Source organism: Sphingomonas sp. FG14, from assembly GCF_057809675.1.
Map to the genome: position 1 here is coordinate 682,367 of NZ_JBMDKK010000002.1, position 57,671 is coordinate 740,037.

Genomic DNA, 57,671 nt, shown 5'->3' on the forward strand with positions numbered 1-57,671 from the left:
TCGTCCTGAAAACCGAAGGGCGCGCTTGCGAACAGCCAGCAAGCCAGGCGCATGCCATAAGGGCGAGGCCGTTTATGACATATCCGGCCACGGCCATTGGGTCAGCTTGTTTCCTCCGCGGAAATCCCACGGAGATAGCCTTGCATGGCATCCAGGCTGCGCGCGGTCAGTTGCACCGCGACGCAGCGCCTGTCCGCTTCAACGGGTGAGAAACGGACGAAACCTGCCTGACGTAGCGCATGGATCCATCGCAGCGCGGTTGTGCTCGATGACAAAGCCGCAACGCAAACCGATTTGATCGTTTCCGCCCGACCGGTCTGGTGTGAGATGTAGAGGGTGAGCAGCATGTTCCAGGCGGCGTCTCCGATATAGACTTCCGGGAACCAGTCGGCGCGGCGCGTTCGCTCGATCGTGAGCCTTTCGGCCTTGCGCAGAAGCCGCGCCTGTTCGGCAGCGTCATCGAATTTTTCCGAGCGGCCGTGATGAATGTCGCGGTTGCCGGCACCCGTCGCATCGCCGATCGAGCCGGATCGATCGCTGTCGCCGATGTGAGGATCGAGATCTGCCATCACTTCCTGGACATCTCGCCATTTTGCCACTCCGAAGGTTGGAAGCCCGGCCGGATATGGCGCCATTGAACGCGGCGGTTTGGGCGCCACGTTATGCACCACTCGATTGCAGCAACATTGCGTCCCTGGCGGACAGGTCTGTGCCATAGGTGCACAAATATTTGATCTGGGGCGCTAAAAGCCCTCCCGAGCTCGGCGCGATCTGTCGTTCGATGGAATTGTCGAACGCCTCGTAAATCGCGGCAATGCAAAAAAAAGGGGGCGCGGCGTTCGAACGACTGGGTCTTTTTGAGCCTCGGTGGCCGAACCCAGGCCGGATCAAGCGAGTTTGAAAGCCTCGATATGTTCAGCCCGGCCAGCGAGCCGTTCGATCAATGTGGCCGTGCCGCTTTCCGGCAGCCGGACGGTTGCGATGCCGGTGGCGGCAACCTTCGCCATCTTCTTGCCGGCCGCGAGCTGATCATTGACCATTTCCAGCGTCAGATGCGCCCGCGCGGCGGGCAGGTGCAGCATGCTCGCGGAAACGCGGAGCAGCGGGAAGAAGCGTTCATGCCCGAACCGGTCGACCGCCAGGATGCCGCCGGCCGCGCGATCAACAGCGGAATAGAGACTTTCGGCATCGCTCGCGAACTTGACGCACAGGCCACGGATGATCTCCGCGCTGGCCATTTCATCGTGCGTCAGGCTGACGAAAAAGTCGTCGCCGCCGATATGACCGATGAACGATGCCTTGGCCTGCACTTTGCGCAGCAGGTCGGCGAACATCACCAACGCGCGATCGCCGGCGGCGAAACCATAGCTGTCGTTGAACGCCTTGAAATTGTTGAAGTCGAAAAAGACCAGCGTCTGCGGCCCCGTCCGTGACAACGCGCCCTCTATATGTTGGGCGATGCTGCGATTACCCGGCAGATGGGTCAGCGGATTCTGTTCGCGTGCCGTCGAGACCGCGGTTTCCGAAGCAAGCCGCAGGATCGCATGGTTGCTGAGATAGCCGGCATAGCAGCCTTCATCGGCCAGGATCAGCCCGCAGGCGCTTTCGGCGTCCACATAGCTGTTTACGATCGCCTCGACGCTGGCGGTGGCATCACCGATCGGGAAACGCCGTACCAGCTTTTCCAGCGTCAGCGTCGCACCCTTGTTGGCGAGCAGCGAGGGGCCGAAATCGCTGAGCAGATATCGACGGATATCCTCCTCCGCCAGTGCGCCGAGTACCAACCCGCCCCGATCGGTGACCGGGATGATCCGCAGGCCCGGCGCAGCCTTGAAGGCGTTGGCGGCATCGATCAGCGGCGCGTCGATCACCAGCGGCGTGATCGGATTGAGCAGCTTTGCGACGCGTGCATTCATCTTCGGGCGGCCGGCGCCGCGCAGCGTGCGGCCATAGGACATCGCCAGTTCGCTCAGCCGCGTGGTCGGGCGCGCGATTCCGAACCCCTGCGCCAGATCGCAGCCCAGATCGCGCGCCATGCGGAAATCTGATTCACTTTCAACGCCTTCCGCCACGGTCATGAAGCCCAGCGCATGGGCGAGCCCGCACAGCTTGGCGACGATGGCCTGTTTGCGGGGGTTGGTGGCTATCTGGTCGATGAAGCTGCGATCGATTTTGACGTAATCGGGCTCGATCGTCATCAGCATGTGCAGGCCGGACATGCCGATGCCGAAATCGTCGAGCGCGATCCGCACGCCGATCCCGCTCAGAAGCTCCACGACGCGCAGCATGTTTTCGGCGGATCGCACCGGGTCCCGCTCCGATATCTCCAGACACAGATTTCCGGCGCTGAGGCCGGAATTGCTGAAGACGTCCCTGATCCCCTCGATCGTCGGGGGAGATCCTTCATAGCTTCGATTGTCGACGTTGCAGAACAGGCGGGTCGATCCGGCCGCCTCGAAGCGGGCGAACTTGGCGATGGCGTTGCGGAGCAGCGCCAGATCCATCGTCCGCAGATTGCCCGTCTCGGCGGCCATGTCGAGCAGGTCGCAGATCGCCGGTGTGCCTTCCGGCAGCCGCGCCAGTGCCTCGAAACCATGGACGCGCAGCGAGGAGGTGCTGATGATCGGCTGATATGCGAAATCGGCGGACGCGAGTTGCTCGGTCACGGTCGCACCGTGAGATCGGGTGACGGCCCCGTTCATCAGATGTGGCAGTTCAGGCATGGAGCATGGTCTTCATGCGCCAGTGTCTAAGCGGAAGTGGTGAAGGAGCCCTTAGCTACACTGTCACATCACCGTCACAAATGGCTGTTTTCCGGGCTGTTCAGCGTTGGACGGGGCGCGGCTTGCGACGCCAGAGTGCGTTCACGATCACCCAGCGATCGCCGAACTGGCCAAGCTGGAGATGATCGACGAACCAGGGCGTCTCCACCCGCACTGTCGCGATGTCCTGATCGGCGCCCAGCAGCTTCACCGATCGTTGCCACTGATCCTTCGGCGTCTTGAGTGCGCCCTCGCGCGTCAGGGCGATCAGTTCGTCGGAGGTCATCCGGCCAAGCGGGAGCGTTTCATAGGGCGATTCACGCTTCGGTGTCCGCTTGGCGAGATCGGGGTGGAGCGCACGCGCCACCCGCTCGACATTGCCTTCCAACTGGCCATCGACATAATCATAGGCGACCGCCTCGATCGCGCGGACCGTCGCCGGATCGGCTTGCGCCGCCGCGGGCGTCGCGATCGCGACCGCCAGCAGCCAGGTAAACAGTCTCGTCATCCTTGCCGGCATCGTGCGTTCCCCATGCTTCTTCTTCAGCAAAGCGGATCGGCCGATGCGCGTCAATCGATGCTAGTGGTCTGATCCAGACAGATGCATCCGCATCTGTCTGGAAAAATCAGACCACCAACCAATGCCTTAGTGGATCGTATCAGACAAAAGCGGATGCTTTTGTCTGATACGATCCACTAGGCCAGTGCCTCCATCGGCTGGAAATCCTCGTCCAGCCCGAACATGCGCGGCCCCAGCACTTCCAGGCTCTGTGCGCTGCGCAGCATCGCGTCGGCGGCATAGCCCAGTACCTTCACGCGCTGGCCATAGGCAAGCATCTCGGCAGTCAGGGGCTCGCCGGTCTCGCGGTCGAGCATGGTGATCAGGTCAGGCACGATCGTCACGGTCTTGCCGTTGACGCGCGCCACTGTGAATTCGTTCTGAAACTCGACGATGCATTCGTCGGTCGACTCGCCGATCCCGGCGATCCGCGCATGGCCGAAATGCCAGCCGTCGCGCGTGTCGTGCACGACATCGACGATCTTGCCGTCGAACAGGATCCGCGCGGCGCGGCCGTCGCGGCGGCCCAGCACGTCGAGCAGGTCGGCGAAGATGTCGCGGCCGCCCTCGCGCGCGGTGCGGATCGCACGACCGATCTCCAGCGTCTGCATCAGCGTGCCCTGAACCGCGAAGGCTTTGGCCTGCGCGCCCGACATCGGATAGAGCGCGCCAAAGGTCAGCGCGCCCATCGCCGCCGTGATCGACCGGCACAGATCCTCCGCCGCGCGATCGTCGACCGCCTCGATCACCGCGACATTGCCGCTGTCGTCCATCACGATGCACGGCGTCGCCTTGCAGCCGTTGATGCTGAACGTCGTCATCTCGATATGCGGCACCGCGCGCCCGATGCCGTCGGCGTCGAGCACCGGGATGCCGCTGATCGCGGAGAGGGCGAGGGGGAACATCGAATTGGCGCCGCCCATCTCGGCGCTGATCAGCGCATCCACCCGGCGCCCGTAAAAGGCCTCGGCACGCGCCAGCAGCCGCAGCAGCGTCTTGTCGCTCACCAGATGCTCGACGATCACCGTCGGCGCGCCGATACCCGCGATCGACAGCACGAACGCGTCGTCGGCGATCGTCTCGCTCGCGATCACCTTCGGATAGCGGCCCGCCTTGATCTGCGCCTGCAGGAAAAGCTGGCCGACATAGGGGTCGCCGCCACCCCCGGTGCCGAGCAGAACGGCGCCGCGCGCCATGTCCTTGATATCGGTTACGTTGTTCACGGTCAGCATGGTCTGTTGCTTTCTCAGGCGATCTTGGGGGCGGTTCAGGCGAACATCGCGAGCGGGCCGACGGCGCGCACGCGGATCTGCACCGTTCCGCTCTTCATATGCGTCATCGGCAGTTCGACGACTTCGACGATCTCGACATCCTCGGCGCGCGCGCCGGCCTTCACAGCCTCCGCCGTCGCATCGTCCTTGGCCCGCGCGATCGCCGCGTCGCGGCCGAGCGCCGCCACGTCATAGAGCTTGTCGACGCGCCCGCTGACCAATGCGATCGCGGCGCCCACGGCGTTCGCGACCGAAGCGTGATCGGGCCGCAACACGTTCGACGTGCCCTTCAATGGCCGGCCGATCAGGATGCTGCCGCCGCCGACGAGCACGAGCGGGATCGCATGCTGGCTGGTCTTGATATGGTCGATCGCTTCCTCGATCTGCGCGTGCAGATCGTCGAGCGCAGCGTCCACCAGCCCGGCATCGAGATGCGCGACCTTCGCCGCATCGCCGATTTCGGCCTGGCCCGCGCGCACCGCGATATCGGTCGCGGTCAGCGTGCTTCCGCCGAACACCAGTCCTTCCTCTTGCAGCCGATAGCCCACCGATGTCGGGCCGACGATGCAGCCGCTGTCGGTCTCACGGACCAGGCTGCCGCCGCCGATGCCGATCGACAGCACGTCGGGCATGCGGAAATTGGTGCGCACGCCGCCGATATCGTTGGCGGCGGTGGTCTCGCGCGGGAAACCGCGCAGCAGGAAGCCGATATCGCTGGTGGTGCCGCCGATATCGACGACCACGGCCTCGTCGAGCCCGGTCAGGAAGGCGGCGCCGCGAATGCTGTTGGTCGGTCCCGCCGAACAGGTGAAGATGGGGAAGGCGGCGGCGACTTCGGTGGTGATCAGCGTGCCGTCATTCTGGCTGATGAAGATCGGCGCGTCGATCTCGAGCTCGGCCAGCGCGGATTCGAGCGATCCGATCACCTGGCCCGACAGCTCGGCGAGCATCGCGTTGATGATCGCGGCATTTTCGCGGTCGATCAGGCCGATGCCGCCGACCTTGTGCGACAATGTGATGCGGGCATCGGGGATCGCGCTCAGTACGATCTGGGCCGCACGTTCCTCGATATCGGGGCGGATCGGTGCGAAATTGGCGGAGATCGCCACCGCCTTCAGCCCCTTGTCGCGCGCCTCGATCGCGGCGGCGCGCAGTGCGTCTTCGTCGATCGGGGCATAATCCTTGCCGGTATAGAGCGATCCGCCGCCCACCATATAGATATGGTCGCCGGCGGCCTCGACCAGATCGTCGGGCCAGCCGGTCAGCGGCGGCACGCCGTCAGCCTTGGGCAGCGAGACGCGGAACACCGCCACCTGCGCCAGCCCGCGGCGCTGGACGAATGCGTTCACGAACTGCGTCGTGCCGATCATCACCGCACCGATCGCGTCGCGATGCTCGCCCGCCTGATCGAGGATCATCGTCACCGCGTTGATCACGCCGCTGCGGACATCGGCGGTGGTGAAGCTCTTGGCGGTCGCGACGACCTCGCGGCCGTGCATCAGCACCACATCGGTATTGGTGCCGCCAACATCTATGCCGAGCCTGTATCCGCTCATGCTGTTCATGCCTGTCTACTCGCTTCGAAAAGGGGCGGGGGCGGCGGCGTGCGCCGCCCCGCGCAGTCGGGGGTCAGAAGGTGATCTTGGCTTCGACGCCATAGGTGCGCGGCGTTCCGGGATAGCCGATCGCTACGTTGAGCCCGGAATATTTGGGCTGCACATATTCGGTATAATAATTTTTATTCAGCAGGTTACGCGCGAAACCGTAGAAGCCGAAGCCGCCGCGCTCGACGCCCAGCCTCAGGTTGAGCATGCCGAAGGGATCCTGCACCGCCGCATTGTCGGCGCCCCAATATTTCTTGCCCGAATGCTGATATTCGATGCGGCCGAAACCCTCGATATCGCCGCTGATCGCAGTGCGATATTGCAGCGATGCGTTGAGCGTGAAGGGCGTGGTGCGCGGCGTGCGGTTGCCGATATCGGCGGGGAACAGCGTCTTGCGGATATTGGTGTCGATATAGCCGATGGCGAGCCCGGCCTCGAGCCCCTTCACCGGCTGCGCGATCGCTTCCAGTTCGATGCCCTTGATCCGTACCTTGCCGATATTGTCGATGATCTGCGATGCGGTCAGCGCGTCGACATAGAAGAACTGGTAATTGTCGACGTTCATCAGGAAGGCGGAGCCGTTGATCGTCAGGCGCCGGTTCAGCCATTGCGTCTTGAAGCCCAGCTCGAAATTCTCGAGCGTCTCGGCCTTGAACGATGGCACCGTCACATTGGGCGCGTTGAACCCGCCTGAGCGGAAACCGGTGCTGTAGGTGGCATAGACCAGCCGGCCGTTCCTGGGCTTCCAAGTCAGGGTCACCTTGGGCTGCCAATGGTCGAACGACAGGTCGCGCTTGGCGCCGGTGGTGACATTGGTCTGTTCGCGGGCGTCGCTGTCGTAGCGCAGGCCGCCGGTCAAGGTCAGCGTATCGAGAATGTCGTAATCGACCTGGGCGAAGCCGGCATAGGCCTTGTTGCGGGCGATTTCGTTATTGTCGATGATCACCAGTCCGGGCGTGTCGATCTGCGCCGGATCGCTGTTGATGTCGATGAAGCCGCGCGTGCGCAGCGCGCGCCGCGTGTTCAGATAATAGCCGCCGACCAGCCAGCGCAGCGGGCCGTTGTCCGCCGAGACCAGCCGGATTTCCTGGCTGAAGGTCTTTTGCGAAAGATCCTGGCCCTGGCCGAGCTGGAAGCCGAGCCCATTGAAGCCCGACGGCGTATCGACGGGATTGCTGAAATCCAGATCGGCGCGGTAGATCTGCTTGAAGCGCGTATAGGCGGAGATGCCGGTCAGCGTCGCGAAACCCAGATCATAATCGACCTTGGCGGTCAGATCGCCGCTATGCCCCTTGGCGAAGCCGGGGAAGTTGAACTGCGGATCGGGGAAATCATTGGGATTGCCCGACTTGACGACGGCATAGCCGTTGGTGCCGCCGCGAAAATCGCGATACTGGCCGCGCAGGTCGATGCTCAGCGGCTCGCTCGGCGTGAACAGCAGCCGGCCGCGCAGCGAATAGTCGTGATCGATGAAATCGGTGTGGTCGCCGCGGAAGCTGTTGCGGATCAGCCCGTCCGATTGCTTGTACGTGCCTGAGACGCGGAAGCGCAGCACGTCGTCGACGATCGCGCCCGATACGCCGGCCGAGGTCTCCAGCGTGTCGCCATTGGCATAGCTCAGATTGCCGAAACCGCCGAAATCGTTGGACGGCGCCTTGGTGACCACGTTGATCGCGCCGCCCACCGCGTTGCGGCCGTAAAGCGCGCCCTGCGGCCCCTTCAGCACTTCGACGCGCTCGAGATCGAACAGCGCGACCCCCAGTTGCTCCTGGCTGGTCTGCGGCACGCCGTCGATGACAAAGGCGATCGGCGGATCGGCATTGGTGATCTGCGTCAGCCCGCGCATCGTCACGAAGCTGCTGGAATAATTGTTGCCGCGATCGAAGCTCATATTGGGGATCTGCGCGATGATGTCGCCCGTCGACCGGATGCCCGCATCGGACAGCGCCTGATCGGTGAAGGCGCGCACCTGGATCGGCACATTCTGCAGCGGCTCGGCGCGCTGCTGCGCGGTGATGATGATGTCGGCGGTATCCGCGCCGGCCTCGCTCTGGTCCTGCGCCCATGCCGGGCCGCTTCCCATGATCGCAGCGGCTGCGCATCCCGTCAGCAGGTAGCGCGCAACGCTCTTTCCAGTCCGTACCATCATCCCTGACTCCCTTTTTATCTTCGGGAGTATCAGACCATGACGGGGCGGGGCTTGGCCAACGGGTTATGGGGTGGTTGCGGGCGAATATGGGTAGTGGAGGGGGTAATGACCAATCCGCTCGCTTCGAGCAGCGTCGGGCCTGTCGAGACGCGACCCGTCGAGAAGTCGTCCGGCGTCCGGGGCCTTCTCGACTTCGGTTCTCGGCAAGCTCGAACCTGCGCTCGAAACAAACGGGGTGGGTGGGCGATGGATGGGGTACGGCGTGCCCTTCACCCGTCCTGCATCACCCGCGCCACCGCTTCCTTGCGGCTCGATACCCCCAGCTTGGCATAGGCCTTTTTCAGGTGGAACTTCACCGTATTGTCGGTCAGCCCAAGCCGGCGCGCGATCAGCTTGTTCGATGCGCCGTCGGCCAGGTGCGCGACGATCTCGGCTTCGCGGTCGCTCAGCATGTCCGGGGATCGGAATTGCGGATGCGCATCCAGCGTGTGCAGGATCGCCTCGGCATGTTTCTGGTCGATCGCCGCCTGCATCAGGGCACGGGCGCGCAACAGCAGCGGCCGGATCGCCGCGCCTTCCTCGACGAACGCCGCGGTCACGCTTTCGGTGCAGGCGATACGCACGGCTTCCGCGATCGCACGGTCGGCTTCCGCGCCGTCGCCGGCGGCTTCGCTGGCGCGCGCCAGCAGCACCAGGCCCTTGATCAGCGTACCGATGCGATCGCCCTGCTGGCCTTCGTCGATCATCGCGCGCGCATGGCCGCAGGCCGCCTCGGGGACGGCGGCCCGCAGCGCGGCGGCGACCAGCGCGCGGCGGGCCATGTCGCGTTCGCGCCACGATATGCCGGCGCCTTCGCGCGCGGCCGATCGTTGCAATGCGGGATCGCGGAGCAGTGCCGTCGCGGCCTCTGCGCTCATCCCGCCCGCGCGGTGCAGGCTGGCCAGCGCGTGGAGCAGCCCGGCGCAGCACGCCATGCCGCGCGCCTGCAGGCGCGCATCGGCGGTCTCGATCATGCGGATCGCGGCGTCGCGCCCATGGCGGCGCGCAATGACGTCGGCGATCACCGGATAGGCGATGGCATATTGCTCGAACCAGGCTTCGCCTTCGCCGAACTGTTCCAGCGCCAGCCGGATCGTGTCGCCGGCGCGCTCGCGGTAATTGCGTTCATGCTCGATCACCGCCAGCGTGATCTGCGTCATCGTCGCCACCACCGGTTCGGCATTGCGCCGCGTTCGCTGGTCGCGCTGCATCGCGGTCGCCAGTTCGCCCGCCTGGCGGAGCTGGCCGGCGGCGAGCATGATCAGCATGTCGTGGGTATGCAGATGCGCTTCGGCAAAGCCCAGCATCCCACCGGTCTCATAGATCTCGCGTGCACGGATGACCGACTGGCGCGCAGCGGCAAGGTCGCCGCGCTGCTGGTGCACCACGATCATTGCATTCTCGCACCACGCCCAGAGCAAAGGATAGGCGCTGGCGCGCGCCAGGATCTCCGCTATCCGTCTCTCGCAATCTTCGATCGGTCCGTCGATATAGATCAGGAAGATCAGTTCCAGCGCGTCGCATTCCACCGCGAAAGGGATGTCGCGTGCCGCGTCGCCGCTGGCTGTCGATCGTTCGCGGACCAGCGCAAGCATCGCCATCGCGCTGCCGAAAGCGCCGGTCTTGAAATGCGCCAATGCAGCCATGAGCTGGATGCGCGGCAGCGCCGATACCAGGGCGGCCGGCGTTTCGCGCAGGATCGCGCGCAATTCGCCCGCGCCATAGGCCAGGAATACGTCCAGAAAGGGTAGGGCCCCCGCGATCCGGGTCTGGATTTCGGCATCGCCGCTCAGCACGGCATGGCGTACGGCGGCGGCATAGCGTTCATGCTCGCCGAACCATGTCGCGGCATCGCCATGCATCCGGCGGATCTGGTCGCTGCCGCGTGCGCCGCGCGCCTGTGCATAATCGGCGAGCAAGGGGTGAAGCCGATAGGCGGGTTCACCCTCGGACGCGCTGCGTAGCACCAGCGTGGGCAGGCGCGCCGCGATCTCGGCGAGTTGTTCGGCACTGTCGCTGCGGCCGCGGATGTGGTCGGCCAGCGCGGGCTCGATGTAGTCGAGCGCCGCGATGTCGATCACCAGCGCGCGCAGCGCATCGGGCAGGTCGGCCAGCACCTGTTCGGCCAGATAATCGGCCACTTCCTCCACCTGTCCGCCAAAGCCCGGCGCATCGGCGTGCCTGCCCGCGCGTTCGCGCCACAGGCGATAGAGTTGCACTGCGACCGGCCAGCCCTCGGTCTGCTCCACGATCCGCGCGAGTTCGGGCGTGTCGGGGGCGATATCGAGCGCGACTGCGATCTCGTCCTCGCTCAGTCGCAATTCGCCGGGATCGATGATGCGTACCGCACCCTGCGCGCGCAGCGCCGACAGGTTGAGCTGCGGCTTGCGTCGCGTCGCCAGCACCAAATGGATTTCGGCGGGCAGCGCCTCCACCATCACGTCGATCATGCGGGCGATCGCGGGATGCTCGACGCGCTCATAATCGTCGACGACGATCACCAGCGGCTGGGCGAATTGCTCCAGGCGCAGCAGCATGTCGTCCAGCGTAGCCTTGGGGCTGGCATTGCCCGCCTTGCGCTGCGCCATGTCCGCCATATCGACCCCGGCGCGGTCGAGCGACAGCGCCAACATCTGCAGGAACATGTCGGGTTCGCGGTCGAGATCGGAGGCGGTGTACCAGGCGGCGGCCAGTCCGCGATCGGTCAGCGCCTTCACCCATTGGGCAAGCGCGGTCGTCTTGCCGTAACCGGTCGGCCCGATCAGGATCGTCAGCCGTCCGGCACGTGCGACTTCCAGCGATCGTTGCAACAGCGCCCGGCCCGCCGCGGCCACATGCTGCGCGGGCGGCGCGATCCGGCGCAACTGCGCGCGCCGTCGCGAGAGGCCGGGGGCTTCCGGTTCAGGCGCGGTCATCGGCGGTTCCGTTCAACTCCGCACCTCCATGCGCGCCGCGTGTTCGTGCATCAGGATGCGTCGCACGCTTTCAGGCCGCAAGCCGGTTCCGCCGGAAACGCCCTTCCGTCATGATCACGGGTATCGCTTCCGGCCGTTCGAACAATGTCACGTCCTCCAGCGGATTGCCCTCCAGCACAAGCAGGTCGGCAAAGGCGCCGGGCGCGATCACGCCCAGCTTCCCCGTCATCTGGATCAGATCGGCATTGATCGAGGTGACGGAGCGCAGGATGTCGATCGGCTTGCACACTTCGCGCCGCAAACGGAATTCGCGGCTCTGCCGGTCCATCAGCCCGCCCAGCAGATCGGTGCCGAAGCCGATCCGCGCGCCGCCCTGGACGAGCCGGTCGAGCGCGAGATAGGCTTGGTCCGCCACCTCGCGCACCTTGTCGACCATCGGCGCGGCCAGGCCCAGGCCCGGCCCCAGCGTCTTCAGCGCGTCGATGATCGCCAGGGTCGGCACCGCGAAACCATGATTGCGCACGATCGCGGCGACGCCGTCCTCCTCGATCATCGTCGCATGCTCGATCGATCTTACGCCCAGTTCGACGCAGCGCAGCGCCGCTTCATTGGTATGCGCATGCGCCATCACATAGGATCGGCGCGTCCGCGCTTCCTCGACGGCGACCGCGATCTCCGCGTCGCATAGCTGGTTCATCCAGATCGGATCGCCGGGGGAGAGCACCCCGCCTGATACGAACAGCTTGATATGGTGTGCGCCCTGGCGGAACTGCTCGCGCACGATCTTGCGCATTTCCTCGGGGCCGTCGGCGACCACCGACAGCGCCCCGCAATAGGCACAGGCGCACAAGGGCGCATGATCGGGCCCGCGCGGATCGCCATGGCCGCCCGTCTGGCTGATCGCGAGCCCGGGATAGAGCAGGCGTGGCCCGTCAATTAGCCCGGCCGCGAGCGCTGCCGCCAGCACGTGATCGCCGCCCGCCGCGTCGCGCAGCGTGGTGAAGCCGCGCTGGAGCGCACCTTCCATGATCCGCCGCGCATGGAGCGCGCGCAGCCCCGGCGCGATCGCGTCGATCCGCGCCGGATTGGGTTCGATGCCATAGCAATGGAAATGGGCGTCGATCAGCCCGGGCATCACCACGCGCCCGTTCACGTCGATCCGGTCCCCGGTGATCGCCGCCGCGATCGGGCGGTCGGATATCTCGCGGATGATCCCATCCTCGACCAGGATCGATCCGCCTTCCAGCAGTTCTTCCGATCGTCCGTCGAAGATCGTGCAATTCTCGAATATCGTCGCCATCGTCACCTCTGCCACGGACAGATTTCGACCATCATGGCTCCGATGCAATCGGCCGGTCGGGTAGCGGGGGCGAATATCGGGTAGCGATGCGGAATGAACCGCTTTCTGAAGCCGTCAACGATCGATGTGAAAAATTGGCGTCGCATGATGAGGGAAATGCGCCGTCGCGCGTCTTATGAAAGGATGCTGTCGACGGTCGCGCACGCTCCCGCCGCATGACCACAGGCATCGTCGCAAGTTCGGATTTCCGCCGGTAACCCCTTTGATCCGGCGGGAATCGAAGACCTGCGCCGCCCCGCCATGCTGCGGGGCGGCGCTTTTTCGCCTCTATATCGCCTCCACATAATCTGGTGCTGCCTGCAGCCGCTCGATATCGCGGCGAGGCGGGGCGCCGAACAGGCGGCTATATTCGCGGCTGAACTGGGATTGACTGTCATAGCCGACGGCGAAGCCGGCGGTGCCAGCGCTGGCGCCCTGGGTCAGCATCAGCCGCCGGGCTTCCTGCAGCCGCAGATGTTTCTGATACTCCAGCGGCGTCATCCGCGTCACTGCCTTGAAATGCGCGTGGAGCGAGGATGCGCTCATGCCCGCCGCCGCCGCGATCTCGTCGATCCGCAGCGCTTCGTGATAGCCGCGCCGGATGCGCGCGATGGCGCGGCTCACCTGGCCCAGATGGCTGTCCGCCGCCGCCATGTGCCGCAGCATCGGGCCGTGCGGGCCGTTGAGCAGGCGATAGAGGATCTCGCGTTCGATCAGCGGGCCCAGCGTGGCGATGCTTTCGGGCCGGTCGAGCAGCTTGACGAGCCGGCACGCGGCGTCCGTCAGATCTGGATCGCCCGGATAGACAGCGAGCACGGGCAGATCGGCCTTGGGACCGCGCGCGCGCTCCGTCAGCATCAGGTCGGCCAGCGCCGCCAGGTCGAGGTCGATCTTGCAACAGAGATAGGGGCGCTCAGCGCTGGCATCGATCACATGCCCCACCAGCGGCAGGTCCACCGAGACAAGCAGGTAACGCGACGCATCGTAGATCACGCTGTGATCGCCCAGCGAAACGCGCTTCGATCCCTGGGCGATCAGGCAAAGTGACGCTTCATAGACCGAAGGCACGGGCTCGGTCGGGCGATCAGCGCGGATCAGCGAGAGGCGTGGGACGGCTGAAGTCGCCATTCCACTTTTCGGTGCATGGCGCATGATGGATGTAGCGAGTTCGTTGATCTTGTCCATGCATTCCATTTTCATCAGCCGATTCCGGATCGCAAGCGTCCAGCATGATGATTTGGAGGATCGTGCAAAGTCTTCGGGTGATCGCTGTAACGTTCGGGCCTGATCCCGCGCCATATCCCGTCGGGCAATTCCAGCAGGAAAGGAACGATCATGACGGGACTGAACGAAAAGACCATCCTTATCACCGGCGCTTCCAGCGGCATCGGCGAAGCGACGGTGCGTGAACTGGTAGGCACCGGTGCGAAACTGTTCATCGGCGCGCGCCGTGGCGACCGGCTGAAGGCGCTCGCCGACGAACTGGGCGACAATGTCGCCTGGCGCGAACTGGACGTGACCGATGCGGAGAGCTTCCAGGCGTTCGTAGACGCGGCCGAGGCTCACTTCGGACGGATCGATGTGCTGATCAACAATGCCGGGATCATGCCGCTGTCGCCGCTCGCTGCGCTTAAGCGCGACGAATGGGCGCGGATGATCGACGTCAATATCCATGGGGTGCTCAACGGCATCGCATCGGTGTTGTCGCGCTTCACCGCGCAGCGTTCGGGCCATGTCGTCAATGTGGCGTCGATCGGTGCGCATCTCGTCGTGCCCACGGGCGCCGTCTATTGCGCCACCAAATACGCGGTCTGGGCGATCACCGAGGGATTGCGCCAGGAGCAGGACGATATCCGCGCCACGATCATCTCGCCGGGAGTTGTCGCGACCGAACTGGGCAATGACATCACCGATCCCCAGGTCGCGGATGCGCTCAAGGATTGGCGACGGAAATCCCTGACGCCCGACGCGATCGCGCGCGCCATCCGTTACGCGCTCGAACAGCCGGAGGGTGTGGATGTCAATGAAGTGATCGTGCGCCCGACGGCGGCGGGGATGTAACTCCGGCTTTTCCCCGGATCGGATGTGCGAAGCCCGGACAGGTGCATAACTGTCCGGGCTTTGTCGTTTCTCTTGCATCTTGCAATTGATAGTAAATCGCATTAGCGGCATGCGCCTTCGATGTGACCGACGTCACGAGAGACGAGATCAAAAAGGGGAAAATAATGCGCCGTTCATTCCGGGGCCTGCTGACGGGCGCCGCATGGTTGTTGACGCCGGCGCTGCTTCACGCTCAGCAGCCCGAGGACGCCGGCCAGGCATCGAATGAAAATGAAGAGGCGGACGATACCATCGTCGTGACCGGTTATGGCCGCTCCAATCAGCCGACGGGGGCGACCGGCCTGCCGCTCACACCCATCGAAACCCCGCAGACGATCAGCGTCATCACCCAGCAGCAGATCCAGGATCAGGGCTTCACCTCGATCAACGACGCGCTCGATTTCACCGTGGGCATTTCGAAGAAGGACATCGATCGCGGCCGCAGCGCGATTTCCGCGCGCGGCTTCGAGGTCCAGAATTTCCAGCTCGACGGCGCCCCGTTCGTCAACGGCAATCGGCTTCGGTGAGACGAGTACGGCGCTGTACGAGCGAGTGGACCTCGTCCGGGGCGCTGCCGGACTGATGCATGGCGCGGGCGATCCCTCAGCGGTGGTCAACCTGATCCGCAAGCATGCGACCGCCAGCGATTTTTCCGGCTATGCCACGCTGGAGGGTGGATCATGGGGGCGTGTCGCCGGCACGCTCGACGTCCAGTCGCCGCTCAACGCCTCCGGTACCGTGCGCGCGCGCGCTGTCGCCCAAGCCTATCGTCAGGAAGGCTTCGTCGATCACGAGAAGAAGAAGGGGCTCATCCTCTACGGCGTGATCGATGCCGACCTGGGCGAGCGAACCAAATTCTCGATCGGCGCCAGCTATCAGCGTGACGAGCGCGACGGTACGATGTGGGCGCAGCTTCCCTATTGGTTCAGCGACGGTACGCGCACCAACTGGCCGCGATCCAAGACCACAGGCACCGAATGGGGATTCTGGAACACGACCGAGATCACCGCCTTCGCGACGCTGACTCATGAGTTGAACGGCGGATGGAATATCCGCGGCGATGTCGGCTATCACAAGGGCCTGGAGAATTCGAAGCTGCTCTGGCTCGACGGCACGCCCGATCGTGTGACCGGGCAGGGCGTCAGCAGCTCCGGCTATTGGTACAAGGCCGATCCCGAACAATGGCATGGCAGCATCCAGGCGAATGGCCCGTTCCGGCTGCTCGGCGGCGAGCATGATCTGGCGCTGGGTGCGATGGCCAGCTATCTCGAAGGCGGCTGGACCAACCGCGATCCCATCGCCATCGATCCGGTCGGCGATTTCAATCGCTGGGACGGCAATATCGCCGAGCCCGAATGGGGCGATCGCTATGTCCTGTCGGGCATGGGCAACACCACCCAGGCCGCGCTTTATGCGACGACGCGGATCAGCCTGATCGACGGGCTGAAGCTGATCGCCGGTGGCCGCCTCAGCTATTTCAAGCGCAACGAGGAGCCGGATGCCTGGGGCGGTCTCGCGTATCGGCTGACGTACAAGAACCAGATCACCCCTTATGCCGGCCTTATCTACAATATCCTGGACAATCTGTCGGTCTATGCGAGCTACACCAACATCTTCAAACCCCAGGGCAATGTCCGCGATCGCGAGGGGCGATTGCTCAACCCGCTGGAAGGCAAGAGCTATGAAGGCGGCGTGAAGGCGCTGCTGCTCGACGGCAAGCTGCTGGCCACCGCCGCGGTCTATCGTATCGAGCAGGATAATCTGGCCGTGCCCGATCCCGGCCAGTTCGTGCCGGGCACCTCCAACCCGGCCTATCGCGGCGCGATGGGCACCGTGGCAAAGGGCTATGAGCTGGAGGTCGTCGGCAAGGTCACGCCGCAATGGGACGTCAGCGCGGGCTGGAGCAGCTATAGCGCCAAGGATGCCGATGGCGCGCATGTGCTCAGCCACCAGCCGCGCCGGGCATTCAATTTCTCGACCCGGTACGATTTTGTCGGTTCGCTCGACGGATTGAGCATGGGGGGCGCGTTGAAATGGGAAAGCCGTCCGCCCGTCACCGCCGCAAACCCGGGATCGGGCGTGGTGGAACGGATCGGCCAGCCCGCTTATGCCCTGGTCAACCTGATGGCGCGCTATGAGTTCAGCAGGCAGCTTTCGCTCCAGCTCAATGTCGACAACCTGTTCGATAAGAAATTCTTCAGCGGCAACAGTTGGTTTCCGGGCTTTGTCTATGGCGAGCCGAGGAACGCGCGCGCGACCTTGCGCTACGCATTCTGACGATCTGCATGGGGGCGCCCCTGGCGTCCCCGTGCAACGTGCCGTCCGCTCCCCGCATATCGTTCCGATAGGGCCTTCCCGGCCGGATGATGGTATATCGAAGCCACGCCGGGCCAATTGGAGAGTCGAAACGATAACAGCGAAAGGAGCGGGACGATGCCACCGGTTCTGGACGAGGCGAGGCTGCACGCCTTTGTAGGAAAGATGCTGGGCGATCTTGGCGGCGCGATGAGCGTGCCGACGGTTCGGCTCGGCATGCGGCTTGGACTGTTCGACGCCCTGAATGAGGGATCCGCAACGGCCGGTGAACTCGCGCAAAGAGCGGGCGGCCTTCACGAACGCTATGTACGCGAATGGGCGCTGGCGCAGGCCGCGAACGGGTATATCGATTTCGATGCCGTCCGTGACGAATTCAGCCTCTCAGCCGAACAGGCCATGGTCTTCGCGAACGGCGACAGCCCGGTCTATCTTGCCGGCGCTTTCGAACTCGTCGCCGCGATGATCGAGGCCGAAGCCAAGGTCGAAGAGTGTTTCCGGCACGGCAAGGGCATCAGATGGGGCGATCATGCCGGCTGCCTGTTCTGCGCCACCGGAGCCTTTTTCCGGCCCGGCTACGTCAACAATATCGTTCAGTCATGGATTCCAGCGCTCGACGGTGTGGAGGCGCGGCTGCATTCGGGCGCCCGTGTCGCCGATGTGGGTTGCGGCGTGGGCTTCTCGACATTGTTGATGGCCCGGGCATATCCCGAAAGTCGCTTCGTCGGCTTCGATTTCCATCAGCCCTCGATCGAGGAAGCCCGGCGTCATGCCGAGGCGCATGGCCTTGGAGACCGCGTTCGTTTCGAGGTAGCGAAGGCGAAGGAGATCGCCGAGGACGGGTTCGATCTGGTCACCATGTATGATTGCCTGCACGACATGGGCGATCCGCTCGGTTGCGCGGCGCATATGCGTCGCATTCTGGCGGCCGGTGGAAGCTGGATGATCGTCGAACCGATCGCCGGCGATGCGCCCGCCGACAACATGAATCCGGTCGGGCGGCTTTACTATAATGCCTCGACCATGATCTGCGTGCCGACCTCGCTCGACCAGGAAGTCGGTGCGGGGCTCGGCGCCCAGGCCGGTGAGGCCCGGCTCGCGCGGATCGTCAGCGATGGCGGATTCGCCTCGGTCCGCCGCGCGACCGAAGGACCGTTCAACATGGTGCTGGAAGCGCGGGTGGATTAGCCCCGCTCCCCATTACGGAAGCGCGTACCCGACGGTGGATTGCGCGATCAGGCGGTCCTCCGTGCCCTGCCAGATGCGCACGTCGATCGTGGCGAGGCGTCGGCCGAGCTTCAGGATGCGGGCGTCCGCCATGATCGGTTCGACCCTGCAGGCGCGCAGGAAGGTAATCGACAGCGCGTTGGTCACCGCCATCGGCTCCGGCCCGTGATGCGCCGCGATCGCGGCATAGGCGGCGACGTCGACCAGCGCCATCAGCGTGGGGCCCGAAACGATGCCGCCCGGGCGCAGCATGTTTGCGCCGGGCTGCAGTGTCATGCGGACGGAACCCGGGGCGATGCCGACGACCTCGCCCAATGATGGACGCGTTTCCGCCGGAAAGGTCACGTCGAGGAACGCGGTCAGTTCCGCGACGCTCATTCGCGGTGTCGGTTGGTGCGCGTCCTGTGCCATGAACTCGATTCCTTATCCCGGACGTTCCCGCCTGTCTTCTTCCGGTCGCCTTGTGTGCCCACGCCCGAGGCCGCGCAATGGGATGCCGACCGCCCATTGCCTGCCCGCCATTCGTTCCGATAGGAACCGGATCATGACCGGATCATCGCCCGCCACCGCCCTGCACATCCAGACTCCGCTATTGGCCTGCCGTGCGCTACCGCCGGGATCCTCGCCACGGGTGCGGTTGAAGATGGAATGCGATCAGCCGTCGGGGTCCTTCAAGATCCGAGGCATCGGCCATCTCTGCCAGCGGCTTCATGCCGAGGGGGTGGCCCGGCTGGTCTCCTCATCGGGTGGCAATGCCGGCTTCGCGGCGGCCTATGCCGCGCACAAGCTGTCGGTGCCGATCAGCGTGATCGTGCCGGGCACGACCTCGCAGGCGGCGATCCAGAGGCTCAGGGAAGTGAATGCCGATGTCGTCGTGCATGGCGACGATTGGGACACCGCTGATCGCGCGGCGCGCGAACTGGTGGATCGCGAGGGCGCCGGCTATGTCCCGCCCTTCGATCATCCGCTGATCTGGCAGGGCAATTCCACCCTTGTGGACGAGCTTGCCGTGCAGGGCGAGCGGCCGGATGCCGTCGTCGTGGCGGTGGGTGGGGGCGGGCTGTTCAGCGGCGTCGCCCTGGGCATGGAGCGCGCCGGATGGAGCGATGTCCCGATCGTCGCGGTCGGCGCCGAGGGGGCGGACGCGCTGGACCAGTCGATTCGCGCCGGTCGCCTCGTCACGCTGCCTGGGATCGGATCGATCGCGAAAAGCCTGGGCGCTCGCACGGTGGCGCAGGCGGCGTTCGACTGGCAGTCGCGCCGGCCGGTTTCATCGGTGGTGGTTTCCGATCGCAGCGCGCTGAACGCTTGCAAGCGCTTTGCCGACGAGCACCAGACACTCGTGGAGCCCGCCTGCGGCGCGGCGCTGTCGCTCGTCTATGACCAGCACGACGCGATCGCCGGGTTCGGCGATATCGTCGTCGTCATATGTGGCGGCATCGGAGTGACGACCGGGTTGCTCCAGGCGTGGGATGCGCAATTGAAAGCCGGTTGATCCCGCCGCGCCGAAGCGCGGGCGCGGCGCGTTTGAACCATGCCTCAGGGCTTGTCGGCGAAGGCGCGCAGCAGAGCGTCGCGCAGCGCCGGCCAGTCGCCGGTGGCATGGGTTTCGCCCGGCACGACGCGGAACGAGACCTGAAGCGGCTCCGCCTTCAGCCGGCCCGCCAGATCGCGGGCATTATCGACCATCCGTGCGCGGATGCTGAGATCCGCGATATTCAGCCATGACGGGTCCTGCTCCTTGCCCGGCGGCGCGGATTGCTCATATTCGCCAGCGCTCAGGAACAGCCGCCGTTCGGTCTTGGCCTTGCGTAGCCGATCGGCCAGACCCGGCAGCAGCTTCAACACCTGCTTGTCGCCATACCAGATCGACGGGCTGGACGAGACATAGGTGCGGAACAGATCGGGCCGCCGGAACAGTGCCTGGAGCGTGAACAAGCCGCCCAGGCTGTAGCCCGCGATCGTGCGGCGGTCGGCATCGATCGGCTTTCCTCCCTCGACGCCGGGTATCACCTGGTTCGCGACGAAATCGAGGAACGCTTCGGCGCCCCCCTTTTCGGCCATCGGACGGAGCATCTCCGTACCTTCCGGAACCTTGGGGGTGTAATCGAGCTGGCGTCGCGACTCTCCGGGATAGCCGATGCCGACGACGACGCCCGGCGACATGCCCGAATAGACGCCCAGCCGGTTCTCGAACTCGGCGGCGATCGCGAAGCTCTCCGTACCATCGAGCAGATAAAGGATCGGATAACCGCCGGGGGGCGGGGGATCCTTCGGCCAGGCGATATGAATCAGATACTCGGCGCCTGAAGCCGACCGCATCGTCCGCACTTCGGAGCGTGGCATCACATAGGGTGTGCCCGGTGTTGTGGCGGCGGGTTCTGCGGACGCCGTGTCTGCTGCGCGTGCCGGCAGCGGCGACATGCAGATCGCGATTGCCAGCACCGGCGCGGACATCGCCCGTTTTCGAGCCATCATTCCGCGCAGCATCCCCGTCATCGCAATCCCCTGTTTCCACAATATCCGCATCGGTTGACGGGCGGGCAAGCTCCGTTTTCCGACGATCGTTGCATCCGTTACGTGTTCGACTTGACTGAATACATAGATAATACATATTGTGTGCACAAGCGCGAAACAGCGCTTGGCCATAAAAGGGGGGAAATCGGATGAACGGATTGCGGTTGAGTCTGCTGGCGGGCGCGAGTGCGCTGGCCTGTCTCGCGAGCGGGGCGGCGGCACAGGACGCGGCCACCACCGACAATCAGGTCGAGGATATCGTCGTGACCGCGCAGAAGCGTGAGCAGCGCCTGCAGGATGTGCCGATGGCGGTTTCCGCGCTGTCGGCGAGCGAATTGATCGGCAGGAACCAGACCAAGGTCGAGGATTATTTCCGTTCGATTCCGGGCTTGTCGCTCAGCCCATTGGCTAACGGTCGCTACAATCTGTCGATCCGTGGTGTCACGACCGGCGTTTCGACCAGCCCGACTGTGGGTGTCACCATCGATGACGTTCCCTATGGATCTGTCTCGATCCTGGGCTTCGGGAGTCGTTTCTTCCCCAATCTCGATCCCAGCGACCTGCAGCGCATAGAAGTGCTGCGCGGTCCACAGGGTACGCTTTACGGCGCCAGCAGCTTGGGAGGCTTGCTCAAATATGTGACGCAGGATCCGTCGACGACGCGCGTTTATGGTCGGGTGCAGGCGGATCTGAGCACGATCGAGGATGGCGGCATCGGCGGTGGACTTAGGGGCGCGGTCAACATCCCGCTGGTGGAAGACACGCTCGCGCTTCGCGCCAGTGGTTTCTATCGCCGTGACGGCGGTTATGTCGACGATCCTGCGCAGGGCCGCAAGGATGTCGACCGGGCAGACGTCTATGGCGGACGGCTTTCGCTACTCTGGAACATCGCGCCCGGCGCGACGCTCAAGCTCGCGGCGCTATACCAGAAGATCAGCGGCGACGGTTCGAACCAGATCAATACTGACAGCCAGCTTCGCGAGACGGTGGGCGATCTGGCCCACAAATGGCAGGTCGGCACGGGCTCCTATTCGAATCGCACCCAATTCTACAGCGCCAACCTGAACATCGATCTGGGTGGCGGCGTCGATCTCGGCTCCGTAACCGGTTATTCGATCAACGATTACAAGACGATCGCCGATCCCAGCGCATCCTACGGTCCCTATGCAGCGCTCGTCTATCCCGTCACCGGCGCCGCGATGCCCTATGGCTTCCGTACCAGCAAGATCTCGCAAGAACTGCGTCTGTCTTCGTCCGGTCCGTTGCTCGACTGGCTGGTGGGCGGTTTCTTCACGAAGGAGAAATCGACCGACTATTTCATCGCCTATGGCGCGGACGTGACGACCGGCGCCTATGCCGGCGTGCTGTTCGACGAGGTCGACCAGTTCCATTATCGCGAACTCGCCGCGTTCGGCGATGTCACGGTGCATGTCGCGCCGCGCTTCGATCTCCAACTCGGTGCGCGCTACAGCGGCAACCGCCAGCGCTATCATAGCCTGATCGCGATTCCCGAACCCGTCCAGTTCCTGTTCGGGCCGACCACCGATTTCCGCGAAAGATCGAGCGATAATGCCTTCACCTATGTGATCAGCCCCAGCTTCAAGGTGACGCCGGACATATTGGCCTATGCCCGCGTCTCCAGCGGCTATCGCCCCGGCGGCCCCAATGCCGGCGATTTCGACGCCAGCACGCCGCGCGCCTACAAGGCGGACCGGACGACCAATTACGAAATCGGCATCAAGGGCTCGGCATTCGGGCGGATGCTCACGTTCGATCTCGCCGCATACAAGCTCGACTGGAAGAACATCCAGCTCGCCTTCCACGACCAGAATACCGGCTTCCTGTTCCTGAAGAATGCGAGCGCGGCGGTCAGCAAGGGCGTGGAAGGCTCGTTCGAGCTGCGCCCCTCCCAGGGCTTGTCGATTTCCGGCAATGCCTCGATCAACGACGCGAAACTGACGGCGGACCTGCCGGCGGCGGGATCATATGGAAAAAAGGGCGATGTGCTGCCCAATGTGCCCAAGTTCAGCGCGACATTGTCCGCCGAACAGAGCTTCCCGATCTCTGGCGGTTTGGATGCATTCCTGGGCGGGTCGATCAGCCATGTCAGCAGCCGCCGCGTCGAGTTTCCGAACAGCGCGGCGGAGGTACGCGTCAGGTTGCCCGCTTATACGGTGGGCGATGTGCGGATCGGCGTGCGTGATGACCATAAGTCGCTCACCGCCTTCGTCACCAATATCGGCAATTCGCGCGGTGCGCTGTATTCGGGTTCGCTTGGCAGCCGGGCATTCGTGGCGAGCCCCTTCTATAAACTGGTCGTCCAGCCCCGGACCTTCGGGTTGACCGCAGCTTATGATTTCTGAGTACAAGCCCGTCGCATAGATTCGGCGGGAAGAGGCGCGATGGCGGATCGTGCGATCCGCCATCGCTCGCCCTGCAAGACCAGGCCGTATCCCGGTGACGGTCAGGCCGTACCTGGTTGATGTCGCATGGCTATGGCTGCTCCGACAACAGCTTCGCCAGATCCGCCTTCCAGAATTTCGCCCATGTATGCGTGCCATGGCCCTTCGTGTCGGCACTGGCCGGGATCAGGATGAAACGGGCGCGCGGCATGCGCTTCACCGCTGCCTCGGTGATGCCGTAGCCCGGCGGATTGATGAAATCGTCCGCTGAATTGATCCACAGCACGGGCACCGCGATCTTCTCCAGCCCCGGCGCGGGATTATAGCCGCGAGACGCGTCGAGCTGATAGATCAGGTCGTTCGCGTCGCGACCTGATGCGGTGCGCGTATAGGCGGTTTCCAGATAGGCTTCGGCCGCCGTCCGCGTCGGATATTGCGCCTGCAGCGCTAGCGGGTTGGCGCCGGCGACCAGCAACAGGCTTGCCGCCGTCCGCATGCCCAGCCCGGGCTGGGCGGCATAATTGCCGCCCTTCCACGCCGGATCGGCCTTGATCGCATCGATCGAGAGCTTGCGCCACGCGCGGTTCAGCCCGGCGATCTCGGCCGGCAGGCAGGCGAAGGGAGCCAGCCGCCGCGCGAAGCCCGGATGGGTTTCGCCCCAGACGAATGCATGCATGCATCCCATCGATGTGCCCAGGATCAGTTCCAGCCGCTTCACGCCCAGCCCTTCGGTGAGCATGCGCCGCTGCGCTTCGATCATGTCGGCATAATCATAGCCGGGGAACCCCATGCGCAGTCCGTCGCTGGGTTTCGACGATGCGCCATGGCCGATATTGTCGGGCAGGATCACATACCAACGGCTGATGTCCAGCGGCTGTCCGGGACCATAAAGTTCGTCGGCGAATTGCGGTGCCAGGAACTGCTTGCCCGAACCGCCGGTGCCATGGAGCACCATCACTGCATTTTCGACCTCTCCGTCCTTGCCGCGCCGTGGCGTGCCGAGTGTCGTGTAATGCATCTTCAGCGACTTCATCGTCTCACCCGACGCGAAGCGGAAATCGGTGAGTGTCACGTCACCTTCCTTCACCGGCCAGGATTGGGCCTGGGCGGGCAGCGGGAAGACGACGAGAAAGGCGGAAGCCAGCAGGATCAGGATGCGCATGGCCGCTAGGCTATGCCAGGATGGTCGCAAAGCGAAGGCCCGAGTTTCGGGCTTTTCGATATCCTTCTCCATGTCGCCATGAGCGGGATGATATGGCTTTGGACTGAGGTGATCTTATATTCCCGTCGTGGAATGGGGAGTGGCGTGATGGGCGGCAGAAGCCATTATCAGCTTTTGGAGACCGAGGCCGGAATCGCGGCGATCGGCTGGAATGAAATCCGCATCGTCAGTCTGCGCTTACCCGCCCCGACCGCGCATGAGGTCGATCGCGCCATGATGCGCCGCCTGCCCAGCGCGACGCGCGGCGAGCCGCCAGCCGAGGTGCGCGCGGTCATCGACGCGGTGATCCGTTATTTCGCCGGCGAGCGGGTCGACTTCTCGGCCGTAGCGGTCGATCTCGGTGAGCAGGAACCATTCTTCGCGCGCGTTTACGATCAGGTGCGCAAATTGGGATGGGGAGAGACGACCACCTATGGCGCGATCGCGCATATGCTTGGCGCCGGGCCCGAATATGCACGCGATGTGGGGCAGGCGATGGCGAAGAACCCCGTCCCGTTGATCGTGCCCTGCCATCGTGTCACTGCCGCGGGCGGGAAGATCGGCGGTTTCTCCGCGCCTGGCGGTTCGATGTCGAAGGCGCGGATGCTCGAACTGGAAGGCGTGATGACCGGTGCAGCGCCCCGGCATCAAGCGCAGCAGGGGTTCGACTTTTAGGACGATGGAGGGGGCAAGACATGGATGACAAGCGTCAGGCCGCGTCGGATCTTCTGTATACCCATTGGATGAACGGCACGCGTATCGAAGATCTGCCGCCCGAGCTGCGTCCGGTCGATGAAGCGCAGGGCTATGCGATCCAGACGCTGATCGAGCGCCGCAGCGCGGAACCGCTCTTCGGATGGAAGATCGCGGCCACCAGCGCGGCGGGGCAGGCGCATATCCAGGTGACGAACCCGCTCGCCGGCCGCTTGCTGTCCGAACGCGTGCTCGACGACGGTGGAGCCTGCGCCTTGGGCGCGAACCTGATGCGCGTCGCCGAACTCGAATTCGCATTCCGCATGGGCGACACGCTGGCGCCGCGCGCTGAACCCTATTCACCGCAGGAGGTTCTTGATCGCGTCGCGACGCTGCACCCGGCCATCGAGATACCCGACAGCAGATTCGATCAATTCGAACGCGTGGGCGCAGCGCAGATCGTCGCGGACAATGCCTGCGCCCACTATTTCCTGCTTGGCGCGGCATCGCCTCCCGAATGGCGCGCATTGGACCTGGGGGCGCACGCGGTTCTGGGCATCGTCAACGAAACGGAAGTCCATCAGGGGTTTGGCCGCAACGTGCTGGGCGACCCCAGGATCGCGCTCACCTGGCTCGTCAATCGGCTTTCGGGGCTTGGGATATCGCTGGAAGCGGGGCAAGTCGTGACGACTGGCACCTGCGTCGTGCCGATGGCGATCAAGGCTGGTGATCGGATCCGGGGGGATTTTGGCGAACTGGGGACGGTTTCGCTCTCGATCGTCTGAGCTCTCGTCCGTCGGATCTCACCAGCGATCTGGAAGACGCCGACGCGCCCTCGATGAGCGGAGCTCATCAAGAGCTGGCATCACTGCCCGAAACCTGCCTCGTTCGCGATCCGCGTCGCTTCGCGCGCGGCGGCGAGCAACGCGCCGGCCTTGGCCTCGCATTCGCGCTGTTCATAGGCCGGATCGGAGTCCGCGACGATGCCGGCGCCCGCCTGAACGTGCATCATGCCGTCCTTGACCACGGCGGTGCGCAGCACGATACATGAATCCATCGATCCGTCGGGCGAGAAATAGCCGACGCCACCGGCATAGGCGCCGCGCTGCACATCCTCCAGTTCGGCGATGATCTCGCACGCGCGCACCTTGGGCGCGCCGCTCACTGTGCCCGCAGGGAAGCCTGCGAACAGCGCGTCCAGCGCGTCCTTGTCCGGATCCAGCCGGCCGACCACGTTCGATACGATGTGCATCACATGGCTGTAGAATTCGACGGTGTAGCTGTCGGTCACCGTCACGCTGCCGGCTTCGGCCACGCGGCCGACATCGTTACGACCCAGGTCGAGCAGCATCAGATGTTCGGCGCGTTCCTTGGGATCTGCGAGCAGGCTGGCCCGGTTCTCCGCATCCTCCGCCGCTGTCTTGCCGCGCGGCCGCGTGCCAGCGATCGGCCGGATCGTCACCTCTCCGTCGCGCGCGCGCACTAGGATCTCGGGTGAGGATCCGATCAGGGCGAAGCCGGGCATGTCCAGATAATACAGGAAAGGGGAGGGATTGATGCGCCGGAGCGCGCGATAGAGATCGAAGGGAGATAACGCGAACGGCGCGGTGAAGCGCTGCGCCAGGACCACCTGAAAGATATCGCCCGCCGCGATATACTCCTTGGCGCGCGTCACCATCTCCGCATAGCGGCCCGGCGCCAAGGTGGGGGCAAGGGAGATCTCCTCGGGCGCCACTGGCATGGCGCTCGCGGCGGCGCCACTCTCAATGTGCGGGATCGGTTGCGCGAGCTTCGCGGCGGTCGCGCCGATCCGATCCTCGGCGTCGGTGATCTTGCGGTCGATCGATCCGGGCGCGTCCGGCCAGACCGGCGCGACCAGGAAGAGTTCATCGGTCAGCCGGTCAAACACCAGGATCACCGTCGGGCGGACGAAGATCATGTCGGGCAGGCCCAGTGGATCGGCTTCGGGGCGGGGGAGGCGTTCGACCAGCCCGATCGTCTCATAAGCGAAATAGCCGACCAGACAGGCGAGCGCGCCGGGCAGTTCGGCCGGCATATCCATGCGGCACGCGGTCACCAGTGCGCGCATAGCGTCCAGCGTGCCCGCGCCCGCGGGCTCGAAGGCGTCGCGGTCGGTCTGCCAATGGCGGTTGATCTCGGCACCATCGCCATCGGCCCGAAACACGAGATCGGGCGCCAGCCCGATCAGGCTGTGCCGGCCACGCGTTTCTCCACCCTGCACCGATTCCAGCAGGAAATCGCCACGGCCGGGCTCGAACAGCTTCAGCGCCGCCGAAACGGGCGTGTCGGTGTCCGCGATCTGCCGGCGCCAGACCAGACCGGGCTGACCCGCCTCCAGCGCCGCGCGCGCGTGCGCGGTCACTGTGTGCCGGAGAGTTGACGCTTCAGCTTGGCTTCCGCGTCGGCATGGCGCTTCACGCCCATGTCCGCCTTGATCGCGCCAGTGAACTGCGCGGCATATTCCTCGCCCACCAGCCGGCTGAACTCGGCCTGGAGCTGCGGGATCAGCATCGGCTCGCTCTTCACGTCGCCGGGCGTGATCTTGTCGAGCCAGACGATGTACCAGCCCTGATTGGCCGGCGCTTCGAGCCGCTTCGCCGTCTTCTCCTTCATCGAGAACATCAGCGCCAGCGGCGGCGGCACGCGCTGCCCGCCCTGCGCCAGTTCGCGGCGACGGCCACCGATGGGCTGCGGAGCGGGCAGGGTGACGCCCGATTCCTTCAGCGCCTGAGCCAGCGGCACGCCCTTGCCGATCTTCGCGATCACCGCGTCGGCAATCGTTCGGGCCTGGCGGGCGGCGCGGTCGCGTTCGAAATCGGCGGTCACCTGGGCCTTGATCTGTGCCAGCGGGCGGGCGGCGGCGGGAATGATGCGATCGAGCTTGGCCAGCGCGAATTCGCGGTCGGGCACGATCGTCTCCACGCCCGGATCGTCATCGGTCTGCGCTTCGAACATCGGCTCGATGAAGCGGGCGAAGCGTGGATCGGACTGCACCGTCGGATTGTCGGGATCGGCGCCGGTCGCGGTGATCGCGGGTGTCGTGACGGGATTGAGGCCGTTCGCCTTTACCACTTCGTCGAAGGTCGATCCGGCGTCGACCTGTTCCTGCACCTTGGCGGCCAGGTCGGCGAGCGCGGCGGTCAGCTTCTCGGTCTTCACGGCTTCCAGGATTTCGGCGCGCACACTGTCGAGCGACTTGGCCGGGATCGTGGTGACCGTGTCGACACGCACGATGTGCCAGCCCAGCGGCGATCGCTGCAACGGCGCGGTGCCACCCTGTTGCAGCGCGAAGACGGCGGCGGCGATCGCATCCGAACTCAGCTTGGCATAGGCGGCGCGAGTCTGCGTTTTCAGCGTCACCGGCTCCAGCCCAGCCTGCTTGGCGGCATCGGCGAAGCTGGTACCCGCCTTGACCTTGGCCTCGAATGCCTGCGCGGCCTTCTGGTCCTGCAGGATCACCTGAGTCAGGTCGCGGGTTTCGCTCGCGGCGTAGCGCGCGGCGTTCTTCTTGTAATAATTGGCGATGTCCGCTTCGTTCGCCTCAGCCTTTCCAGCCAGCGTCGAGGCGCCGAAGGGCGCGTAGCGGATCACGCGGCGCTCGGGCACGGTGTAGCGCGCGACATTCTTCGTATAATAGGCGGTCAGTTCCTGTTCAGTTGGCGCCGCGCCCTTGGGCATCGCGCTCGACGGGATCAGCCCGACCATGCCGTTGCGCGCCTCCAGCGACAGTGCGGCATAGGGGCGGGCGACGCCTGCAGGCATCCGCGCCGCACCCGATACGGGCAGCAAAAGCTGGCGGGTGAGCAGGTCGGTCGCGATGTCGCCGCGAAGCTGGGCCTCACTGATCCGGCGCTGGCTAAGAACCTGCTGGAAGGTGGCGGTGTCGAACACCCCGGTGGGACCGAAGAAGCTCGGAATGCTCGCGATCTCGCCGTCCACCAGCCGCTTGCTGATCCGGATGCCCTGATCGTGGCCGAACTTTTGCAGAGCGGCGACGTTGATGATCTGCTCCAGCGTCGCCTCGAAGCCGCCGCCCGCGATGAACGCGGTCTTGTCGAGACCGGGATTCTGCTGGCGTTCGATATCGATGCGGTTGTCGATGCGCTGCTGCACTTCGGGCGAATCGATGGCCTTGCCGCCCACCTCGGCGATCGTCGATCCGCCGCTGAACAGGCTGCTGCCGCCGAAGCTCGACGATCCGGTGATATCACCCGCCGCGAAGGCGATGCCGACCAGCGCGATGAAGATGAAGCTGATCGCCAGCCCGAGCTTCGAATTGAAGATAGAGCGGAGGAAGGTGATCATGCGCTGGGGGCTCTTCGCTTGGATGCGGGAATGTTCGAAGGGCACGCATTAGAGGCAGGCGCTTTCCACGGCAAGGCATCGGCGATATGGCGCCTGCGAACCGACAGCCGTGAAGGAGAATGATGTGGCGTTGCGCAAGCTGGTGGCCGGCAATTGGAAGATGAATGGCGACCGTGCCGCGCTCGGCGAGCTCGACAGCATCGACGCCGCCGCCGAAGCGCATCCAGGCGTGGACGTCGCGATTTGCCCGCCGTTCACGCTGATCGTGCCCGCGATCGAGCGGGCGCCCGGCCTCGCGATCGGCGCGCAGGATTGCCACACTGCGGTATCCGGTGCGCATACCGGCTGCATTTCCGCCGCGATGCTCAAGGACGCCGGTGCGCGTTACGTCATCGTTGGTCATAGCGAGCGCCGGACCGACCAGCACGAGTCCGATGGGGAGGTCCGTGCCAAGGCAGAGGCGGCGATCGCTGCCGGGCTTGTCGCGATTCTGTGCGTGGGCGAGACAGAGGCGGAGCGTGACGCGGGCAGGGCGCTCGACGTCGTGCGCGGCCAGCTTCAGGGATCGGTTCCGCCTGCCGGCACCGGCGAGACGCTCGTCATCGCCTATGAACCCGTCTGGGCGATCGGCACCGGACGCACCCCCTCGGTTGCCGACGTGGCTGAGATGCATGCTGCGATCCGCGCCACGCTGGGCGATCTGCTCGACGATGAGGGGGCGGCGGTGCGCATCCTTTATGGTGGCTCGGTCAAGCCGTCGAACGCGGCAGAGCTGATGGCGGTGGCCGATGTCGATGGCGCGCTGGTCGGCGGCGCCAGCCTGAAGGCCGCCGATTTCGAGCCGATCATCGCCGCGGCTGCTCCGTAATGCGCTATAAGTTGAACTGTGGCCGCGCAGGGGCTACAGGCGCGCTTTCGTTCTTCTGACGGTTCGGCTCACATCCATGTTCACCTTTCTGCTCGTTCTCCACGCAATCATCGCCGCCGCGCTTGTGACGGTGATTCTCATGCAGCGCTCGGAGGGCGGTGGCCTGGGCATGGGCGGCAGCCCGACCGGCCTGATGTCGGCTCGTGGCGCCGCGGATTTCCTGACTCGCGCGACGACGATCCTCGCGGCGCTGTTCGTCGCGATGTGCATCCTGCTCGCCACTCTGGCCTCGATGCGCTCGAACGGCGGCGATATCGATACCTCGCTCGCCCGCCAGCCGGCCGCGCCCGCCAGCCCGACCTTGCCGGTCGACAATGGCGCGATTCCCGCGCCCGCGCCGACGGATCCGCTGGCAGGCGCCTCGGCGACGCCAGCGCCTGCACCGGCCGCCAATACGACGGCACCCGCCGCAGCAACGCCGCGCACCGAGCGGCCCGCGCCGCGCACGACCGATCCGGTTTCGCGCAGCACGCCGGCGCCCGCCGCCGGCAATGCCGCTGCCCCAACGCCGGCGCGGGTCACGCCGCCAGCCGCCGTTCCCGTTGCACCGCCCGCCACCAACGGCGCCGCGCCAAGCAACTGAAATCGTTCGCGTTGAAATCGGCCCGGCGCATTTTTTGCGTCGGGTTCGGATTCGCGTGCTTGCCGTCAACACCTAACCGAGGCTAAGCCTTTTCTCCCATGGCGCGGTTCATTTTCATCACCGGCGGCGTGGTCTCCTCGCTTGGCAAGGGTCTGATGGCGGCAAGTCTTGCCGCCCTCCTCCAGGCGCGTGGCTACAAGGTCCGGATTCGCAAGTTCGATCCCTATCTGAACGTCGATCCGGGCACGATGTCGCCTTACCAACATGGCGAAGTCTATGTGACCGACGACGGTGCGGAGACCGACCTCGATCTTGGCCATTATGAACGCTTCACCGGCGTTTCGGGCCGTCAGTCGGACAATGTCACCTCGGGCCGGATCTATCAGCAGATCATCGCGAAGGAGCGGCGCGGCGACTATCTGGGCGCCACCGTCCAGGTGATTCCGCACGTCACGGACGCGATCAAGGAGTTCGCGCGTAATGAAACCGACGATGTCGATTTCGTGCTGTGCGAGATCGGCGGCACGGTGGGCGACATCGAATCGCTGCCCTTCATGGAAGCGATTCGCCAGCTCCGCGCCGATCTTGGCCGGCTGAACTCGATCTTCGTCCATGTGACGCTGGTGCCGTACATCGCGGCGGCCGGTGAACTGAAGACCAAGCCGACCCAGCACAGCGTGCGCGACCTGACCGCGCTCGGCATCCAGCCAGACGTGCTGGTCTGTCGCTGCGAACGACCGCTGCCCGAGAGCGAGCGCGCCAAGATCGCGCTGTTCTGCAACGTGCCGAAGGAAGCCGTGATTCCGGCGCTCGACGCGAGCAGCATCTATGGTGTGCCGCTGCAATATCATGCCGAAGGGCTGGACGAGGCGGTGCTGTCGGCATTCGCGATCGATCCGGGCGAGACACCCAATCTGGCGCGCTGGGACGACATCATGGATCGTCTCCAGAATCCGGAGGGTGAGGTGACGATCGGCGTGGTCGGCAAATATGTCGGCCTGGCGGACGCGTACAAGTCGCTCAACGAGGCGCTGGTCCATGGCGGCATCGCCAATCGCGTCAAGGTCAACATCAAATGGCTCGACGCCGAGCTGTTCGAACAGAGCGAGGGCGAAGTCGCCGCGATGCTCGAGCCGATGCACGCGATCCTCGTGCCCGGCGGTTTCGGGGAGCGCGGATCGGAAGGCAAGATCGCCAGCGTCCGCTTCGCGCGCGAGCGCCAGGTGCCGTTCTTCGGCATCTGCCTGGGCATGCAGATGGCCTGTATCGAGGGCGCGCGGAACACCGCCGGTATCGCTGCGGCATCGACCACCGAATTTGGCCCGACCGACGAGCCGGTCGTTGGCCTGATCACTGAATGGATGACCGCCGAAGGCTTGCAGAAGCGCGAGGAAGGCGGCGATCTGGGCGGCACGATGCGCCTGGGTGCCTATCCGGCGACTCTGGCCGGCAACAGCCATGTCGCAAGCATCTATGGCACCACCGACATCAGCGAACGCCATCGTCACCGCTACGAGGTGAACGTCCATTATCGTGACCCGCTGGAAAAGGGCGGGCTGGTCTTTTCCGGCATGTCGCCCGACGGCGCGCTGCCGGAGATCGTGGAGCGGCCCGATCATCCCTGGTTCGTCGGCGTGCAGTTCCATCCGGAACTCAAGAGCAAGCCGTTCGCGCCTCACCCCCTGTTCGCGAGCTTCATCGAAGCAGCGCTGAAACAGTCTCGCCTGGTCTGACCGGCCGACCCGGCGGGGCGGCCTCAGTCTTCGCGTTTCGCGCTGTCGAGCAACCGCTCGGCGCGGCGCTTCTCCTGTGCATCGGCCTGTTTTTCCGCCTTAGTCCGCCCGAATTTCGCGCGGTTCGCGGCTGCCTGCGTCGCGGCTGTCGCACGGGCCTTCGCCTTGCGCGCGGATCTCAGGTTGATGACGTCGCCCATGTCCCGCAGTCTATCAGTTCAGGCGCCGGATCCGAATGTTTTTCGTCGCCTGTGACTGTCGTCACACCCTGATCGTTCCGGATGCGTCATCCGGGTGGCGACGGCGAATCGGAAAACATCGACGCCGGAAGGGACCGCACATGAAACCCGAACACCTCGCCGCATTGCTCCCCGAACATTCGATCTTCGCGTCATGCAGCGAGGACGAACTGGCCGCGATCATCCTGCACGGCACACTCCAGAGCCATGCCAAGGGCAAGGAGATCATGCGCCAGGGCGACGAGGGCGATTCGCTGGTCATCCTGCTGACTGGCACCGCGCGTATCGCGATGGTTTCGAGCAATGGGCGTGAGATCATTCTAGATTATGCCGAGCCTGGTTGGGTGATCGGCGAGATCGCTTTGCTCGACGGTGGCGAGCGCACGGCGACCGTGACCGCGCTCGAACCCGTACAGGGCCTTAAGCTCTCGCGATCCTCGTTCGAGACCATCATCGCCCAATATAGCGGCATGGGCCTACGCATCATGCGTGAGCTCGCCCGCCGGTTGCGGCAGGCCAACAGCACGATCGAAAGCGACCGCGCCTTCACGTCCGGCCCCAGGCTGGCGCGCTTCCTGCGCCGGTTGACGCTGGACGGCTCGACCGACGGACGGCTTCGCCTTGATCTCAGCCAGGGTGAACTTGGCATGTTCGCCGGCATGTCGCGTGAACAGATCAACCGCCAGCTCGGCGCATGGTCCGATTCGGGTGTAATCGCGCTCGATGGCGGACGGATCAAGATTCTGGATAGCACCCTGTTGTCGGAGATCGCCGAAACAGCCGATTGACCGGAAACGCGGCCTATTGCGACCCGGGCCGCACCTTTCCGCATCGGTGGCGCTCCACGGTGCTCTTGGGCAGCCGGACGCGTATGCAGTCCGGCTGCTCCTTTATATCTGCGCAAAAAAGCGCCCGGGCCGTTGCCGGGCCGGGCGCTCCGTGCAAGGCGGAAGGGGGCTCAGGCCGCCTTGCGCTTATCCACAATGCTTTCAACCGAACCGCTCTCGAGCGCGGCGCCGCCGCCGATCGCGATCTTCTGCGGCTTCATCGCTTCGGGAATCTCGCGGACGAGATCGATGGTCAGCAGGCCGTCGGCCAGGTTCGCATCCTCGACGCGAACGAAATCGGCGAGTTCGAAGCGGCGCTCGAAGCTGCGATTGGCGATGCCGACATGCAGGAACTGGCTGCGATCCTGATCGCCATTGTCCCGCTTGCCAGCGACGAGCAGGAGATTCTGTTGCGCGGTGATCTCGATCTCTCCGCTCTTGAAGCCGGCGACGGCGAGCGTGATGCGATATCGGTCTTCACCACGGCGCTCGAGGTCGAAGGGCGGATAATTGTCGCCCTGCGCCTGGCGCGCGTTATTCTCCAGCAGGTCGAACAGCCGGTCGAAGCCGACGGTGGAACGGCGATAGGGGGTGAAATCGAAGGTCCTCATATCCAAAAATCTCCAACGAGCATTTTCGAGTGCAACGAGACCCGCGGTCGCGGCGTCCCGGAACATCCGGCCCAGATCGGCACCGGATATGCGTGAGTTAAGATGCGGATTTCGGCTTTCAAGGGGAGGGCTGACGCCGAGGCCATGGCCCTGAAATGACAAGTGCCCGGACCGTTTCCGATCCGGGCACCCGCGTGACGAATGCTCGTCAGCCCCCTTGGATTTGACTTCAGCACGCTGGCGATGCCGGTCCCTTCAACGTCATCGCCGGGCGAAGCCCACTCCCCGAACCACGGCCTTTGCCTGCGTTCAGCCCATTAACGCTACGCAAACGTCATCGCCTTGTCATGGAAGGAATCGATAGGCCTGAACGATTGAGTCGATGCTGTGCCCATTTGGCAACACGGAGCGGGCCGATTGCCAGCATCGCCACCCATCCCTAGAGCGTTTCGTGTGATGATTGCACCACGCAACCCGCTCTTTTCCCTCACGGAGCACTGCCCGTTGCCGAAAATCGGTTCCCAATTTTCCGCGCCATGCTCTAGACGAGACGCCATGCCGTCGACCTTCCAGGATCCCGTTGCATGATCCTCTCCCGCTATGAGCGGATGATCGCAAAACGCTATCTGCTGCCGGGCAAGGGCGAGGGGTTCATTTTCCTCGTCGCCGGGATCAGCCTGTTCGCGGTGATGCTCGGCGTCGCCGCGCTGATCATCGTGATGAGCGTGATGAATGGTTTCCGCGCCGAATTGTTCGACAAGATCGTCGGATTGAACGGTCATGCCGTCGTGCAGGGCTATGCCGGGCGGCTGCCCGACTGGCGCGAGGTGCTTGCCGAAGCAAAGCGGACGCCGGGTGTGGTTTCGGCGACCCCGATGATCGAACAGCCGTTGATGGCGAGTTCGGAAGGGCGGGTGGAAGGCGTGATCGTGCGCGGCATGACGCTGCCCGACATCACGGGAAATCCGACGATCGCGGGCAATGTCCTGCGCGGTAGCCTCCGCGATCTGAAGCCGGGCAACGACAATGTCGCGATCGGCGCGCGGCTCGCCGAACAACTCGGCGTCCAGGTCGGCAGCCAGATCAGCCTGATCAGTCCGCAGGGCCAGACCACGCCGTTCGGATCGGTGCCGCGCATCGTGGCCTATCGTGTCGCCGCGATCTTCGAGGTCGGCGTCTATGACTACGACAAGGCGTTCGTGATCATGCCGATGGAGAATGCCCAACTGCTGCTGTTGATGGGCGATTCGGTGGGCATGATCGAGGTTGAGACCGTCGATCCCGACCGCGTCGGCCAGATCCTGGCGCCGCTGGGGCAGAAAGTGGCGGGTCGCGCTGTCGTGTCCGACTGGCGGACGATGAATTCCCAGCTCTTCGAAGCACTCGCGGTCGAGCGTGTGGCGATGTTTGTCGTGCTCTCGATCATCATCCTGGTCGCGGTGTTCAACATCCTCTCGTCGCTGATCATGCTGGTGCGCGCGAAGAACCGCGACATCGCAATCCTGCGTACGATGGGCGCCACGCGGCGCGGGCTGATCAAGATCTTCGTGACCGTGGGAGTGACGATCGGATCGCTCGGCATCCTGGCGGGGATCGTGCTCGGCTTCATCTTCTTGTTCTTCCGCCAGTCGGTGGTGAATTTCATCCAGCTCGTGACGGGACAGAATCTTTGGGACCCCTCGATCCGCTTCCTGACAGAGTTGCCGTCCAAGACCGATCCCTTCGAAGTGCTCGGTATCTGCGCGATGGCGCTGCTCTTCAGCTTCCTCGCCACGCTCTATCCCGCCTTCAAGGCGGCGAGCACCGACCCCGTGCAGGTGCTTCGCTATGAGTGACATTCTGGCCACCCAGGGCCTGCGCCGCAGCTTCGTGCAGGGCGAGGTCACGATCGAGGTGTTGCGCGGCGTCGATCTGCATGTCGCGCCCGGCGAAATCGTCGCGCTGTTGGGGCCGTCGGGATCGGGCAAGTCGACCTTGCTTCAGGCGGTTGGCCTGCTCGAGGGCGGTTTCGAGGGATCGATCCGCATCAAGGGGGAGGAAGCGGCGCGGCTCGACGCCGATGGACGTACGACGCTGAGGCGGGACGCGCTGGGCTTCGTCTATCAGTTCCATCACCTGCTGCCCGATTTCGATGCAACCGAGAATGTCGTGCTGCCGCAACTGATCCATGGCGCGGAAACCGCCGATGCGCAGGCGCGGGCGAAGGCATTGCTGTCGTCGCTGGGGCTGGGGCATCGCCTGACCCACCGGCCGAGCCAGCTTTCGGGCGGCGAGCAGCAGCGCGTCGCGGTGGCGCGCGCATTGGCCAATCGCCCGGCGCTGGTGCTGGCGGACGAGCCGACGGGCAATCTCGACGAAGCCACTGCGGACATCGTCTTTTCCGAATTCCTGGCCCTGGTCCGGGGCGAGGGATCGGCGGCGCTGGTCGCCACGCACAATGAACGGCTGGCGGCGCGGATGGATCGCGTCGTGCGACTGCACGAAGGGGTGCTCGAATAGAGGGGCGGGACATGGCGACGATCGCGGATTTCTCGGTGCAATTGCCCGGCGGCGCCGAACAGGCGCTTGCGGACTATGCCGGCAAGGTCGTGCTCATCGTCAACGTCGCTTCGAAATGTGGCTTCACGCCGCAATATGCCGGGCTTGAGGCGCTCTATCGCAAATATCGCGAGCGCGGCTTCGAGATTCTGGCCTTTCCATGCAACCAGTTCCGTTCGCAGGAGCCCGGCGATGCCGAGGAAATCGCGAACTTCTGCTCGCTCACCTATGACGTGACATTTCCGCTGATGGCCAAGATCGAGGTCAATGGCCCGGGCGCGAATCCGCTTTACGACTATCTGAAGACGGCCAGGCCGGGCTTTTTGGGCAGCAAGTCGATCAAATGGAACTTCACCAAATTCCTGATCGATCGCGCTGGCAGGCCGGTGAAGCGCTATGCGCCGACCGACAAGCTGGAATCGCTGGAGAAGGATATCGAAGCGCTGCTTGGCGGCCGCCGTTCCGAATAGATTTAACGAATCGCGCTGGTCCGGCTAAGCTCGGCCATGCCTCACGCTTCGTTCGTTCCGCTTCGCATCTTTTCGTCCTTTACGATGCTGGAGGGCGCGATCGAGCCCAAGGCAATCGCGAAACGCGCGCGCGAACTGGGTTTTCCGGCGGCGGCGCTCACCGATCGCAACGGCCTTTACGCCGCGATGGCCTTTTCCGATGCGTGCAAGGGCGCGGGCGTTCAGCCGGTGATCGGCGCGATGCTGTGCGTGGCGTGTCCCGGCATGCCCGATGGCGTCGAGCCGGCGCTCGACTGGCTCGCGCTCTACGCGCAGGACGAAACCGGTTATGACAATCTCTGCGCGCTCGTCTCGGCCGCGCATCTCGACCGGCCGGTGGAGATGCCGGCGCATGTGCGTTTCGAGGCGCTGGAGGGCGCGACGCAGGGCCTGATCGCGCTGACCGCCGGTGCCGAAGGCGGATTGACGCGCTTGTTCGCGGAAGAACAGATGGATCGCGCCTTCGACTATGCCGATCGGCTGCAGGCGCTGTTTCCCGACCGCCTTTATATCGAGATCGTCCGCCGGCTCGATGAGGTGGAGGGCAAGGCCGAGCCGCATCTGCTCGATCTCGCCTATGCGCGCCATCTGCCGCTGGTCGCGACCAACCCGTCCTGCTTCGCCGACGAGAATTTCCACGCCGCGCATGATGCGATGCTCTGCATCGCCGGCTCGTCCTATGTCGAAAGCGAGGATCGCCGCAGGAGTTCGCCCGATGCGTGGATGAAGCCCGCCAAGGACATGAAGCTGCTGTTCGACGATCTGCCCGAGGCACTGGCGAACACCCTGGTCGTGGCGCAGCGCTGTGCGGTGATGGCGCCCAAACGCAAGCCGATCCTGCCCAGCCTTGCCGGTGACCGCGAAGGCGAGGCGACGAAGCTGCGCGAGGATGCGCATGCCGGCCTGATGATGCGGCTCGAAAAGGCCGGGATCGCCGATGACGAGGCGCGCAAGGCCTATGTCGAGCGCATCGATTTCGAGCTCGACGTTATCGTCCAGATGGGCTTCCCGGGCTATTTCCTGATCGTCGCCGACTTTATCAAATGGGCGAAGGAACAGGATATTCCTGTGGGGCCGGGGCGTGGATCGGGTGCCGGATCGGTCGTCGCCTGGGCGCTCACCATCACCGATCTCGATCCGCTGAAGCTTGGCCTGCTGTTCGAACGTTTCCTCAATCCCGAACGCGTCTCGATGCCGGATTTCGATATCGACTTCTGCGAAACGCGGCGCGAGGAAGTGATCCGGTACGTCCAGCGCAAATATGGCCGCGATCATGTGGCGCAGATCATCACCTTCGGGCGATTGAAGGCACGCGCGGTGCTCAAGGACACCGGCCGGGTGCTGCAGATGAGCTATGGTCAGGTCGACCGGCTGGCGAAGCTGGTTCCGAACCATCCGACCGATCCATGGACGCTGGAGCGGACCATGGAGAAGGGCGGGGTCCCGGAATTTCGTCACGAGTACGAGACCGACAGCCAGGTGAAGCGTCTCGTCGATCTCGCGATGAAACTGGAAGGGTTGCCGCGCCACAGTTCGACCCACGCCGCGGGCGTCGTGATCGGCGACCGTCCGCTCGACCAACTCGTGCCGCTCTATCGCGATCCGCGCTCCGACATGCCGGTCACTCAGTTCGACATGAAATATGTCGAGGGCGCAGGCCTGGTGAAGTTCGACTTTCTCGGTCTCAAGACGTTGTCGGTGCTGCAAAAGGCGGTGCAGCTTCTCGCCAAGCGCGACGTTCATGTCGATCTCAGCACGCTCGAATGGGACGACGAGGGCGTCTACAAATTGCTCCAGAAGGGCGACACTGTCGGCGTGTTCCAGCTGGAATCCGAAGGCATGCGTCGGACGCTGGCGGCGGTGCGTCCGTCGAATTTCGGTGACATCATCGCGCTCGTCTCGCTCTACCGGCCGGGCCCGATGGACAATATCCCGATGTTCGGCGCTCGTAAGAACGGACGCGAACAGATTGAATATCCTCACCCTTTGCTCGAAGGAATCCTGTCCGAGACCTACGGAATCTTCGTCTATCAGGAACAGGTGATGCAGGCCGCACAGATCCTGGCCGGCTACAGCCTGGGCGGCGCCGACATGCTCCGCCGCGCGATGGGCAAGAAGATCAAGGCGGAGATGGATGCGCAGCGCGTGGGCTTTGTCGAGGGGTGCAAGGCTGTCAATGGCATCGATGCGGACAAGGCCAACGAGCTGTTCGACCTGATCGACAAATTCGCGGGCTACGGCTTCAACAAGAGCCACGCCGCCGCCTATGCGTTGCTCGCCTATCAGACGGCGTGGCTGAAGGCGCACCATCCGCACGAGTTCTTCGCGGCCTCGATGTGTTTCGACATGGCGCTGACCGACAAGCTCGGCATCTTCGTCGAAGATATGCGCCGGATGAACATCGCCTATCTGCCGCCCTGCCTGAATGCGAGCCAGGCCGAATTCGATGTCGAGCAGACACCGGACGGGCTGACGGTGCGCTATGCGCTGGCGGCGCTCAAGGGCGTCGGCGAAAAGGCGATGGAGACGCTGATCGCCCAGCGCGAGGCGACGGGCCCCTACAAGACGCTCGACGATTTCGCCAATCGCGTCGATCCGCGCCTGCTCAATCGCCGCCAGATCGAAAGTCTCGCGGGGGCGGGGGCGTTCGATTCGATGAATCCCGACCGCGCCGGCGTTCACGCCGTCGCGGAGACGATCCTGGCGATCGCATCGCATGCCGAGGAGAACCGGACGAGCGGCCAGCATGGGCTGTTCGGCGAAAGCGAGGCGCGCGCTGCTGCCATCCAGATCCCGCAAAGCGCACACTGGTCGCTCGCCGACCGCATGGCGCAGGAAAAGGATGCGTTCGGCTTCTATTTCTCCGCGCATCCGGTCGATCGCTACAGCCATCTTGCCGAAGGTCATGGCGCGCGGAGCTATGGTGCGCTCTGCGCCCAGGTCGCGCCCGTCGATGCCAGCCGCACCACCGCGACGATGGCGGCGCTGATCGAGGATGCACGCTGGCGTACCTCGGCCAGGGGGCGACGCTATCTGATGGCGACCTGTTCGGACGCGTCGGGCCAGTTTTTCGCCACCTGCTTCGACGACGATATCGCCAAGCAGCTTGAAGATACGGCGCGCGCTGGCGATTGCGGGCTGTTGACCGTCGAGCTCGATCGCCGGCCGGGCGAGGAGGCCCCGCGCGTGACGGTGAAGCGGATCCAGGCGTTCGATCAGCTTGCCGGCAATGCCCGGTTGATGGTCGAGATCGTGATGGACGATCCGGCGGCGATCGGCCCGCTTGCGACGTTGCTCGACGGATATCGCGGCGGACGAGGCGAACTGATGCTGCGCGCGCGGCTGGACGGTGGCGCCGAGGCGTCGGTGCGGCTCGGGCGCGATTATCTGCTCGATGCGGAGCTCGCGGCACGGATCGAGACGCTGCCGGGAGTCCTTTCGGTCTCGCTTCGCGCCGCCGATCCGCCACGCCTCGCGCTGGTATCCTGACGCCGCGCTTGCCCTTGTGGCGCTCCCTGCTATAGACGCCGCCGACCGACGGTGTCCTAGCGGGCGTGGCGGAACTGGTAGACGCGCTGGATTTAGGTTCCAGTATCGCAAGATGTGGGGGTTCGAGTCCCTTCGCCCGCACCAGTCTCCGCTCCCGGAAGACGGAGCGGTTCAGAGATTCCAGATCATGAAGGCGTTTGAAGAGAGATGCAGACTGTCGAGACGTTGAACGAGGGCCTGAAGCGCGCCTACACGCTGACCATCACCGCGAAGGATATCGACGCGCGCGTCGATCAGGAAGTGAAGCGCGTCGCGCCGCAGGTGCGCATGCCCGGCTTCCGTCCCGGCAAGGTGCCCGCCAACCTGATCCGCAAGATGCACGCCGAATCGCTGGCGCAGGATGCGCTCAACAGCTCGATCCAGGAAGGCGTGCAGAAGCTGCTGGCCGACAACAAGCTGCGTCCCGCGATGCAGCCCTCCGTCGAACTCGGCGAAGGCTATGAGCCCGGCAAGGACGCCGAGGTGAAGGTCGAGCTCGAAGTCTTGCCGCAGGTGCCGGCGCCCTCGATCGACGGCCTGAAGCTTGAGCGCCTGACGGTCGAGGTTTCGGGCGAGAAGGTCGATGAGGCCGTCGACCAGCTCGCGAGCCAGAACAAGCAGTTCGACGAAGCGCCCAAGAGCCACAAGGCGAAGGACGGCGATCTGGTCGTCATGGATTTCGTCGGCAAGGTCGACGGCGTCGCCTTCGACGGCGGCACGGGTGAGGGCATGTCGGTCGAGATCGGCTCGGGCCGGCTCATTCCCGGTTTCGAGGATCAGCTCGTCGGCGTGAAGGCCAATGACGAGAAGACCATCGAGGTGACTTTCCCCGAGGATTACACGGCGGAGAATCTCAAGGGCAAGGCAGCGACCTTCGACCTGGTGATCAACGAGGTCCGCGTGCCCAAGGAAGGCAAGGCGGACGAGGATTTCGCCAAGTCGCTGGGCCTTGAGAGCCTGGAACAGCTCCGCGGTCTGCTCAAGGGGCAGATCGAGCAGGAGCATAACGGCCTCACCCGCACGCACATGAAGCGCAAGCTGCTCGACCAGCTCGCCGCAAGCCATGATTTCGAGGTGCCGCCCTCGATGGTCGAGGCCGAGTTCAACCAGATCTGGGCCCAGCTCGAGCATGAAGCGAGCCATGAGGAAGATCCGGCTGCCGCGCTCAAGGAAATGGAAGCCGAGAAGGACGATTATCGCGCGATCGCGGTCCGTCGCGTCCGTCTGGGCCTGCTGCTTTCCGAGATCGGCCAGGCGAACGGCGTCGAAGTGACGGGGCAGGAAATGAATCGCCTGATCGGTCAGGCCGCGCAGCAATATCCGGCCGACCAGCGCGAGCGCTTCATCCAGTTCATCCAGCAGGAGCCGATGGCGGCCGCCCAGCTTCGTGCGCCGCTCTATGAGGACAAGGTCGTCGACTTCCTGTTCGGCAAGGCGGAGATCAGCGATCGCAGCGTGAGCCGCGAAGAGCTGGAAGCAGAGATCGAGGCCGAGGATGACGGCCATGTCCATGGTCCGGGCTGCGGCCATGACCATCATGACCATGATCACGCCGCCAAGCCCAAAAAGGCCGCGAAGAAGGCCGAGCCGAAGGACAAGGCCGAGGCCAAGGACGACGTGAAGGCCGAAGAGGCTGAAGCACCGGCCGAGAAGGCGAAGCCCGCGAAGAAGGCGGCGGCGAAGAAGTCGGCCGACGATGCGGAAGCAACGGCCGAGGAAAAGCCGGCCAAGAAGCCAGCCGCCAAGAAGCCGGCGGCGAAGAAGTAATCGACGCCGGAGCGCTGGGGCATGGCGAACGGGGCGAGCAAGGCTGTCGGGCAGGGCAGCCTGCCAGACGGACTGCGCATCGCGGTTCTGCTGCCATGCTATAACGAGGAAGCCGCGATCGTGCAGACGATCGAGGGCTTCCGCTCGGCGCTGCCCGGCGCGACCATCTACGTTTACGACAATAACAGCCGGGACCGGACGGTCGAGGTGGCGCGCGCCGCGGGCGCCATCGTCCGCACTGAGCGGATGCAGGGTAAGGGCAATGTCGTCCGCCGCATGTTCGCGGACGTTGATGCCGATGTCTATGTGATGGCGGATGGCGACGCGACCTATGACGCGCCTGCTGCCCCGAAGCTGGTGACGCGGTTGATCGACGAACAGCTCGATATGGTCGTGGGCGCGCGCAAGTCTGAGATCGAAGAGGCCTATCGCCGTGGCCACCGGTTCGGCAACGCGATGCTCACGGGCATACTGGCCTGGATATTCGGTCGGACTTTCAGCGATATTCTCTCGGGTTACCGGGTCTTCTCAAGGCGATTTGTGAAGAGTTTCCCCGTGCTGTCGGCGGGCTTCGAGATCGAGACCGAGATCAGCGTACATGCGCTGGAATTGCGCATGCCGGTGGCGGAGGTCGTCACCGCCTATGGCGCGCGGCCCGAAGGATCGGTGTCCAAACTCTCGACCTATCGCGACGGCTGGCGCATTCTCAATACGATAGCGACCTTGTTCCGCATCGAGCGTCCGGTACTCTTCTTCGGGCTGATCGGCGGCGCGGTCGCATTGCTGGCGTTGATCCTCGCGGTTCCGCTGGCGATTACCTATGTCCAGACCGGGCTTGTGCCGCGGCTTCCCACGGCGATCCTCTGCACCGGCCTTGTCACGCTCGCTGCGCTGAACGTCATGTGCGGATTGATCCTCGACACGGTGGTGCGCGGGCGTCGCGAGGTTCGTCGCCTGGCCTATCTGGCATTCCCGGCGGTCGCCGCCGACGTCGAGCGCTGAAGCGGCGCGTCGATCCGCGCGCGATCAGCCACTTGAAGGCGGCTTGCCTTCACCCGATCTAAGCGCCTAGAGCCTGAGCGTCAGCGGCGAAAACGGCCCAATGTTTTCGCTGATGGTGTGAATCAGGCTCCAGTCAAAGGTCGAGACCTTGATTCGCGTGTCAGGCTGTTTAGCCTGAGGCGACCAGGGCCTAGCAAAGAGCCTCACGGGCAAAGGACACGAGATTCCCATGAATAATCCGTTCGATAACGGCCAGATCCACGACGCACTCGTCCCCATCGTCATCGAGCAGTCGAACCGCGGCGAGCGCAGCTTCGACATCTATTCGCGCCTGCTGCGCGAGCGGATCGTGTTCGTGACCGGCGGGGTGGAGGACCATATGGCCTCCCTCATCACCGCCCAGTTGCTGTTCCTCGAATCGGAGAATCCGAAGAAGGACATCTTCATGTACATCAACTCGCCGGGCGGCGTGGTGACGGCGGGCATGGCGATCCACGACACGATGCAATATATCCGCCCGCGCGTTGGCACGGTGTGCATCGGCCAGGCAGCGTCGATGGGCAGTTTCCTGTTGGCGAGCGGCGAACCCGGTATGCGCATGGCGCTGACCAACGCCCGCATCATGATCCACCAGCCCTCCGGCGGCGCGCAGGGGCAGGCGACCGATATCGAGATCCAGGCGCGCGAGATCCTGCGTATCCGTCACCGGATGAACGAGCTCTACGCGAAATATACCGGCCAGCCGCTCGAGGTGGTCGAGAGTTCGATGGAGCGCGACAAGTTCATGTCGGCGGACGAAGCCAAGGCTTTCGGCCTGATCGACGAGGTGTTCGACAAGCGCCCGGTGCCGTCGGAAGAGACGAGCGCTGCAGCCTGATGTTCGCGCCCGGTCGGGGCGCGTGAGCAGGTTGTTGACGATCCTGCCGGTACTGCTGATCGCAGTACCGGCAGTCGCTTCGACCGCTGAAAAGCAGGAGCGGCAGGCGTCCGAGCAGGGCGGGGCCGTCGATGCCGAACTGAAAGATCTTCAGCGCGAAGTGAGTGGGCGCAAATATCGCGCCGCCATCGATCGTCTCGATCGCATCCTGAAGATGCCGTTATCCGTTGAACAGCGGCAGCGCATGGCGATGCTGCAAGCCATGTTGTTCGTCGCCGATGGCGAACGGGCGAGGGGGTTGAAGGCGATCGCAGCCGTTCAGTCGCTCGATCCTCAGGCGATCGAGCCGGCAGTGATCATGCTGGAGTTCGCGCGCGGTTTCCGCGATCTCGAAATCACCCGGATGGCGATGGAATCGTTGATGGAGCGCGGGCCGGCGGGCGCGCGGGAGATCAGCTTTCGCGATGCGATGTGGGTCGTCCGGAAATTGAACGAAGGCAATCGCAAATCGGAAGCGGATGCCTTTATCGTTCGCCTGGAGGCGAGCGGCGGCGCCAGTGCCGAGATCGCCACGCGCGACAGACTGAAGTTGATGGCCGCGCGGATCTCGATCAAGGCCGGGCGTATCGATGAGGCGGCGCGGGTGATGCGGGGCGTAAATAGCCCCGGTCCGTTGCGGGAAGCCCTTGTCGACAGGGTTTATGCGCCGATCTGGCCGGCGCTGGAGGCGCAGGCAGGGCCTCATATGCAGAGCGCCGCGGCGGCCGCCGTGGACGAGGCGCACACCGCGTGGGATGGATCCCGCGACCCCTCTCCCGTGGTCATCCGCGCATTGGTGGAGGCGTATTTCCAGGCGAGCCGGTTCGACGAAGCGGATGCCCTGGCGTCCCGTTTTGCTGCGACATCCCAAGAGGCGGCTGCCGTCGATGAGAATGGCGGCTGGCTGATCGACCTGCATGCCGACATACTCCGCGTGATGGGGCGGATCGACGACGCCGACAAACGCTATGCGGCGATGCCGAAGCTCGAGGGCGGGGAAACCGCGTGGCTGGTCAGCATGATGATCAATCGTCTGCATATGCTGGCGGGCGACCGTCGCTGGGCTGAAGCGTCGGCACTGCAGGGCGATGTCGAACGCGCGGCGGGGCAATATGGTACGCCCTATGCGCGGCAACTCGTTCGCCGGATTAAGCTTTGCATCGCGCATGCCCTGACGCCGGGACAGGAACTCGCGGGCATGATCGACGAGATCAAGGCGCATGAAAAGGATGCAGTCGGCAGTACGGCGGAAGCGTTGATGTGTGTCGGCCGAATGGATGATGCCCAAGCCGTGGTGTTAAGGGCGCTTGCCGATCCTGGTCATGCGGATTCGGCGATCGATTCGCTTCAGCCCCTCGCCTCGGCGCCTGACAATGTCCGAACGATCTGGACCGACGGATGGGCTGAACTCGGCCGCCGTCCGGCGGTTCAGGCCGCGCTGGGCAAGGTTGGGCGAGTGCTTCCGCAGGCACTTTGGCCCGGCAAAAAGGCGACGATGCGGTAGATTGGGGACGTCAACGGCTTGTTTCCGTCTTGCCAGTAGGCATATTGGGTATCCGGGCAGCGCGGTCTTCGGTAGAATGCCGAATCCGGATGGCGAAGGGCCGGATCGAGAAGGTAAGTGATTTTATGACGAAATTGAGTGGCGGCGATTCCAAGAGCACCCTGTACTGCTCGTTCTGCGGCAAGTCGCAGCACGAGGTGCGGAAGCTCATCGCCGGCCCGACCGTGTTCATCTGCGACGAGTGCGTCGATCTCTGCAACGACATCATCCGTGAAGAGACCAAGACCGCGCTCGTCTCCAAGAAGGACGGCGGTGTGCCGACCCCGCAGGAAATCTGCGACTTCCTGGGCGATTATGTGATCGGCCAGAAGCAGGCGAAGCGCGTGCTCTCGGTCGCGGTGCACAATCACTACAAGCGACTCAACCACGGCCAGAAGGGCGCGGATGTCGAACTGGCCAAGTCGAACATCCTGCTCGTCGGCCCGACCGGATCGGGCAAGACGCTGCTGGCGCAGACGCTGGCGCGTATCCTCGACGTTCCCTTCACCATGGCGGACGCGACGACGCTGACCGAGGCCGGCTATGTCGGTGAGGATGTCGAGAACATCATCCTGAAGCTGCTTCAGGCCAGCGACTATAATGTCGAGCGCGCCCAGCGTGGCATCGTCTATATCGACGAGATCGACAAGATCAGCCGCAAGGCGGAGAATCCGTCGATCACCCGTGACGTTTCGGGCGAGGGCGTGCAGCAGGCGCTGCTCAAGCTGATGGAGGGCACGACCGCGAGCGTGCCGCCCCAGGGCGGGCGCAAGCATCCGCAGCAGGAATTCCTGCAGGTGGACACGACCAATATCCTGTTCATCTGCGGCGGCGCCTTTTCGGGCCTCGAAAAGATCATCGGCGATCGCCTGCAGGGCAAGTCGATCGGCTTTGGCGCCTATGTCGCGGCTCCCGAGGAGCGTCGTACCGGTGAGGTGCTGCGTCAGACCGAACCCGAGGATCTGTTGAAATTCGGCCTGATCCCCGAATTTGTCGGCCGTCTGCCCGTCATCGCCACGCTTGAGGATCTCGATATCGAGGCGCTGGTGAAGATCCTGGCCGAGCCCAAGAACGCGCTGGTCAAACAATATCAGAAGCTGTTCGACATGGAGGAGGTGAAGCTTGGCTTCACCGACGACGCGCTGACCTCGGTCGCCAAGAAGGCGATCGAGCGCAAGACCGGTGCACGTGGGCTTCGTTCGATCCTGGAAGCGATCCTTCTGGATACCATGTTCGACCTGCCCGGCATGGACGGCGTCGACGAGGTGATGATCGACAAGGACGTCGTCGAGGGCCGCAAGGAACCTGTCCGTGTCTTCGCGAAGAAAGAGAAGAAGGCCGGCGACGCCGCCTGATTTCCTGACGACGCGATAAGATAAGGACCTGACGAACGATGAGCGACGCGAGCGAACGCACGCGCCTGCGCCCCTTGCCGGCGCTGATCTTCAGCTCTCGCTGGTTGCAGTTGCCGCTTTATGTCGGCCTGATCGTCGCCCAGTGTGTCTATGTGTTTCTTTTCCTCAAGGAACTGAAGCATCTCGTGCTCCACGCCTGGGAGTTCAGCGAGCAGCAGATCATGCTGGTCGTCCTGGGCCTGATCGACGTTGTGATGATCTCCAATCTGCTCGTGATGGTGATTGTCGGCGGATATGAGACCTTCGTGTCGCGGCTGCGGCTGGAGGGGCACCCCGATCAGCCCGAATGGTTGAGCCATGTGAATGCCGGCGTGCTCAAGGTGAAGCTGGCGATGGCGATCATCGGCATCTCGTCGATCCATCTGCTGCGCACCTTTATCGAGGCGGGCGCCATGGGCACGGCCACCGGTCGTGTGACCGAGACCGGCGTGATGTGGCAGACGATCATCCACATGTGTTTCATCGCCTCGGCGATCGGCATCGCCTTTGTCGACCGGATGACACAGTCGAAGCATTGATCCTGCCCGCGGGTGGAATTTCGACACGGTAATTTTGCGTATATGCCGATTCATTGATCCTGCGGGATGGCGCGCCCATATAGGTGCTACCCGTTCACCGGAGTCTTCATGACCAAGTCCTATCCCGTTCTCCCCCTGCGCGACATCGTCGTGTTCCCGCACATGATCGTGCCGCTGTTCGTCGGCCGCGACAAATCGGTCGTTGCGCTGGAAAAGGCGATGGAGTCGGACAAGGAGATCTTCCTCGTCGCCCAGCTCGATCCCGCCGAGGACGATCCCGGCCGCGACGACCTGTACGATCTGGGCGTGATCGCCAGCGTGCTCCAGCTTTTGAAATTGCCCGATGGCACGGTTCGCGTGCTCGTCGAGGGCAAGCAGCGCGCGACGCTTGAATCCTTCGATTCCGCCGGCGGCCATGCCGTCGCGTCGGTGACGCCGATTGAGGATCGCGTGACCGAGAAGGATACCGAACTCAACGCGCTGATGCGCTCGGTGGTCGAGCAGTTCGAGAATTACGCCAAGCTCAACAAGAAGCTGCCCGCCGAAACGGCGGTGCAATTGAGCGAGATCGAGGATGCGACGCGCCTGGCGGATTCGATCGCCGCCAACATCTCGATCAAGGTTTCGGACAAGCAGGCGCTGCTCGTCGAACTCGATCCTGCGCGCCGGCTTGAGATGGCGTTCGCCTTCATGGAAGGCGAGCTGGGTGTTCTCCAGGTCGAGAAGAAGATCCGCAGCCGCGTGAAGCGGCAGATGGAGAAGACGCAGCGCGAATATTATCTCAACGAGCAGTTGAAGGCGATCCAGCGCGAGCTGGGCAATGAGGGCGAGGAAGGCGAGGGCGACGAACTTGCCGAGCTGACGCAGAAGATCGCTACGCTCAAATTGTCGCAGGAGGCGCGGACCAAGGCGACCGCCGAGCTCAAGAAGCTCAAGACGATGGCGCCGATGTCGGCCGAGGCGACGGTTGTCCGCAATTATCTCGACGTTCTGCTGGGGTTGCCTTGGGGCAAGAAGTCGAAGCTGAAAAAGGATATCGCGCAGGCGCAGAAGGTGCTCGACGAGGACCATTACGCGCTTGAGAAGGTGAAGGACCGGATCGTCGAATATCTGGCGGTTCAGGCCCGCACCAACAAGCTTAAGGGGCCGATCCTTTGCCTTGTCGGCCCTCCGGGCGTGGGCAAGACCAGCCTGGGCAAGTCCATCGCCAAGGCGACGGGCCGCGAATTCATCCGCCAGTCGTTGGGCGGCGTGCGCGACGAGGCCGAGATCCGCGGTCACCGCCGTACCTATATCGGCTCGCTGCCGGGCAAGATCGTGACCAACCTGAAAAAGGCCGGTGCGTCGAATCCGCTTTTCCTTCTCGACGAGATCGACAAGCTCGGCCAGGATTTCCGCGGCGATCCCGCGTCGGCGCTGCTGGAGGTGCTCGATCCGGAGCAGAACAACAAGTTCCAGGATCACTATCTCGAGATCGATATCGACTTGTCCGACGTGATGTTCGTGACCACCGCGAACTCGCTCAACCTGCCGCAGCCCTTGCTTGACCGCATGGAGATCATCCGGCTGGAGGGCTATACCGAGGACGAGAAGGTGGAGATTGCGCAGCGTCACCTGATTGCCAAGCAGATCGAGGCGCACGGCCTGAAGGATGGCGAATTCACGCTGACCGAAGATGGCCTGCGCGCGCTGATCCGTCATTATACGCGGGAGGCAGGCGTACGCACGCTCGAACGCGAGATTGCCAAGCTGGCGCGCAAGTCTCTGCGCCGGATTCTTGAAGGCAAGGCGGAGACGGTGACGATCACGCCAGAGAATCTGTCCGATTTCGCGGGCGTTCAGAAGTTTCGACATGGTCTGGGTGAAGAAGAGAACCAGATCGGCGCGGTGACGGGGCTGGCCTGGACCGAGGTGGGCGGTGAACTGCTGACGATCGAGGCAGTCACTGTGCCAGGCAAGGGCGGCGTCAAGACGACGGGCAAGCTTGGCGAAGTGATGAACGAATCCATCCAGGCGGCATTCTCGTTCGTCCGCGCCCGGGCACCGGCTTATGGCATCAAGCCTAGCCTGTTCGCGCGCAAGGATATCCACATCCACTTGCCGGAAGGCGCTGTTCCCAAGGATGGCCCGTCGGCAGGCATCGGCATGGTCACGTCGATCGTTTCGACGCTGACTGGCATCTCCGTCCGCAAGGATGTGGCGATGACGGGTGAAGTGACCCTGCGCGGCCGCGTGCTGGCTATCGGCGGGTTGAAGGAGAAACTGCTCGCTGCGCTGCGTGGCGGCATCACTACGGTGCTGATCCCGGCTGAGAACGAAAAGGATCTCGCCGAGATTCCGCAGAACATCAAGGATGGGCTCAAGATTGTTCCAGTGAAGCATGTCGATGAGGTTCTGGCGCTGGCCCTGACCGAGTCGATCGAGCCGATCGATTGGACCGAAGCCGACGAGCTGGCTGCTCAGCCGCAGCAAACCCAGGCCTCCGGGCATGGGGAAGCGGACGGTTTACGGCACTGAGTCGATCCGCGTCGGCGGAACTGGAATGAGTCCGGATTCCCTTGCTTAAAGGGATTTTCGAGTCGTCAGCAGGTTCCGCTTGCCTCGAAATCTCCCAAAGGGGCGCTCGGACGCTAAAAAACCACGATTCGCGGGCTGATCCCCCGTGTTTTCAGTGGTTTTGCTTTGACAGGCCCCGAATCGTCCGCCTTAAATGCGCGCCGGCATTTGCCGGAGACTGATTCAACCACATGATAAGGGGGTTCCCAGGGCATGAACAAGCAAGAGCTCATCGGCGCAGTCGCCGACGCATCGGGCCTGAGCAAGGGCGACGCCAGCAAGGCCGTCGAGGGCGTTTTCGACGCGATTTCCGGTGCGCTGAAGAAGGGCGACGAAGTGCGCCTTGTCGGCTTCGGCACCTTCTCGGTTTCCAAGCGTAAGGCTTCGCAGGGCCGCAACCCGCGGACGGGCGAGCCGATGGCCATCAAGGCTTCCAGCCAGCCGAAGTTCAAGGCGGGCAAGGGCTTGAAGGACGCCGTCAACTGATCCTGATGCCGGTGGCAAGAGTCTGATCGTTTCAGGGCTGATCGTTGCACGACGGCAGCCCTGAATCGACACGGATCGTTCCAGGGGCGCGAGCCTGAGCTGCGCCGGGGGCGGAAGCGGCACACGCTTTCGCCGGCACGATCGAGCTTTCGCCACCAGCTCCACCCCACCCGGTATCGACTGGGAAAACGCCTCGGCGCACGGCGCCAGGCGCGGGCGGCGCTCCGGCGTCGCCTTTTTTATTGCGATTTTTCGGTTGGTATGTTGCGTGTCCAATCTCACGTCGCTATTGACCCGCCTCCGGCTGCTTTTCGGTGGACCGGCCCAAGCGTGGGCGCGTAGCTCAGTGGTAGAGCACACCCTTCACACGGGTGGGGTCGTAGGTTCAATCCCTACCGCGCCCACCACGCTTGAACCCCCGACAATCCGGATATTTTCGTATCGAATGGGCCGTTCGGCAGAGCAGCCGAATGGGGCTTGGGCGCGGCTGCGCACTTTCCCTGATACCGGCTTTGGTCCAACACGCACGTCTGCGGACGCCTTTTTCGGCCCGAGGCGAAGCCTGATGTGAAGACGCCTGATGGTAGCGGAAGCCACAGGGCGTTCGGCGAGCGATCCACATGAAGGATTCGCCGGGGCCATGCCGCGTCTATGCGGGCAGAACCACCTTGGGCAGGGTGGTTTCGATCACCTCGTCATTCCTCTTCGACACGAAGAATGCGTTGCTCTTGTCATCGAGCGCAACGACCTGCTTCACGGCGCCATTCTCGAAATAGATGCCGGCGCGATCGTCGCAGGCATAGCCGGGCTTGAACTCGCCGCTTTTGATCTTCGAATGATAGAGCGGCCTGCGCCCCGCCTCCGCATCGTAATGGGGGCAATGGCTGCCGCTGATGAAACCCAGCCCTTCCACCGTCGACAGATCGCCGGGACGCGAATCCGTCGTGCCCTGTTCGAACCAGCACAGCGATCCCGCGCTGCCGCCGCCCAGCACTACGCCATTCTCCCAGGCTGTCCTCAGCGCCTTGTCGATGCCTTGCGCTTTCCAGACGGCGATCATGTTCAGCGTATTGCCTCCGCCGACCAGAATGGCATCCATGCCGGCAAAGACCGTTTCGAACGACTCCTTCTGGTTGTGCGAGGAGATGAAGGCGCGCTGCACAAAGGGCCTGATCGGCAATTTCGTGCAGATCTCGAACCACCGCACGATATTGCCCGGCGCATCGCCCGACGCCGTTGGCAGGAGGCATATCCTGGGATTTGCCTTGCCCGTGAGCGACGCCGCGTAGCGGATGAAACCGGCATTGAAGTCTCCTCCATAGATGAGGAGCTTCCGAACGGCGACCTCGGCGCGGGCACTGGATGGTCGCAACATCGGCAGGCTGGCAAATGACAGCGCCGCACCGGCGCGCAGGATATCCCGGCGGTTCATGATGCACCTCCCCCTCACACATTTCCAAGGCAACAAAGTCGCACCGGTTTGTCAAACCATGGGCTGGGATCTTCGGCTTTCCGGAAATCCGGCGGGGGCGGGGTGCGCCCGTGGTTCGCGAAGTTTATCCTAAAGGATGAGTGAAGCGGCCGCCGCCCAACCCACTGGCTGGTCACAAATCAGTCATATGACAGTCTTCGAACCGTCTCATAACTCGCACAAGCGCGTCACCAACCATCTCTAGGGCCGCAGCCGAGGGCGAAGGGGGCTGCGAGTCGGCCAAGCATATCGCCTCTCCACAAGCTCAAACCCCGGACCAGCCGGGAGCGGAGATATCATGGCCACGATCAAACGGATTAGCTCTATTCTTCTTGCCGGCTGCGCGTTTTCGACGCTGGCGGCGTGCGGCGCGGACGACGTCGCCTCGCCCGGCGATGGCGTGATCATCGTGCCGACCCCGACCCCGACTCCCACGCCGACCCCCACGCCGACGCCGACGCCTCCGGGCAGCCCGGCCGCCTCGTGCCCGACCGGCTATGTCGATCGTGGCGTTGTCGGCTCGAAGCGCGCGTGCGAACTGCCGACCCGCTTCTCGACCGACACGACCATCCAGAATCTGCCGGGCGTCGCCTATTCGATCTCGGGGCCCGTCAATGTTGGCACCGATGTCGGCGGCAATGGCAGCGCGGCCGGTGGCCAGGCCGTCACCCTGACCGTCCAGCCCGGCACGCTGTTCTTCGCCTCGGCGGGCAATGACTATCTGGTCGTCAACCGCGGCTCGCGTCTGAACGCGGTCGGCACGGCCAGCCAGCCGATCATCTTCACCGCTCGCGCCAACCTCGAAGGCACCACCACGGACGCCAGCATGGGCCTGTGGGGCGGCATCGTCATGCTCGGCCGTGCGCCGATCTCGGATTGTAACACCGCGGTCGCCGGTGGCAGCGAGAATTGCCAGCAGGTCATCGAAGGCACGACCAGTTCGCTTTATGGCGGCAATGTCGCGACCGACAACAGCGGCACGCTGAAATATGTCCAGATCCGCTATTCGGGCTTCGCGATCGCGCCGGGCAACGAGTTGCAGGGCCTCACCCTGGGCGGCGTCGGCAGCAACACCACGCTTGACTATATCCAGATCCACAACAGTTCGGACGACGGCATCGAGATCTTCGGCGGCCGCGCCAACCTGAAGCATCTGGTGATCACCGGTGCCGACGACGACAATCTCGACACCGATCTCGGCTATCAGGGCTTCATCCAATATGTCATCGCCGTGCAGAAGCCGGGCGGTGACGGCGACTCGATCATCGAAGCCGACTCGAACGGCAACGAGGACGCGCTGCCCCGCCAGTGGACCCGCGTTTCGAACATGACCGCGATCCAGACCCACAGCAGCTCGGGCGGCAACGCCATCCTGCTGCGCGGCGGCACCGACTACACGCTGGTCAACAGCGTGATCGTCACGCCGCAGTCCTGCCTCGACATCGACGAGACTGGCGGCACCACCACCCGTCCTGCGGACGCTGGGTTGCAGGATCAGGGCCCGCCGGTGTTCCGTTCGGTGGTGATGCAGTGCGGAACCGCCTTCCGCGCGGATGGCAACGAGGCCGCCGTGTCGACGATCTTCGGCAGCGGATCGAACAACAACAACTCGTCGTTCACCTCGACCCTCGCCAGCGTCTACATCAACGGCGCCAACGAGAGCGCGGTGACGCCGTTCGACGCGAAGACGCTGAACGCGTTCTTCGACACCACGGCCTATATCGGCGCGGTGCGGAACTCCTCGGACACCTGGTACGCGGGTTGGACCTGCAACTCCGGCTATGTCAGCTTCGGCGGCACCAGCTCGAGCTGCACGGCGCTTCCCACCACCTGATCGCCAACCAAGCGTGATCGGGGGACGGTGGCGCATGCCGCCGTCCCCCCTGTTCCATGAAGCCTCCGGGGGATCGTCCATGAAGAAGCCCATCGCGTTCGGGAGCCTGCTCCTGCTTACCTCGGCGCTCGTCGCGCCTGCCGCCGTCGCGCAGACGACCGAGACCACCCAGAGCCCGCCCCCGGCCTCGCCTCCCGCCGCCACGGCCGACGATGCCGAGGAGCCGGTGGACATTTCCGCACCCGGCGCGGGAGACAGCGAGGAAATCGTTGTGACCGGCCGCTATATTCCCGAGCCGATCCGTGCCACGCCCGAGGTGGTCTCGGTGTTGTCGGCCGCCGATATCGCCCGCACCGGCGAAGGCGACATCGCCGGCGCGCTGCAGCGCGTCACCGGCCTGTCGGTTGTCGGCAACGGCTTCGTGTTCGTGCGCGGTCTCGGCGACCGCTACTCGCTGGCGCTGCTCAACGGTTCGCCGCTGCCCAGCCCCGAGCCGCTTCGTCGCGTCGTGCCGCTCGACATCTTTCCGACCAGCGTGATCGCCTCGTCGCTCGTCCAGAAGAGCTACTCGGTGAATTATCCCGGCGAGTTCGGCGGCGGCGTGATCAACCTGACCACCAAGGCGGTGCCGAAGGAAGCGTTCCTGACCATCGGCTTCTCGGGAAGCGGTGATACTGAAACGACCGGCAAGCTCGGCTACACCTATTATGGCAGCGATCTCGACATGTTCGGGTTCGACAACGGCGCGCGCGATTTCCCCGCGCCGCTGGCTCAGGTGATGAAGGCGGGAACCTTCAATGCCACCAGCGCCGCACAGCGCCGCGATTTCGCCGCGAGCCTGACCAATGCGCCGACCACGCTGCTCCAGCGCAACGGTGACATTCCGATGAACTTCAGCGCCGATATCAGCGCGGGCGCGTCCACGGACCTGCCGGACGGCCGGATCGGCTTCATCGCGGCGCTCGGCTATAGCAACAGCTGGCGCACGCGCGACACGCTGCAGCAGACCTCGCTCGATCCGGAACTCGCCGGCATGCCGCAGCAGAGCTTCCGCAACGTCATCACGGACAATCGGATCGTCGTGAACGGCATGCTCGGCATCGGCGCCGAGTTCGGCGACCACAAGATTCGCTGGACCAACCTGTATATCCGTGACTCGCTGAAGCAGGGCCGGCTCGCGGCCGGTTATAACCGCAGCATCGCCGATCCGGATCCGAACCTGTCAGTCGCGCCGGTGCTCGAGCAGAACACCTATTGGTTCGAGCGCCAACTGATCGACACCCAATTGGTCGGCGAGTTCAAGTTCAACGACCTGAGCGTCGACGTGCGTGGCACCTACGCCAATTCGCAGCGTGAATCCCCTTATGAGCGGTCGATCAGCTACACCTATATGGGTGATGGCAATCCGAACACGAAGGGCATCAACGACGTCGACGACTATGTGAACAACCTGTCGAACGGCGGCCAATATTCGACCGTGGGCTTCAGCGACCTTTCCGAGGACGTTTATGCCGGCGGGATCGACCTGGCGTACAAGCTGCCCGGCTCGATGCCGATCACGCTTTCGGCCGGCTACAACTACAGCAAGACCAAGCGGACCGCCTCGCGCTATCTGTTCCAGTATTTCAGCCCGGACGGTCCGCTGCCGCTGGGCGTGTCGCAGGAGCGGCCGGACTATCTGCTGTCCGACTATAATATCTACACCTACAACATTCAGCTTCGCGACGTTTCGGGCGCCGAAGGTGCCGCCGCTTATTCCGCCGATCTGCGCGTCCACGCCGGTTACGGCCAGGCCGAAGCGGAATTGATGGATGGCCTGCGGCTCAGCCTGGGCGTTCGTTACGAAGACGGCGTTCAGAAAGTCCAGCCGATCGGTAATGTCGCCGCCACCAGCCTCTCCAACACCTATTGGCTGCCGGCCGCGACGCTGACCTGGAATTTCGCCGAGGACATGCAGCTTCGCCTGCACGGTTCGAAGACGATCGCGCGTCCGCAGTTCCGCGAACTCGCGCCGCAAATCTACCAGGATTTCGAGTCGGATCGCGAATTCACCGGTAACCCGTTCCTGACGGACAGCGAATTGATCAATGCCGAAGCGCGCTACGAATATTATTTCGGTCGTGGCGAACGGCTGACGGTTGCCGGCTTTTACAAGAAGATCGACAATCCGATCGAGGCGGCTGCCTATTTCGCGGGTGGCGGCCAGATGCGCGTCGGCTTCGCCAATGCGCCGCAGGCCCAGCTCTACGGTGCCGAGATCGAGGTGCAGAAGCATATCCCGCTCGACTCGCTGGGCGGTGACTTCTTCGCCACGCGCCGTCTCGTGCTGATCGGCAACTACACCTTCACCAAGTCGAAGCTGAAGGTGGACGACAGCCTGGTGATCGGTCCGGATCTCCAGCCGGTCGCCGCGAACCTGTTGTTCCGCAACGGTGCGCCGCTGACTGGCCAGTCGGATCACCTGGCGAATGTCCAGATCGGCATCGAGGATACCGAAAAGGTTTCCCAGGCGACGATCCTGCTGACCTATGCCAGCAAGCGCGTCAGCAATCGCGGTCCGATCCAGGGTGACCGCAGCCAGCCGGACATCATCGAGAAGCCCGGTTTCCGCGTCGACTTCGTCGTTCGCGAGGAAGTCGACTTCCTGGGGCTTCCGGTCGAACTCAAGATGGAAGCGCGCAACCTGACCGCGCAAAAGTCTCAGGAGTATCAGCAGTTCGGTGCGAACCGGATCGACATCAACACCTATAATGTCGGCCGCAGCTTCTCGCTGGGTGCATCGTTGAAGTTCTGATCGAACGGAATGTGATCTGAAGACGGCGCGAGAGGGATCTCGCGCCGTTTTTCAGTTCAGGCGGGCCAGGGTCTTTCCCTGAACCATTTGGTCACGACATATTTTGTGCCGGCGCGCACCTTCATGCCGTGATGCAGCGTCGAGGGATTGGGTGTTCCGTCCGCGCGCTGGTTGTTCCAGCACAGCAGCTTTCCGGTTTCCGGCTGGACCAGCTTGCCGATGGTCAGGAAACGCGTGGCGCCGCCGGCTTCGGGTTCGTTGAGGTAGAGCATCGCCGTCCAGGTCCGTTGCCCGGATATGGCGCAATGCTCGTCGAAATCCGTCCCCTTGGGTTCGAAATAGTCGGTATGTTGCTTGAATTCCTGCCCGACGGCGTAGCGCTGGCCCTGCAGCGCCTCGCCAAAGCGGGGATCGATGCCGAGAAAGGCCGCGATCCTTTCCTCCAGCCCGGCAATC

43 protein-coding genes, 2 tRNA genes and 1 pseudogene (1 of these 46 cut by a window edge) are annotated in these 57,671 nt (G+C 64.0%); 28 read left to right on the forward strand and 18 right to left on the reverse strand.

All coding sequences use genetic code 11. From position 1 onward, the window contains the following. Window positions 1–101: 101 nt before the first annotated feature. The 9 genes from ACODTA_RS11370 to ACODTA_RS11410 all read right to left on the reverse strand — a co-directional run bounded on the left by ACODTA_RS11370 (window position 102) and on the right by ACODTA_RS11410 (window position 13,823). Window positions 102–659, reverse strand: coding sequence for a hypothetical protein (locus ACODTA_RS11370; protein ID WP_489066018.1), 558 nt, complete (start codon window positions 657–659; stop codon window positions 102–104). Window positions 660–887: 228 nt separating this feature from the next. Continuing rightward, window positions 888–2,702 carry an EAL domain-containing protein gene (locus ACODTA_RS11375; RefSeq protein WP_489066019.1) on the reverse strand — a complete coding sequence of 605 codons (1,815 nt, stop codon included), beginning with the start codon at window positions 2,700–2,702 and terminating at the stop codon, window positions 888–890. A gap of 121 nt (window positions 2,703–2,823) precedes the next feature. Continuing rightward, on the reverse strand, window positions 2,824–3,270 hold the full coding sequence (locus ACODTA_RS11380; RefSeq protein ID WP_489066020.1) for a nuclear transport factor 2 family protein: 447 nt from the start codon (window positions 3,268–3,270) through the stop codon (window positions 2,824–2,826). Between the two features lie 188 nt (window positions 3,271–3,458). Further along, window positions 3,459–4,553, reverse strand: a complete 1,095-nt coding sequence (locus ACODTA_RS11385; protein WP_489066021.1) for an S-methyl thiohydantoin desulfurase family protein — start codon at window positions 4,551–4,553, stop codon at window positions 3,459–3,461. Between the two features lie 35 nt (window positions 4,554–4,588). Further along, window positions 4,589–6,148 (reverse strand): hydantoinase/oxoprolinase N-terminal domain-containing protein, encoded by a 1,560-nt coding sequence (locus tag ACODTA_RS11390; protein ID WP_489066022.1) that lies wholly within the window; start codon window positions 6,146–6,148, stop codon window positions 4,589–4,591. 73 nt (window positions 6,149–6,221) lie between these two features. Next, window positions 6,222–8,345, reverse strand: a complete 2,124-nt coding sequence (locus tag ACODTA_RS11395; RefSeq protein ID WP_489066023.1) for a TonB-dependent receptor — start codon at window positions 8,343–8,345, stop codon at window positions 6,222–6,224. A 269-nt stretch (window positions 8,346–8,614) separates the two neighbouring features. Beyond that, entirely contained in the window at window positions 8,615–11,299 is a 2,685-nt protein-coding gene (locus tag ACODTA_RS11400; RefSeq protein WP_489066024.1) for a LuxR C-terminal-related transcriptional regulator, read from the reverse strand. 70 nt (window positions 11,300–11,369) lie between these two features. Next, window positions 11,370–12,599 (reverse strand): metal-dependent hydrolase family protein, encoded by a 1,230-nt coding sequence (locus tag ACODTA_RS11405; RefSeq protein ID WP_489066025.1) that lies wholly within the window; start codon window positions 12,597–12,599, stop codon window positions 11,370–11,372. 327 nt (window positions 12,600–12,926) lie between these two features. Further along, a complete protein-coding gene (locus ACODTA_RS11410) occupies window positions 12,927–13,823 on the reverse strand; it encodes an AraC family transcriptional regulator (RefSeq protein WP_489066026.1) in 897 nt (298 codons plus the stop codon). A 150-nt stretch (window positions 13,824–13,973) separates the two neighbouring features. On the opposite strand from ACODTA_RS11410, the gene ACODTA_RS11415 reads away from it, so the two are divergent. From ACODTA_RS11415 to ACODTA_RS11430, 4 genes are all read left to right on the forward strand, one after another. Continuing rightward, complete coding sequence (locus ACODTA_RS11415) at window positions 13,974–14,699, forward strand: SDR family oxidoreductase (RefSeq protein ID WP_489066027.1); 726 nt, start codon at window positions 13,974–13,976, stop codon at window positions 14,697–14,699. Between the two features lie 164 nt (window positions 14,700–14,863). Continuing rightward, the gene (locus ACODTA_RS11420) at window positions 14,864–15,265 is read left to right on the forward strand and encodes a TonB-dependent receptor plug domain-containing protein (RefSeq protein ID WP_489066028.1); all 402 of its coding nucleotides are present in this window, start codon (window positions 14,864–14,866) and stop codon (window positions 15,263–15,265) included. Window positions 15,266–15,290: 25 nt separating this feature from the next. Beyond that, window positions 15,291–17,015 (forward strand): TonB-dependent siderophore receptor, encoded by a 1,725-nt coding sequence (locus ACODTA_RS11425; protein WP_489066029.1) that lies wholly within the window; start codon window positions 15,291–15,293, stop codon window positions 17,013–17,015. 156 nt (window positions 17,016–17,171) lie between these two features. Next, window positions 17,172–18,239 carry a class I SAM-dependent methyltransferase gene (locus tag ACODTA_RS11430; protein WP_489066030.1) on the forward strand — a complete coding sequence of 356 codons (1,068 nt, stop codon included), beginning with the start codon at window positions 17,172–17,174 and terminating at the stop codon, window positions 18,237–18,239. 12 nt (window positions 18,240–18,251) lie between these two features. Here the strand turns inward: ACODTA_RS11430 and ACODTA_RS11435 are convergent, their stop codons facing one another. Beyond that, window positions 18,252–18,689, reverse strand: coding sequence for a PaaI family thioesterase (locus ACODTA_RS11435; protein WP_489066031.1), 438 nt, complete (start codon window positions 18,687–18,689; stop codon window positions 18,252–18,254). Between the two features lie 133 nt (window positions 18,690–18,822). Between ACODTA_RS11435 and ACODTA_RS11440 the strand changes: the two genes are divergently transcribed. Next, on the forward strand, window positions 18,823–19,773 hold the full coding sequence (locus ACODTA_RS11440) for a pyridoxal-phosphate dependent enzyme (RefSeq protein WP_489066032.1): 951 nt from the start codon (window positions 18,823–18,825) through the stop codon (window positions 19,771–19,773). Between the two features lie 44 nt (window positions 19,774–19,817). On the opposite strand, the gene ACODTA_RS11445 is transcribed toward ACODTA_RS11440, so the two are convergent. Further along, window positions 19,818–20,753: an alpha/beta hydrolase gene (locus ACODTA_RS11445; protein ID WP_489066033.1), complete on the reverse strand. Its 936-nt coding sequence runs from the start codon at window positions 20,751–20,753 to the stop codon at window positions 19,818–19,820. 191 nt (window positions 20,754–20,944) lie between these two features. On the opposite strand from ACODTA_RS11445, the gene ACODTA_RS11450 reads away from it, so the two are divergent. Continuing rightward, entirely contained in the window at window positions 20,945–23,158 is a 2,214-nt protein-coding gene (locus tag ACODTA_RS11450) for a TonB-dependent receptor (protein WP_489066034.1), read from the forward strand. 130 nt (window positions 23,159–23,288) lie between these two features. Here ACODTA_RS11450 and ACODTA_RS11455 read toward each other — a convergent pair whose 3' ends face one another. Beyond that, window positions 23,289–24,359 carry an alpha/beta fold hydrolase gene (locus tag ACODTA_RS11455; protein WP_489066035.1) on the reverse strand — a complete coding sequence of 357 codons (1,071 nt, stop codon included), beginning with the start codon at window positions 24,357–24,359 and terminating at the stop codon, window positions 23,289–23,291. 147 nt (window positions 24,360–24,506) lie between these two features. On the opposite strand from ACODTA_RS11455, the gene ACODTA_RS11460 reads away from it, so the two are divergent. Both ACODTA_RS11460 and ACODTA_RS11465 read left to right on the forward strand, forming a co-directional pair. Beyond that, window positions 24,507–25,073, forward strand: a complete 567-nt coding sequence (locus tag ACODTA_RS11460) for a methylated-DNA--[protein]-cysteine S-methyltransferase (RefSeq protein WP_489066036.1) — start codon at window positions 24,507–24,509, stop codon at window positions 25,071–25,073. Window positions 25,074–25,093: 20 nt separating this feature from the next. Continuing rightward, on the forward strand, window positions 25,094–25,876 hold the full coding sequence (locus ACODTA_RS11465; RefSeq protein ID WP_489066037.1) for a 2-keto-4-pentenoate hydratase: 783 nt from the start codon (window positions 25,094–25,096) through the stop codon (window positions 25,874–25,876). Window positions 25,877–25,956: 80 nt separating this feature from the next. On the opposite strand, the gene trpE is transcribed toward ACODTA_RS11465, so the two are convergent. Together trpE and ACODTA_RS11475 are read right to left on the reverse strand one after the other, a co-directional pair. Further along, on the reverse strand, window positions 25,957–27,474 hold the full coding sequence (gene trpE / locus ACODTA_RS11470) for an anthranilate synthase component I (RefSeq protein WP_489066038.1): 1,518 nt from the start codon (window positions 27,472–27,474) through the stop codon (window positions 25,957–25,959). Next, complete coding sequence (locus tag ACODTA_RS11475; RefSeq protein ID WP_489066039.1) at window positions 27,471–29,417, reverse strand: peptidylprolyl isomerase; 1,947 nt, start codon at window positions 29,415–29,417, stop codon at window positions 27,471–27,473. Before ACODTA_RS11475 ends, trpE begins: the two co-directional genes overlap by 4 nt. Window positions 29,418–29,541: 124 nt before the next feature. On the opposite strand from ACODTA_RS11475, the gene tpiA reads away from it, so the two are divergent. The 3 genes and pseudogenes from tpiA (at window position 29,542) to pyrG (ending at window position 32,661) form a co-directional block, all read left to right on the forward strand. Then, a complete protein-coding gene (gene tpiA, locus ACODTA_RS11480; RefSeq protein WP_489066040.1) occupies window positions 29,542–30,285 on the forward strand; it encodes a triose-phosphate isomerase in 744 nt (247 codons plus the stop codon). A 76-nt stretch (window positions 30,286–30,361) separates the two neighbouring features. Next, window positions 30,362–30,757, forward strand: a pseudogene (gene secG, locus ACODTA_RS11485) (preprotein translocase subunit SecG); the annotation flags it as partial. 269 nt (window positions 30,758–31,026) lie between these two features. Then, entirely contained in the window at window positions 31,027–32,661 is a 1,635-nt protein-coding gene (gene pyrG / locus ACODTA_RS11490; RefSeq protein WP_489066041.1) for a CTP synthase, read from the forward strand. Between the two features lie 23 nt (window positions 32,662–32,684). Here the strand turns inward: pyrG and ACODTA_RS11495 are convergent, their stop codons facing one another. Next, window positions 32,685–32,861 (reverse strand): DUF4169 family protein, encoded by a 177-nt coding sequence (locus tag ACODTA_RS11495; protein WP_489066042.1) that lies wholly within the window; start codon window positions 32,859–32,861, stop codon window positions 32,685–32,687. A 140-nt stretch (window positions 32,862–33,001) separates the two neighbouring features. On the opposite strand from ACODTA_RS11495, the gene ACODTA_RS11500 reads away from it, so the two are divergent. Beyond that, on the forward strand, window positions 33,002–33,688 hold the full coding sequence (locus tag ACODTA_RS11500) for a Crp/Fnr family transcriptional regulator (RefSeq protein ID WP_489066043.1): 687 nt from the start codon (window positions 33,002–33,004) through the stop codon (window positions 33,686–33,688). 170 nt (window positions 33,689–33,858) lie between these two features. Here ACODTA_RS11500 and ACODTA_RS11505 read toward each other — a convergent pair whose 3' ends face one another. Next, a complete protein-coding gene (locus tag ACODTA_RS11505; protein ID WP_489066044.1) occupies window positions 33,859–34,338 on the reverse strand; it encodes an Hsp20 family protein in 480 nt (159 codons plus the stop codon). A 584-nt stretch (window positions 34,339–34,922) separates the two neighbouring features. Here ACODTA_RS11505 and ACODTA_RS11510 point away from each other — a divergent pair. From ACODTA_RS11510 to ACODTA_RS11575, 14 genes are all read left to right on the forward strand, one after another. Then, window positions 34,923–36,173, forward strand: a complete 1,251-nt coding sequence (locus tag ACODTA_RS11510; protein WP_489066045.1) for a lipoprotein-releasing ABC transporter permease subunit — start codon at window positions 34,923–34,925, stop codon at window positions 36,171–36,173. Beyond that, the gene (locus tag ACODTA_RS11515) at window positions 36,166–36,837 is read left to right on the forward strand and encodes an ABC transporter ATP-binding protein (RefSeq protein ID WP_489066046.1); all 672 of its coding nucleotides are present in this window, start codon (window positions 36,166–36,168) and stop codon (window positions 36,835–36,837) included. The genes ACODTA_RS11510 and ACODTA_RS11515 overlap by 8 nt, the downstream gene beginning before the upstream one ends. Window positions 36,838–36,848: 11 nt before the next feature. Next, window positions 36,849–37,346 carry a glutathione peroxidase gene (locus ACODTA_RS11520; protein WP_489066047.1) on the forward strand — a complete coding sequence of 166 codons (498 nt, stop codon included), beginning with the start codon at window positions 36,849–36,851 and terminating at the stop codon, window positions 37,344–37,346. A 36-nt stretch (window positions 37,347–37,382) separates the two neighbouring features. Next, window positions 37,383–40,874 (forward strand): DNA polymerase III subunit alpha, encoded by a 3,492-nt coding sequence (gene dnaE / locus ACODTA_RS11525; protein WP_489066048.1) that lies wholly within the window; start codon window positions 37,383–37,385, stop codon window positions 40,872–40,874. Between the two features lie 59 nt (window positions 40,875–40,933). Beyond that, window positions 40,934–41,018 (forward strand) — tRNA-Leu (locus tag ACODTA_RS11530). Between the two features lie 63 nt (window positions 41,019–41,081). Further along, complete coding sequence (tig, locus tag ACODTA_RS11535; protein ID WP_489066049.1) at window positions 41,082–42,680, forward strand: trigger factor; 1,599 nt, start codon at window positions 41,082–41,084, stop codon at window positions 42,678–42,680. A gap of 21 nt (window positions 42,681–42,701) precedes the next feature. After that, the gene (locus ACODTA_RS11540; RefSeq protein ID WP_489066050.1) at window positions 42,702–43,682 is read left to right on the forward strand and encodes a glycosyltransferase family 2 protein; all 981 of its coding nucleotides are present in this window, start codon (window positions 42,702–42,704) and stop codon (window positions 43,680–43,682) included. A 229-nt stretch (window positions 43,683–43,911) separates the two neighbouring features. Next, complete coding sequence (gene clpP / locus ACODTA_RS11545; protein WP_489066051.1) at window positions 43,912–44,559, forward strand: ATP-dependent Clp endopeptidase proteolytic subunit ClpP; 648 nt, start codon at window positions 43,912–43,914, stop codon at window positions 44,557–44,559. Between the two features lie 22 nt (window positions 44,560–44,581). Further along, window positions 44,582–46,102 (forward strand): hypothetical protein, encoded by a 1,521-nt coding sequence (locus tag ACODTA_RS11550; RefSeq protein WP_489066052.1) that lies wholly within the window; start codon window positions 44,582–44,584, stop codon window positions 46,100–46,102. A 125-nt stretch (window positions 46,103–46,227) separates the two neighbouring features. Further along, window positions 46,228–47,496 (forward strand): ATP-dependent Clp protease ATP-binding subunit ClpX, encoded by a 1,269-nt coding sequence (gene clpX, locus ACODTA_RS11555; protein WP_489066053.1) that lies wholly within the window; start codon window positions 46,228–46,230, stop codon window positions 47,494–47,496. Between the two features lie 38 nt (window positions 47,497–47,534). After that, the gene (locus ACODTA_RS11560) at window positions 47,535–48,074 is read left to right on the forward strand and encodes a TIGR00645 family protein (RefSeq protein ID WP_489066054.1); all 540 of its coding nucleotides are present in this window, start codon (window positions 47,535–47,537) and stop codon (window positions 48,072–48,074) included. 108 nt (window positions 48,075–48,182) lie between these two features. Continuing rightward, entirely contained in the window at window positions 48,183–50,591 is a 2,409-nt protein-coding gene (gene lon, locus ACODTA_RS11565) for an endopeptidase La (RefSeq protein WP_489066055.1), read from the forward strand. Window positions 50,592–50,843: 252 nt separating this feature from the next. Continuing rightward, window positions 50,844–51,116 (forward strand): HU family DNA-binding protein, encoded by a 273-nt coding sequence (locus tag ACODTA_RS11570; RefSeq protein ID WP_222990048.1) that lies wholly within the window; start codon window positions 50,844–50,846, stop codon window positions 51,114–51,116. 332 nt (window positions 51,117–51,448) lie between these two features. Beyond that, a tRNA-Val gene (locus ACODTA_RS11575) sits at window positions 51,449–51,523 on the forward strand. Between the two features lie 242 nt (window positions 51,524–51,765). On the opposite strand, the gene ACODTA_RS11580 is transcribed toward ACODTA_RS11575, so the two are convergent. Then, window positions 51,766–52,548, reverse strand: a complete 783-nt coding sequence (locus ACODTA_RS11580; RefSeq protein ID WP_489066056.1) for a Type 1 glutamine amidotransferase-like domain-containing protein — start codon at window positions 52,546–52,548, stop codon at window positions 51,766–51,768. A gap of 337 nt (window positions 52,549–52,885) precedes the next feature. Between ACODTA_RS11580 and ACODTA_RS11585 the strand changes: the two genes are divergently transcribed. Continuing rightward, entirely contained in the window at window positions 52,886–54,421 is a 1,536-nt protein-coding gene (locus ACODTA_RS11585; RefSeq protein WP_489066057.1) for a hypothetical protein, read from the forward strand. A gap of 79 nt (window positions 54,422–54,500) precedes the next feature. After that, a complete protein-coding gene (locus ACODTA_RS11590) occupies window positions 54,501–57,215 on the forward strand; it encodes a TonB-dependent receptor domain-containing protein (protein ID WP_489066058.1) in 2,715 nt (904 codons plus the stop codon). 56 nt (window positions 57,216–57,271) lie between these two features. Here the strand turns inward: ACODTA_RS11590 and ACODTA_RS11595 are convergent, their stop codons facing one another. Beyond that, window positions 57,272–57,671: the 3' portion of a prolyl hydroxylase family protein gene (locus ACODTA_RS11595; protein ID WP_489066059.1), read on the reverse strand. 251 nt of this gene lie beyond the right edge of the window; the window shows 400 of its 651 coding nt (coding positions 252–651); its start codon lies off the right edge, out of view; its stop codon occupies window positions 57,272–57,274.

What these genes read in the sequence shown, in the direction of transcription:
- ACODTA_RS11375 (WP_489066019.1), bottom strand. Translation starts at nt 2,702, where the DNA reads ATGAACGGGGCCGTCACCCGATCTCACGGTGCGACCGTGACCGAGCAA.
- ACODTA_RS11380 (WP_489066020.1), bottom strand. Translation starts at nt 3,270, where the DNA reads ATGACGAGACTGTTTACCTGGCTGCTGGCGGTCGCGATCGCGACGCCC.
- ACODTA_RS11385 (WP_489066021.1), bottom strand. Translation starts at nt 4,553, where the DNA reads ATGCTGACCGTGAACAACGTAACCGATATCAAGGACATGGCGCGCGGC.
- ACODTA_RS11390 (WP_489066022.1), bottom strand. Translation starts at nt 6,148, where the DNA reads ATGAGCGGATACAGGCTCGGCATAGATGTTGGCGGCACCAATACCGAT.
- ACODTA_RS11395 (WP_489066023.1), bottom strand. Translation starts at nt 8,345, where the DNA reads ATGATGGTACGGACTGGAAAGAGCGTTGCGCGCTACCTGCTGACGGGA.
- ACODTA_RS11400 (WP_489066024.1), bottom strand. Translation starts at nt 11,299, where the DNA reads ATGACCGCGCCTGAACCGGAAGCCCCCGGCCTCTCGCGACGGCGCGCG.
- ACODTA_RS11405 (WP_489066025.1), bottom strand. Translation starts at nt 12,599, where the DNA reads ATGGCGACGATATTCGAGAATTGCACGATCTTCGACGGACGATCGGAA.
- ACODTA_RS11410 (WP_489066026.1), bottom strand. Translation starts at nt 13,823, where the DNA reads ATGGACAAGATCAACGAACTCGCTACATCCATCATGCGCCATGCACCG.
- ACODTA_RS11415 (WP_489066027.1), top strand. Translation starts at nt 13,974, where the DNA reads ATGACGGGACTGAACGAAAAGACCATCCTTATCACCGGCGCTTCCAGC.
- ACODTA_RS11420 (WP_489066028.1), top strand. Translation starts at nt 14,864, where the DNA reads ATGCGCCGTTCATTCCGGGGCCTGCTGACGGGCGCCGCATGGTTGTTG.
- ACODTA_RS11430 (WP_489066030.1), top strand. Translation starts at nt 17,172, where the DNA reads ATGCCACCGGTTCTGGACGAGGCGAGGCTGCACGCCTTTGTAGGAAAG.
- ACODTA_RS11435 (WP_489066031.1), bottom strand. Translation starts at nt 18,689, where the DNA reads ATGGCACAGGACGCGCACCAACCGACACCGCGAATGAGCGTCGCGGAA.
- ACODTA_RS11440 (WP_489066032.1), top strand. Translation starts at nt 18,823, where the DNA reads ATGACCGGATCATCGCCCGCCACCGCCCTGCACATCCAGACTCCGCTA.
- ACODTA_RS11445 (WP_489066033.1), bottom strand. Translation starts at nt 20,753, where the DNA reads ATGGCTCGAAAACGGGCGATGTCCGCGCCGGTGCTGGCAATCGCGATC.
- ACODTA_RS11450 (WP_489066034.1), top strand. Translation starts at nt 20,945, where the DNA reads ATGAACGGATTGCGGTTGAGTCTGCTGGCGGGCGCGAGTGCGCTGGCC.
- ACODTA_RS11455 (WP_489066035.1), bottom strand. Translation starts at nt 24,359, where the DNA reads ATGCGCATCCTGATCCTGCTGGCTTCCGCCTTTCTCGTCGTCTTCCCG.
- ACODTA_RS11460 (WP_489066036.1), top strand. Translation starts at nt 24,507, where the DNA reads ATGGGCGGCAGAAGCCATTATCAGCTTTTGGAGACCGAGGCCGGAATC.
- ACODTA_RS11465 (WP_489066037.1), top strand. Translation starts at nt 25,094, where the DNA reads ATGGATGACAAGCGTCAGGCCGCGTCGGATCTTCTGTATACCCATTGG.
- ACODTA_RS11475 (WP_489066039.1), bottom strand. Translation starts at nt 29,417, where the DNA reads ATGATCACCTTCCTCCGCTCTATCTTCAATTCGAAGCTCGGGCTGGCG.
- pyrG (WP_489066041.1), top strand. Translation starts at nt 31,027, where the DNA reads ATGGCGCGGTTCATTTTCATCACCGGCGGCGTGGTCTCCTCGCTTGGC.
- ACODTA_RS11495 (WP_489066042.1), bottom strand. Translation starts at nt 32,861, where the DNA reads ATGGGCGACGTCATCAACCTGAGATCCGCGCGCAAGGCGAAGGCCCGT.
- ACODTA_RS11500 (WP_489066043.1), top strand. Translation starts at nt 33,002, where the DNA reads ATGAAACCCGAACACCTCGCCGCATTGCTCCCCGAACATTCGATCTTC.
- ACODTA_RS11505 (WP_489066044.1), bottom strand. Translation starts at nt 34,338, where the DNA reads ATGAGGACCTTCGATTTCACCCCCTATCGCCGTTCCACCGTCGGCTTC.
- ACODTA_RS11510 (WP_489066045.1), top strand. Translation starts at nt 34,923, where the DNA reads ATGATCCTCTCCCGCTATGAGCGGATGATCGCAAAACGCTATCTGCTG.
- ACODTA_RS11515 (WP_489066046.1), top strand. Translation starts at nt 36,166, where the DNA reads ATGAGTGACATTCTGGCCACCCAGGGCCTGCGCCGCAGCTTCGTGCAG.
- ACODTA_RS11520 (WP_489066047.1), top strand. Translation starts at nt 36,849, where the DNA reads ATGGCGACGATCGCGGATTTCTCGGTGCAATTGCCCGGCGGCGCCGAA.
- dnaE (WP_489066048.1), top strand. Translation starts at nt 37,383, where the DNA reads ATGCCTCACGCTTCGTTCGTTCCGCTTCGCATCTTTTCGTCCTTTACG.
- tig (WP_489066049.1), top strand. Translation starts at nt 41,082, where the DNA reads ATGCAGACTGTCGAGACGTTGAACGAGGGCCTGAAGCGCGCCTACACG.
- ACODTA_RS11540 (WP_489066050.1), top strand. Translation starts at nt 42,702, where the DNA reads ATGGCGAACGGGGCGAGCAAGGCTGTCGGGCAGGGCAGCCTGCCAGAC.
- clpP (WP_489066051.1), top strand. Translation starts at nt 43,912, where the DNA reads ATGAATAATCCGTTCGATAACGGCCAGATCCACGACGCACTCGTCCCC.
- clpX (WP_489066053.1), top strand. Translation starts at nt 46,228, where the DNA reads ATGACGAAATTGAGTGGCGGCGATTCCAAGAGCACCCTGTACTGCTCG.
- ACODTA_RS11560 (WP_489066054.1), top strand. Translation starts at nt 47,535, where the DNA reads ATGAGCGACGCGAGCGAACGCACGCGCCTGCGCCCCTTGCCGGCGCTG.
- lon (WP_489066055.1), top strand. Translation starts at nt 48,183, where the DNA reads ATGACCAAGTCCTATCCCGTTCTCCCCCTGCGCGACATCGTCGTGTTC.
- ACODTA_RS11570 (WP_222990048.1), top strand. Translation starts at nt 50,844, where the DNA reads ATGAACAAGCAAGAGCTCATCGGCGCAGTCGCCGACGCATCGGGCCTG.
- ACODTA_RS11580 (WP_489066056.1), bottom strand. Translation starts at nt 52,548, where the DNA reads ATGAACCGCCGGGATATCCTGCGCGCCGGTGCGGCGCTGTCATTTGCC.
- ACODTA_RS11585 (WP_489066057.1), top strand. Translation starts at nt 52,886, where the DNA reads ATGGCCACGATCAAACGGATTAGCTCTATTCTTCTTGCCGGCTGCGCG.
- ACODTA_RS11590 (WP_489066058.1), top strand. Translation starts at nt 54,501, where the DNA reads ATGAAGAAGCCCATCGCGTTCGGGAGCCTGCTCCTGCTTACCTCGGCG.